The organism is Glycomyces albidus (genome assembly GCF_009451885.1).
Classification (GTDB): Bacteria; Actinomycetota; Actinomycetes; order Mycobacteriales; family Micromonosporaceae; genus Glycomyces; species Glycomyces albidus.
Genome location: NZ_WIAO01000018.1, coordinates 1 through 54423, shown reverse-complemented (window position 1 = coordinate 54423; position 54423 = coordinate 1). Strand labels below are relative to the sequence as shown.

The 54423-nt window shown below is 70.1% G+C and carries 57 protein-coding genes, 1 tRNA gene and 2 pseudogenes (1 of these 60 only partly in view); 25 read left to right on the top strand and 35 right to left on the bottom strand.

Annotation, left to right across the window (positions count from 1 at the left end):
• Together GFD30_RS15330 and GFD30_RS15325 are read right to left on the bottom strand one after the other, a co-directional pair.
• Window positions 1-387: the 5' end (the start) of an N-acyl-D-amino-acid deacylase family protein gene (locus GFD30_RS15330; protein ID WP_322633276.1), read on the bottom strand. 1227 nt of this gene lie to the left of the window's left edge; only the first 387 of its 1614 coding nucleotides appear in the window; it begins with the start codon at window positions 385-387; the stop codon falls past the left edge of the window.
• A 44-nt stretch (window positions 388-431) separates the two neighbouring features.
• Window positions 432-839 carry a RidA family protein gene (locus tag GFD30_RS15325; protein ID WP_153026072.1) on the bottom strand — a complete coding sequence of 136 codons (408 nt, stop codon included), beginning with the start codon at window positions 837-839 and terminating at the stop codon, window positions 432-434.
• A gap of 36 nt (window positions 840-875) precedes the next feature.
• On the opposite strand from GFD30_RS15325, the gene GFD30_RS15320 reads away from it, so the two are divergent.
• Window positions 876-2306 (top strand): alanine racemase, encoded by a 1431-nt coding sequence (locus GFD30_RS15320; protein ID WP_153026071.1) that lies wholly within the window; start codon window positions 876-878, stop codon window positions 2304-2306.
• Here the strand turns inward: GFD30_RS15320 and GFD30_RS15315 are convergent.
• Window positions 2303-2713 (bottom strand): (deoxy)nucleoside triphosphate pyrophosphohydrolase, encoded by a 411-nt coding sequence (locus tag GFD30_RS15315; protein WP_322633275.1) that lies wholly within the window; start codon window positions 2711-2713, stop codon window positions 2303-2305. The two genes, GFD30_RS15320 and GFD30_RS15315, sit on opposite strands and share 4 nt — an antisense overlap.
• Before the next feature lie 504 nt (window positions 2714-3217).
• Here GFD30_RS15315 and GFD30_RS15310 point away from each other — a divergent pair.
• The gene (locus tag GFD30_RS15310) at window positions 3218-3574 is read left to right on the top strand and encodes a pterin dehydratase (RefSeq protein ID WP_153026069.1); all 357 of its coding nucleotides are present in this window, start codon (window positions 3218-3220) and stop codon (window positions 3572-3574) included.
• Window positions 3575-3710: 136 nt separating this feature from the next.
• On the opposite strand, the gene ychF is transcribed toward GFD30_RS15310, so the two are convergent.
• Both ychF and GFD30_RS15300 read right to left on the bottom strand, forming a co-directional pair.
• The gene (gene ychF / locus GFD30_RS15305) at window positions 3711-4784 is read right to left on the bottom strand and encodes a redox-regulated ATPase YchF (RefSeq protein WP_322633274.1); all 1074 of its coding nucleotides are present in this window, start codon (window positions 4782-4784) and stop codon (window positions 3711-3713) included.
• Between the two features lie 123 nt (window positions 4785-4907).
• A complete protein-coding gene (locus GFD30_RS15300; RefSeq protein WP_153026067.1) occupies window positions 4908-5330 on the bottom strand; it encodes a hypothetical protein in 423 nt (140 codons plus the stop codon).
• Between the two features lie 118 nt (window positions 5331-5448).
• Here GFD30_RS15300 and GFD30_RS15295 point away from each other — a divergent pair, with 118 nt between their 5' ends.
• Genes GFD30_RS15295 through GFD30_RS15285 form a run of 3 tightly spaced genes read left to right on the top strand, consistent with a single transcriptional unit; the run spans window position 5449 to window position 6960 of the window.
• Complete coding sequence (locus GFD30_RS15295; protein ID WP_322633273.1) at window positions 5449-6012, top strand: TetR/AcrR family transcriptional regulator; 564 nt, start codon at window positions 5449-5451, stop codon at window positions 6010-6012.
• A gap of 51 nt (window positions 6013-6063) precedes the next feature.
• The gene (locus tag GFD30_RS27955; RefSeq protein ID WP_153026066.1) at window positions 6064-6510 is read left to right on the top strand and encodes a MarR family winged helix-turn-helix transcriptional regulator; all 447 of its coding nucleotides are present in this window, start codon (window positions 6064-6066) and stop codon (window positions 6508-6510) included.
• Between the two features lie 21 nt (window positions 6511-6531).
• The gene (locus GFD30_RS15285) at window positions 6532-6960 is read left to right on the top strand and encodes an organic hydroperoxide resistance protein (protein WP_153026065.1); all 429 of its coding nucleotides are present in this window, start codon (window positions 6532-6534) and stop codon (window positions 6958-6960) included.
• Window positions 6961-7077: 117 nt separating this feature from the next.
• Here GFD30_RS15285 and GFD30_RS15280 read toward each other — a convergent pair.
• The 3 genes and pseudogenes from GFD30_RS15280 to GFD30_RS15270 form a co-directional block, all read right to left on the bottom strand.
• Window positions 7078-7827: pseudogene (locus GFD30_RS15280) on the bottom strand (succinate dehydrogenase/fumarate reductase iron-sulfur subunit); the annotation flags it as partial.
• The gene (locus GFD30_RS15275) at window positions 7827-9722 is read right to left on the bottom strand and encodes a fumarate reductase/succinate dehydrogenase flavoprotein subunit (RefSeq protein ID WP_153026063.1); all 1896 of its coding nucleotides are present in this window, start codon (window positions 9720-9722) and stop codon (window positions 7827-7829) included. The gene GFD30_RS15275 and the pseudogene GFD30_RS15280, both read right to left, overlap by 1 nt.
• An 11-nt stretch (window positions 9723-9733) precedes the next feature.
• Window positions 9734-10540, bottom strand: coding sequence for a hypothetical protein (locus tag GFD30_RS15270; RefSeq protein ID WP_153026062.1), 807 nt, complete (start codon window positions 10538-10540; stop codon window positions 9734-9736).
• A gap of 159 nt (window positions 10541-10699) precedes the next feature.
• On the opposite strand from GFD30_RS15270, the gene mshB reads away from it, so the two are divergent.
• Complete coding sequence (gene mshB / locus GFD30_RS15265; protein WP_153026061.1) at window positions 10700-11581, top strand: N-acetyl-1-D-myo-inositol-2-amino-2-deoxy-alpha-D-glucopyranoside deacetylase; 882 nt, start codon at window positions 10700-10702, stop codon at window positions 11579-11581.
• 225 nt (window positions 11582-11806) lie between these two features.
• A complete protein-coding gene (locus GFD30_RS15260; RefSeq protein WP_153026060.1) occupies window positions 11807-12496 on the top strand; it encodes an MgtC/SapB family protein in 690 nt (229 codons plus the stop codon).
• Window positions 12497-12559: 63 nt separating this feature from the next.
• Here the strand turns inward: GFD30_RS15260 and GFD30_RS15255 are convergent, their stop codons facing one another.
• Entirely contained in the window at window positions 12560-13450 is an 891-nt protein-coding gene (locus tag GFD30_RS15255) for a helix-turn-helix domain-containing protein (RefSeq protein WP_153026059.1), read from the bottom strand.
• Window positions 13451-13620: 170 nt separating this feature from the next.
• Here GFD30_RS15255 and GFD30_RS15250 point away from each other — a divergent pair, with 170 nt between their 5' ends.
• The gene (locus tag GFD30_RS15250; protein WP_153026058.1) at window positions 13621-14637 is read left to right on the top strand and encodes an alcohol dehydrogenase; all 1017 of its coding nucleotides are present in this window, start codon (window positions 13621-13623) and stop codon (window positions 14635-14637) included.
• A gap of 203 nt (window positions 14638-14840) precedes the next feature.
• Here GFD30_RS15250 and GFD30_RS15245 read toward each other — a convergent pair whose 3' ends face one another.
• The 3 genes from GFD30_RS15245 to GFD30_RS15235 all read right to left on the bottom strand — a co-directional run bounded on the left by GFD30_RS15245 (window position 14841) and on the right by GFD30_RS15235 (window position 17338).
• Window positions 14841-15611 (bottom strand): hypothetical protein, encoded by a 771-nt coding sequence (locus GFD30_RS15245; protein WP_153026057.1) that lies wholly within the window; start codon window positions 15609-15611, stop codon window positions 14841-14843.
• A gap of 140 nt (window positions 15612-15751) precedes the next feature.
• Window positions 15752-16468, bottom strand: a complete 717-nt coding sequence (locus GFD30_RS15240; RefSeq protein ID WP_153026056.1) for a hypothetical protein — start codon at window positions 16466-16468, stop codon at window positions 15752-15754.
• A 39-nt stretch (window positions 16469-16507) separates the two neighbouring features.
• Window positions 16508-17338, bottom strand: coding sequence for a hypothetical protein (locus GFD30_RS15235; RefSeq protein ID WP_153026055.1), 831 nt, complete (start codon window positions 17336-17338; stop codon window positions 16508-16510).
• Window positions 17339-17435: 97 nt separating this feature from the next.
• Here GFD30_RS15235 and GFD30_RS15230 point away from each other — a divergent pair, with 97 nt between their 5' ends.
• Window positions 17436-17702 carry a hypothetical protein gene (locus tag GFD30_RS15230; protein WP_153026054.1) on the top strand — a complete coding sequence of 89 codons (267 nt, stop codon included), beginning with the start codon at window positions 17436-17438 and terminating at the stop codon, window positions 17700-17702.
• On the opposite strand, the gene GFD30_RS15225 is transcribed toward GFD30_RS15230, so the two are convergent.
• Window positions 17656-18828 carry a flavin-containing monooxygenase gene (locus GFD30_RS15225; protein WP_153026053.1) on the bottom strand — a complete coding sequence of 391 codons (1173 nt, stop codon included), beginning with the start codon at window positions 18826-18828 and terminating at the stop codon, window positions 17656-17658. The genes GFD30_RS15230 and GFD30_RS15225 overlap by 47 nt on opposite strands.
• Window positions 18829-18891: 63 nt before the next feature.
• On the opposite strand from GFD30_RS15225, the gene GFD30_RS15220 reads away from it, so the two are divergent.
• The gene (locus GFD30_RS15220; protein ID WP_153026052.1) at window positions 18892-19206 is read left to right on the top strand and encodes an ArsR/SmtB family transcription factor; all 315 of its coding nucleotides are present in this window, start codon (window positions 18892-18894) and stop codon (window positions 19204-19206) included.
• Between the two features lie 30 nt (window positions 19207-19236).
• Here GFD30_RS15220 and GFD30_RS15215 read toward each other — a convergent pair whose 3' ends face one another.
• Window positions 19237-19773, bottom strand: a complete 537-nt coding sequence (locus tag GFD30_RS15215; RefSeq protein ID WP_153026051.1) for a DinB family protein — start codon at window positions 19771-19773, stop codon at window positions 19237-19239.
• Between the two features lie 19 nt (window positions 19774-19792).
• Window positions 19793-20152 carry an ArsR/SmtB family transcription factor gene (locus tag GFD30_RS15210; protein ID WP_153026050.1) on the bottom strand — a complete coding sequence of 120 codons (360 nt, stop codon included), beginning with the start codon at window positions 20150-20152 and terminating at the stop codon, window positions 19793-19795.
• Between the two features lie 107 nt (window positions 20153-20259).
• On the opposite strand from GFD30_RS15210, the gene GFD30_RS15205 reads away from it, so the two are divergent.
• On the top strand, window positions 20260-21774 hold the full coding sequence (locus GFD30_RS15205) for an NAD(P)/FAD-dependent oxidoreductase (RefSeq protein WP_153026049.1): 1515 nt from the start codon (window positions 20260-20262) through the stop codon (window positions 21772-21774).
• A 79-nt stretch (window positions 21775-21853) separates the two neighbouring features.
• On the opposite strand, the gene GFD30_RS15200 is transcribed toward GFD30_RS15205, so the two are convergent.
• A complete protein-coding gene (locus GFD30_RS15200) occupies window positions 21854-22498 on the bottom strand; it encodes an arsenate reductase/protein-tyrosine-phosphatase family protein (RefSeq protein ID WP_153026048.1) in 645 nt (214 codons plus the stop codon).
• A gap of 253 nt (window positions 22499-22751) precedes the next feature.
• Between GFD30_RS15200 and GFD30_RS15195 the strand changes: the two genes are divergently transcribed.
• From GFD30_RS15195 to GFD30_RS15185, 3 genes are read left to right on the top strand one after another with little or no spacing between them, the layout of a single operon-like run.
• Entirely contained in the window at window positions 22752-23123 is a 372-nt protein-coding gene (locus GFD30_RS15195) for an ArsR/SmtB family transcription factor (RefSeq protein WP_153026047.1), read from the top strand.
• Window positions 23120-24205, top strand: coding sequence for an ACR3 family arsenite efflux transporter (gene arsB / locus GFD30_RS15190; protein ID WP_153026046.1), 1086 nt, complete (start codon window positions 23120-23122; stop codon window positions 24203-24205). The genes GFD30_RS15195 and arsB overlap by 4 nt, the downstream gene beginning before the upstream one ends.
• A 41-nt stretch (window positions 24206-24246) precedes the next feature.
• Window positions 24247-24663, top strand: a complete 417-nt coding sequence (locus tag GFD30_RS15185; RefSeq protein WP_153026045.1) for an arsenate reductase ArsC — start codon at window positions 24247-24249, stop codon at window positions 24661-24663.
• Between the two features lie 468 nt (window positions 24664-25131).
• Here the strand turns inward: GFD30_RS15185 and GFD30_RS15180 are convergent, their stop codons facing one another.
• The 6 genes from GFD30_RS15180 to GFD30_RS15155 form a co-directional block, all read right to left on the bottom strand.
• A complete protein-coding gene (locus tag GFD30_RS15180) occupies window positions 25132-27495 on the bottom strand; it encodes an AAA family ATPase (protein WP_153026044.1) in 2364 nt (787 codons plus the stop codon).
• A gap of 457 nt (window positions 27496-27952) precedes the next feature.
• Window positions 27953-29167 carry a sigma-70 family RNA polymerase sigma factor gene (locus tag GFD30_RS15175; protein ID WP_322633272.1) on the bottom strand — a complete coding sequence of 405 codons (1215 nt, stop codon included), beginning with the start codon at window positions 29165-29167 and terminating at the stop codon, window positions 27953-27955.
• Complete coding sequence (locus GFD30_RS15170) at window positions 29164-29505, bottom strand: YciI family protein (protein WP_153026043.1); 342 nt, start codon at window positions 29503-29505, stop codon at window positions 29164-29166. The genes GFD30_RS15175 and GFD30_RS15170 overlap by 4 nt, the downstream gene beginning before the upstream one ends.
• Window positions 29506-29515: 10 nt before the next feature.
• Entirely contained in the window at window positions 29516-29986 is a 471-nt protein-coding gene (locus GFD30_RS15165; RefSeq protein WP_153026042.1) for a VOC family protein, read from the bottom strand.
• A gap of 126 nt (window positions 29987-30112) precedes the next feature.
• A complete protein-coding gene (locus GFD30_RS15160; RefSeq protein WP_153026041.1) occupies window positions 30113-30937 on the bottom strand; it encodes an ABC transporter permease in 825 nt (274 codons plus the stop codon).
• A gap of 11 nt (window positions 30938-30948) precedes the next feature.
• Window positions 30949-31902 (bottom strand): ATP-binding cassette domain-containing protein, encoded by a 954-nt coding sequence (locus tag GFD30_RS15155; protein WP_227996379.1) that lies wholly within the window; start codon window positions 31900-31902, stop codon window positions 30949-30951.
• Between the two features lie 100 nt (window positions 31903-32002).
• On the opposite strand from GFD30_RS15155, the gene GFD30_RS15150 reads away from it, so the two are divergent.
• From GFD30_RS15150 to GFD30_RS15135, 4 genes are all read left to right on the top strand, one after another.
• Complete coding sequence (locus GFD30_RS15150) at window positions 32003-32569, top strand: TetR/AcrR family transcriptional regulator (RefSeq protein ID WP_322633271.1); 567 nt, start codon at window positions 32003-32005, stop codon at window positions 32567-32569.
• Window positions 32570-32665: 96 nt separating this feature from the next.
• Window positions 32666-33043 (top strand): hypothetical protein, encoded by a 378-nt coding sequence (locus tag GFD30_RS15145; RefSeq protein ID WP_227996377.1) that lies wholly within the window; start codon window positions 32666-32668, stop codon window positions 33041-33043.
• On the top strand, window positions 33040-33477 hold the full coding sequence (locus GFD30_RS15140; protein ID WP_153026039.1) for a MerR family transcriptional regulator: 438 nt from the start codon (window positions 33040-33042) through the stop codon (window positions 33475-33477). Before GFD30_RS15145 ends, GFD30_RS15140 begins: the two co-directional genes overlap by 4 nt.
• A 13-nt stretch (window positions 33478-33490) precedes the next feature.
• Window positions 33491-33823, top strand: a complete 333-nt coding sequence (locus GFD30_RS15135; RefSeq protein ID WP_153026038.1) for a YnfA family protein — start codon at window positions 33491-33493, stop codon at window positions 33821-33823.
• 78 nt (window positions 33824-33901) lie between these two features.
• Here GFD30_RS15135 and GFD30_RS15130 read toward each other — a convergent pair whose 3' ends face one another.
• From GFD30_RS15130 to GFD30_RS15120, 3 genes are read right to left on the bottom strand one after another with little or no spacing between them, the layout of a single operon-like run.
• Entirely contained in the window at window positions 33902-35059 is a 1158-nt protein-coding gene (locus tag GFD30_RS15130; protein WP_153026037.1) for a cysteine desulfurase family protein, read from the bottom strand.
• Window positions 35056-36321: an MFS transporter gene (locus tag GFD30_RS15125; protein WP_153026036.1), complete on the bottom strand. Its 1266-nt coding sequence runs from the start codon at window positions 36319-36321 to the stop codon at window positions 35056-35058. Before GFD30_RS15125 ends, GFD30_RS15130 begins: the two co-directional genes overlap by 4 nt.
• Window positions 36318-37670 carry an MBL fold metallo-hydrolase gene (locus GFD30_RS15120; protein ID WP_153026035.1) on the bottom strand — a complete coding sequence of 451 codons (1353 nt, stop codon included), beginning with the start codon at window positions 37668-37670 and terminating at the stop codon, window positions 36318-36320. The genes GFD30_RS15125 and GFD30_RS15120 overlap by 4 nt, the downstream gene beginning before the upstream one ends.
• Window positions 37671-37756: 86 nt before the next feature.
• Between GFD30_RS15120 and GFD30_RS15115 the strand changes: the two genes are divergently transcribed.
• From GFD30_RS15115 to GFD30_RS15105, 3 genes are all read left to right on the top strand, one after another.
• Window positions 37757-38422 (top strand): ArsR/SmtB family transcription factor, encoded by a 666-nt coding sequence (locus GFD30_RS15115; protein WP_153026119.1) that lies wholly within the window; start codon window positions 37757-37759, stop codon window positions 38420-38422.
• A 144-nt stretch (window positions 38423-38566) separates the two neighbouring features.
• Window positions 38567-38884, top strand: coding sequence for a hypothetical protein (locus GFD30_RS15110; protein ID WP_153026034.1), 318 nt, complete (start codon window positions 38567-38569; stop codon window positions 38882-38884).
• Between the two features lie 449 nt (window positions 38885-39333).
• Window positions 39334-41157 (top strand): glycoside hydrolase family 15 protein, encoded by a 1824-nt coding sequence (locus GFD30_RS15105; protein ID WP_322633270.1) that lies wholly within the window; start codon window positions 39334-39336, stop codon window positions 41155-41157.
• Between the two features lie 155 nt (window positions 41158-41312).
• On the opposite strand, the gene GFD30_RS15100 is transcribed toward GFD30_RS15105, so the two are convergent.
• The 5 genes from GFD30_RS15100 to GFD30_RS15080 form a co-directional block, all read right to left on the bottom strand.
• On the bottom strand, window positions 41313-41954 hold the full coding sequence (locus GFD30_RS15100; RefSeq protein WP_153026032.1) for a hypothetical protein: 642 nt from the start codon (window positions 41952-41954) through the stop codon (window positions 41313-41315).
• A gap of 104 nt (window positions 41955-42058) precedes the next feature.
• The gene (locus tag GFD30_RS15095) at window positions 42059-42481 is read right to left on the bottom strand and encodes a PRC-barrel domain-containing protein (protein ID WP_153026031.1); all 423 of its coding nucleotides are present in this window, start codon (window positions 42479-42481) and stop codon (window positions 42059-42061) included.
• Between the two features lie 114 nt (window positions 42482-42595).
• On the bottom strand, window positions 42596-44179 hold the full coding sequence (locus GFD30_RS15090) for a BCCT family transporter (RefSeq protein ID WP_322633269.1): 1584 nt from the start codon (window positions 44177-44179) through the stop codon (window positions 42596-42598).
• 78 nt (window positions 44180-44257) lie between these two features.
• Window positions 44258-44956: a hypothetical protein gene (locus GFD30_RS15085; protein ID WP_227996372.1), complete on the bottom strand. Its 699-nt coding sequence runs from the start codon at window positions 44954-44956 to the stop codon at window positions 44258-44260.
• Window positions 44956-45324: a DUF1622 domain-containing protein gene (locus tag GFD30_RS15080; protein WP_153026030.1), complete on the bottom strand. Its 369-nt coding sequence runs from the start codon at window positions 45322-45324 to the stop codon at window positions 44956-44958. Before GFD30_RS15080 ends, GFD30_RS15085 begins: the two co-directional genes overlap by 1 nt.
• 414 nt (window positions 45325-45738) lie before the next feature.
• Here GFD30_RS15080 and GFD30_RS27950 point away from each other — a divergent pair, with 414 nt between their 5' ends.
• A complete protein-coding gene (locus GFD30_RS27950; RefSeq protein ID WP_153026116.1) occupies window positions 45739-46266 on the top strand; it encodes a DUF305 domain-containing protein in 528 nt (175 codons plus the stop codon).
• Window positions 46267-46357: 91 nt separating this feature from the next.
• On the opposite strand, the gene GFD30_RS15070 is transcribed toward GFD30_RS27950, so the two are convergent.
• The 3 genes and pseudogenes from GFD30_RS15070 to GFD30_RS15060 all read right to left on the bottom strand — a co-directional run bounded on the left by GFD30_RS15070 (window position 46358) and on the right by GFD30_RS15060 (window position 47846).
• Window positions 46358-46876 carry a DUF421 domain-containing protein gene (locus GFD30_RS15070; RefSeq protein WP_153026029.1) on the bottom strand — a complete coding sequence of 173 codons (519 nt, stop codon included), beginning with the start codon at window positions 46874-46876 and terminating at the stop codon, window positions 46358-46360.
• A 179-nt stretch (window positions 46877-47055) separates the two neighbouring features.
• Window positions 47056-47655, bottom strand: a pseudogene (locus GFD30_RS15065) (IS5 family transposase); the annotation flags it as partial.
• Between the two features lie 117 nt (window positions 47656-47772).
• A tRNA-Arg gene (locus tag GFD30_RS15060) sits at window positions 47773-47846 on the bottom strand.
• A 451-nt stretch (window positions 47847-48297) separates the two neighbouring features.
• On the opposite strand from GFD30_RS15060, the gene GFD30_RS15055 reads away from it, so the two are divergent.
• Entirely contained in the window at window positions 48298-49302 is a 1005-nt protein-coding gene (locus GFD30_RS15055; RefSeq protein ID WP_153026027.1) for a M48 family metallopeptidase, read from the top strand.
• 67 nt (window positions 49303-49369) lie between these two features.
• Here the strand turns inward: GFD30_RS15055 and GFD30_RS15050 are convergent, their stop codons facing one another.
• Window positions 49370-50710 (bottom strand): dipeptidase, encoded by a 1341-nt coding sequence (locus tag GFD30_RS15050; RefSeq protein ID WP_153026026.1) that lies wholly within the window; start codon window positions 50708-50710, stop codon window positions 49370-49372.
• Window positions 50711-50746: 36 nt separating this feature from the next.
• Between GFD30_RS15050 and GFD30_RS15045 the strand changes: the two genes are divergently transcribed.
• Window positions 50747-51523, top strand: a complete 777-nt coding sequence (locus GFD30_RS15045; protein WP_153026025.1) for an SURF1 family cytochrome oxidase biogenesis protein — start codon at window positions 50747-50749, stop codon at window positions 51521-51523.
• Between the two features lie 12 nt (window positions 51524-51535).
• Here GFD30_RS15045 and GFD30_RS15040 read toward each other — a convergent pair whose 3' ends face one another.
• Window positions 51536-53713, bottom strand: coding sequence for a transglycosylase domain-containing protein (locus GFD30_RS15040; RefSeq protein ID WP_153026024.1), 2178 nt, complete (start codon window positions 53711-53713; stop codon window positions 51536-51538).
• Between the two features lie 227 nt (window positions 53714-53940).
• Here GFD30_RS15040 and GFD30_RS15035 point away from each other — a divergent pair.
• Window positions 53941-54423 (top strand): precorrin-2 dehydrogenase/sirohydrochlorin ferrochelatase family protein (locus GFD30_RS15035; protein WP_322633267.1); only part of this gene is annotated, 483 nt, incomplete at its 3' end.

The window sequence follows — 54423 nt, the reverse complement described above, 5'->3', positions numbered from 1 at the left end:
GACCGTGCGCCAGTCGTAGTCCACGTCGAGGCGCCCGTTCCAGGCGGCGATGGCCTTCCACATCTGGGGTGCGGTCGCGTCGTCCACGGGCGCGTAGGAGAGGCCGTCCTGCCCGAGCACTTCGAGCGTGACGCCCTGGCCGAGCTTCGCGAGGTGGTCGTGGTCGGTGAGGAGCGCGAGCTCGGAGTGGGCGTGCATGTCGATGAAGCCGGGCGCGAGCACGAGCCCGCCGGCGTCGACCGTCCTCGCGCGCCCCGAGCCATCGGCGAGGCGTTCGCCGATCTCGGCGATGCGCCCGTCGCGGACCGCGACGTCCGCTCGGTAGCGCGGCGCGCCGGTCCCGTCCGCGATCTCGGCGCCCCGGATCACGAAGTCCTCTGCAGCCACCAGGCGCCCCCTCCGAACATGCCTTCCCCGACCGGCAAGCCGGGTCAGTCTACGCAGGCCAGGGCGTCGATCTCCACCAGCATCTCGGCCCTCGGGAGCGTGCAGACCACCGTCGTGCGGCACGGGTAGGGCGCGGCGCCGCCGATCCGCTCGGCGAGGAACGCCTCGTAGACCTCGTTCATCGCGGCGAAGTCCCCGCGGTCGGCGAGGTACACGCGGAGCATCATCACGTCCGCGAACGCGGCGCCGCCCGCCTCGACGATCGCGGCCACGTTCTCGAGCGTCCGCCGCGTCTGCGCCTTCACGTCCCCCGGGTACAGGTACTCCCCGGTGGCCGGGTCCACCGGGCCCTGCCCGGAGACGGTGAGCAGCGGGCCCTTCCGCACGCCCTGCGGGAAGGCGTGCGCGGGAGCGGGGGCGGCGTCGGTGCGGATCGCGAGTTTCTCGGTCATATAGTGAAGATACCTTCCTATTGATTGCGGGGAACGATGGACACGACCCGGCTGGCCGCCCTCCACGACGAGGTCCTCGACTGGCGCCACAAGGGCATCCCCGCCGCAGCCCACGGCCTGACCATCGCCGAATGGCTGGCTTCGGGCCCCCCGCCCCCCACCCCCACCCACCCCGCCACTGCGCCGCCGCCCGCTCCCGCCCGCTCCACCCCGGGCGGCCCTGCCGACCCGATCGCCGGTCATGACCCGGCCCTCGCCCGGGGACCCGTCGCTCCGTCGGGCACCGGCGCCGCAGCCGACGCGCTCGCCCGTGTCCCCGGTGCCGGGCCGCCCCGCGGCGGCGGCCCGGCCGGGACCCGGCGGCTTACCACCGGTCCGCTCGCCGCCGAGCTCTCCACACCCGTCGTCACCCTCTCGGCGCAGGCCCTCGAACACAACCTCCGCGCCATGGCCGCGTGGTGCGCCGATCGGAACCTCGCGCTCGCCCCTCACGGCAAGGCCACCATGGCCCCCCAACTGTGGCGCCGCCAGCTCGAAGCCGGCGCCGCCGCCATCACTGTCGCCACCCCCTTTCAGGCCGGCGTGGCGCGCCATTTCGGCGTGCCGCGCATCCTCGTCGCCAACCAGATCGCCGATCCTGCTGCGCTCGCACGACTAAGCGTATGGGCGCAGAACGGCACCCACATCGCACTTTTTTCCGATTCCGAGGTGACCATCGACAGGGTTTCGGCCGCCGCGCTTACGACCATCGACGTAATCGTCGAGCTCGGCACCCCGGGCGGGCGGGGCGGGGCGCGGAGCGTCGAGGCCGCGCTCGCGGTAGCCGCGCGCGTCGCGGCCGCGCCGAACCTGCGCCTGGCGGGCGTCGCCGGATACGAAGGGTCGGTGGCGTCGGGCACCGACCCGGGTTCGCTCGCGGCCGTAGACGATTACCTCGGCGACCTCGCGACCCTTTACGCCGCCTTGGACTTCGAGACCGACCGGCCGGTGATCTCCGCGGGCGGCAGCGCGTACTTCGACCGGGTCGCGGCGGTCCTCGGGCCGCTCGCGGGCGAGGCCGAGGTGCTCCTGCGCTCCGGCTCCTACCTGGTCCACGACCACGGCTTCTACGCCCGCATGACCCCCGCCGCGCGCGGCGGCGACGGTCCCGGGTTCCGCCCCGCCCTCGAAGGCCGCGCGCAGGTCCTCTCGCGCCCCGAGCCGGGACTGGCGATCCTCGACGGGGGCCGGCGCGACTTCCCCTACGACCAGGACCTGCCGATCCCGTTGGGCCTCAAAGGGAGCGGATGCCCGCAGATCAGCGACCAGCACCTGTTCCTCACCGGCGCACCGGAGGACCTGGGCGTCGGCGACATCGTGCGGCTCGGCCTCTCCCACCCGTGCACCGGTTTCGACAAGTGGCGCCTGATCCCGGTCGTCGACGAGGAGACGGGCCGAGTGGTCGACGCGATCCGCACCTTCTTCTAGGCGCCCAGCGCCTCCCGGATCGCCTCGACCGCGGGCCGGTTGCCCGGCAGCCACGGGACCGAGTCGATCTCCTCGGGGAGGAGCCAGCGCAGCTCGGCGTGCTCCTTCGGGTGCGGTTCGCCGCTCGCGAGACCGGCGTAGTAGACGCGCAGCAGGAACCGGCCGCCGCCGGTGGCGAGGTCGCCGGTGACGCGGTCGCCGACCGTGATCTCGACGCCGAGCTCCTCGCGGCATTCGCGCCGGAGCGCCTCGGCCTCGGTCTCGCCGGGTTCGAGCTTGCCGCCGGGGAACTCCCAGAGGCCGGCGAGCTCGGGCGGGTAGGCGCGGGCCGCGGCCAGGACCGCGCGGCCGTCGCGGATCGCGGCGGCGACGACGATGCGGGGTCCGGCGGTGCTGGGTTCGCTCACCGGCCGGAGTCTAAGGCACGCCGGAAGCCCATGCGGCGGCTGGGAAAGGACCCCCGGTCTCGACGGTAGCCGGGAGTACCTGAAGGGGAGCTGAAGCGGCGCCTGACGGCTGTTGCCGGGATGAAGGCGTTTCGTTATCTTTCGTGCGAACAATGACGATGCGTGAACATCAATGAGCACCCTGTTGCTCATACGTTCGGCTGATCTTGCATGGACCGGGCGGTCAGGAATCGTGTCCGTCGGCACAGAACCAGACAAGAACTGTCCCTTGATAACCGGTATACCCGATTAATCCCGTTTGCCGGTCTGGACAGAAGCTGAACAACGCGGAAGACTCGGTTCAGAAATGATAAAGATCCGGCGACAATTCAGACACGAACGCCCCTCGTGCTGCCGGGTCGCTGTCAGACCAACCTTACTGATCGGTCGCGGTCCTGCTCCGGCAGGGCGCAGCTCTGCTGGACGCGGCACTTCGGAACGGCGACGACGAATGGCGACGGTGCCATGGGGAGAACGGAGCAAGACGACAACGTGCTGCTGGACGCATTGAGGGAGCTCAACGGTTGGGTAGCGGACGACGGCCGTCTCTCGCGGTCGCTGCCGCTCGACGACTCCCAGCACGCCGAGCTCGCCGAGCAGATCAAGATCTTCGCCGACACGCTCGGCGTCCACGCGGACGTGCGGCGCATCGGAGATGCCACGCTCATCGTGCTCGCCCGCGAAGAAGGCGGGTTCAGCCTCACCGACGTGACCTTCGCCGGCCGCGTCGAGACCGCCTACATCACCATCGCCGGAGACCTCGCGGCCGAGGAGACCCACCTCTCCAGAGGCCGCTTCCGCTGGCTCCGGCGAGGCGACTAGCCGCCGCAGGCGGCACAGGCGCGGCGGACCGCCGGGAACCCCACCTCCCGGCGATCCGCCGAACAAGCGAAAGGCCCGCACCAGGTGCGGGCCTCTTTGCTTGCACGGGTTCCCAGTTGGAGCGGAACGCCACTGCTCACACGTTGAAGCGGAACTCCACCACGTCGCCGTCGGCCATGACATAGTCCTTGCCTTCCATGCGGACCTTGCCGGCGGCCTTGGCCGCCTGCATCGAGCCGGCCTCCATCAGGTCGTCGAACGACACGATCTCGGCCTTGATGAAGCCGCGCTGGAAGTCGGTGTGGATCTCGCCGGCCGCCTCCGGGGCGGTCGCGCCCTGCTTGATGGTCCACGCCCGCGACTCCTTCGGGCCGGCCGTCAGGTACGTCTGCAGACCCAGCGTCTCGAAGCCGACGCTCGCGAGGCGGTCGAGGCCCGGCTCGGTCTGGCCGGTCGACTCGAGCAGCTCGCGCGCCTCCGCCTCGTCGAGGTCGATGAGCTCGGACTCGAACTTCGCGTCGAGGATCACGGCCTGCGCCGGGGCCACCAGCGCGCGCAGCTTCGCGGCCAGCTCCTCGTCGGCGACCTGGTCCTCGTCGACGTTGAACACGTAGATGAACGGCTTGGCCGTGAGCAGGTGCAGGTCGTACAGCAGCTCGGTGTCAAGCCCGGCGGCGAAGACCGTCCTGCCGCCGTTGAGGACCTCCTGCGCGGTCTGGACGGCCTCGAGCTTGGCCCGGGCGTCCTTGTTCATGCGCGCCTCGCGCTCCAGGCGCTTGAGGGCGTTCTCGACGGTCTGGAGGTCGGCGAGGATCAGCTCGGTGTTGATGGTCTCGATGTCGTCGACCGGCGAGACCTTGCCGTCGACGTGCGTGACGTTCCCGTCCTCGAAGACCCGCACGACCTGCGCGATCGCCGAGGTCTCGCGGATGTTCGACAGGAACTGGTTGCCCTTGCCCGCGCCCTCCGAGGCGCCCTTGACGAGCCCGGCGATGTCGACGAACGTCACCGTCGCCGGGAGGATCTTCTCCGAGTCGTAGATCTCGGCCAGCTTCGGCAGCCGGTCGTCCGGGACGGCGACGACGCCGACGTTCGGCTCGATCGTCGCGAACGGGTAGTTCGCCGCGAGGATGTCCGAGCGGGTCAGCGCGTTGAACAGCGTGCTCTTGCCGACGTTGGGCAGGCCGACGATACCGATGCTGAGTTTCACGAGAGTCAAGTGTAGGCGGGCCCGCGCCGCGCCCGTGCGGCGCGACCTCGGAAGGAGGGGGCGCCCACCGGGGGCGCGGGGGTTTCGGCGGCTGGTCCGGTCCCGCGGCGGGCGCCGCCGGCCTCAGGCGGCCAGGAGGCCGATCCCGAGCGTCAGGGTTCCCGCGGCGAGGCTCGCGGCGCCGGCGTAGAGGACCGCGATCGCCCGGTTCGGCTCGGTGCGGCCCTTGCCGGCCATCGCGGCGAAGAACCCGCCGGACATGAGGATCGCCGCGAGCGGGATCGCGGCGCGGGCGGTCCAGCCCCAGAACCCGTCCAGGCCGGTCGCGTCGGCCAGGACCAGCCCGATGAGGCTGAGGATGACCAGGACGCCGGCGTGGGCGTGCCCGGCGCGGGAGAACGACTTCTGGAATTCGGTGAAGGGCACCTTGCCGCTGGCGATCCGGACCAGGAAGGTGCCGCCGAACTCGATGGTGACGACGGTGAGCAGGACGATCCCGGCCAGGAGGCGGGAGGCGTCGCTCAGGGCGAAGGCGGACTCGAACATCGGGGCTTCCAATCTCGGAGTGCTGGTGGTGCACAGCGGTCTTGACATTGTCAAGTTATTGCATGGAGAATAGCGCGCAGTGGTTGACACTGTCAAGATCCGCGCTAGAGTGGTCCGCGTGACCGACCGCTACCACCACGGCGACCTCCGCCGGGCCCTCATCGACGCGGCCGTCGCGGCCGTGGCCGAGACCGGCCCGAGCGCCCTGAGCCTCCGCGCCGTCGCCAAGCGCGCCGGCGTCTCGCACGCCGCACCGGCCCACCACTTCGGCGACAAGGCCGGCCTCCTCACGGCCGTCGCCGCCGAAGGGTTCGACCGCCTCGCCGACGCCCTCGAACGCGCCTGGGCCACCACCGGCGACTTCTCGGCCGTCGGCGCCGCCTACGTCCGCTTCGCCATCGACCACCGGGCCTACTTCGCGATCATGTTCCGACCCGAACTGCTCCACGTCGACGACCCCGACCTCCTGCGCGCCGAGGCCCGCTCCGGCGCGGCCCTCCACCGCGGCTCCGGCGGCGCCGATCCGGACGCCGGCTTCAACGCCCGCGCGCTGGCCGCCTGGTCGCTCGCGCACGGCTTCGCCGAACTCCTCATCGCCGGGAACTTCTCCCGCGCGGTCATCGACGACCCCGAGGCGGCCTTCAAGGCGGTCGCCGCCGCCACCGGCATCGGCAAGGAGTAGGCCGGAGCAAGTAGGTTGCGCACAACTCGGTTGTGCGCTACGGTTCTCTACATGGACGCGACACCGAGACTCCGCGAGCAGGCCTGCTTCGCCCTGTACACCGCCTCGCGCGCGGTGATCGGGCTGTACCGGCCGCTGCTCGACCGGCTCGGGCTCACCTATCCGCAGTTCCTGGTCCTCATGGCGCTGTGGGAGACCGACGGCCGCACGGTCACCGAGCTCGGCGACGAGCTCCAGCTCGACTCCGGCACCGTCTCGCCGCTGCTCAAGCGCCTCGAAGCCGGCGGGTTCGTCGAACGCCGCCGCGAATCGGACGACGAGCGGCGCGTCACCGTCCACCTCACCGAAGCCGGCGCCGCGCTCGAGAGCCAGGGCTGCGACATCACCAGAGTCGTCGGCTCCGCCTCCGGCATGTCCTACGAGGAACTGGTCGCCCTGCGCGACAGACTCAACGAGTTCACCGAAGCGATCCGCACCCGCGAAACCACCACTGAGTAGCACCACCGAAGGGGAAACCACATGGAACCGCTGTACGTCGCGCACGCCGTCTCCTCCGGCGAGGGCCGCAACGGCCACGTCGCCACCGATGACGGCATCATCGACCTCGACCTCGCCATCCAGAAGGAGCTCGGCGGCCCCGGAGGCAAGGCCAACCCCGAGCAGCTCTTCGCCGCCGGCTACGCCGCCTGCTTCCACAGTGCACTCCAGGCCGTCGCCCGCACCGCGAAGGTCGACCTCGGCGCGTCCTCGGTGGAGGCCAGCGTCGGCATCGGCCAGGAGGGCGAGGGCTTCGCCCTCAACGCGATCCTCGAGGTCGCGACCCCCGGCGCCACCCGCGACGTGGCCGAGGGCCTCGTCGAGAAGGCCCACATGATCTGCCCGTACTCCAACGCCACCCGGGGCAACATCATCGTCGAGATCGACCTGGTCCAAGCGGCCGACGACTAGACGACCCCGAGGCCGGACCCCGTCCGGGAGCCGGCCGCCGGAACGCCGCGAGGGCCCCGCATCACCCGATGCGGGGCCCTCGCGCGCGAGCGCGGCCTATCCGGCCGCGCTCCCGCTCCTGCCCTTGCGGAAGATCTTGCGTCCCAGCCACACCAGCGGGTCGTACCGGTCGCCGGCGACGCGCTCCTTCATCGGGATGATCGCGTTGTCGGTGATCTTGATGTGCTCAGGGCACACCTCGGTGCAGCACTTGGTGATGTTGCAGTACCCGAGCCCCTGCTCGTCCTGCGCCGCCTCGCGCCGGTCGTCCCGCGCGTCGAGCGGGTGCATGTCGAGCTCGGCCGCGCGGATGAACAGGCGCGGCCCCGCGAACGGCGGCTTGTTCTCCTCGTGGTCGCGCACGACGTGGCAGGTGTTCTGGCACAGGAAGCACTCGATGCACTTGCGGAACTCCTGGCTGCGCTCCACGTCGACCTGCTGCATCCGGTACTCGCCCGGCTTCAGGTCGGCGGGCGGCGCGAACGCCGGCATCCGCCGCGCCTTCTCGTAGTTGAACGAGACGTCGGTGACCAGGTCGCGCACCACCGGGAACGTCCGCAGGGGCGTGATCGTGACCGGCTCGCCCTCCGCGAAGAGGTTCATGCGCGTCATGCACATCAGCCGCGGCATCCCGTTCACCTCGGCCGAGCACGAACCGCACTTGCCGGCCTTGCAGTTCCAGCGCACTGCCAGGTCGGGGGCGTGCTCGGCCTGGATGCGGTGGACGACGTCGAGGACGACCTCGCCCTCGTTGACGGCGACGTCGAACTCGGCGAAGTCGCCGCCCTCGGCGTCGCCGCGCCACACCCGGAAGGTCCTCGTGCTCATCAGGCGTCCTCCGCTTCCGTCGACCGGTATTCCTCAGGGGTCATGTACTTGGCCAGTTCACTCGGGTCGAACAGCCCCAGCAGCTCCGGCGTCATGGCCGGGACGTCCTGGCGCGTCAGCACCAGCTCGTCGCCGTCCAGCGAGGCCACCAGGTTGATCCGTCGCCACGCGGGGTCCATCCCCGGGGCGTCCTCGCGGGTGTGCCCGCCGCGCGACTCGTCGCGCTCCAGCGCGGCCTTCGCCGTCGCGACCGAGCACAGGTGCATGTTCCGCAGGTCGAGGGCGAGGTGCCAGCCGGGGTTGTAGGCGCGGCCGCCGGCCGCGGTGACGTTCGCGATGCGCGGCCGCAGCGTCTCCAGCTCGGCGAGGGCTTCCTCGAGCTCCTCGGCCCTGCGGATGATGCCGACGAGCCGGCCGTTGACCGCCTGGAGCGCGGCCTGCAGCTCGTACGGGTTCTCGCCGTCGTTCGCGAAGGGCCGCAGCGCGTCCTGCGCGGCCGCCGCGATCTCCTCCTCGGACAGCTCCGGCGCCGGGGTCACCGCGGCGTGCTCGGCGGCGAACTCCCCGGCGCGCTTGCCGAACACCAGCAGGTCCGAGAGCGAGTTCCCGCCGAGCCGGTTGGACCCGTGCATGCCCCCGGAGACCTCCCCGGCCGCGTACAGGCCGACCACCTTCGACGCGGCCGTCTCGGCGTCGACCTCAACCCCGCCCATGATGTAGTGGCAGGTCGGGCCCACCTCCATCGGCGCGGCCGTGATGTCGACGTCCGCGAGCTCCTTGAACTGGTGGTACATCGACGGCAGCCGCTCGGTGATGTACTCGGCGCTGCGCCGCGACGCGATGTCCAGGTAGACGCCGCCGTGCTCGGTGCCCCGGCCCGCCTTGACCTCCGAGTTGATCGCCCGCGCGACCTCGTCGCGGGGGAGCAGCTCGGGCGGCCGCCGGTTGTGGTCGGGGTCGGTGTACCAGCGGTCGGCCTCCTCGGGGTTGTCGGCGTACTGCGCCTTGAACACCTCGGGGATGTAGTCGAACATGAACCGCCGGCCCTCGGAGTTCTTCAGGACGCCGCCGTCGCCGCGGACCGACTCGGTCACCAGGATGCCGCGCACCGAAGGGGGCCAGACCATCCCGGTCGGGTGGAACTGGATGAACTCCATGTTGATCAGGCTCGCCCCGGCGCGCAGCGCCAGCGCGTGCCCGTCGCCGGTGTACTCCCACGAGTTCGATGTGACCTTGAAGGACCGGCCGATGCCGCCCGTGGCGAGGACGATCGCGGGCGCGGCGATCGCCATGAAGCGGCCCGTCCCGCGCCGGTACCCGAAGGCGCCCTTGACGGCGCCCTGCTCGACGAACAGCTCGGTGATGGTGGTCTCGTCGATGACCTGGAGCTTGTCGGGGCCTTCTCCGGCGGCCTCGTCGTCCTGCTGGAGCGAGACGAGCTTCTGCTGGAGGGTGCGGATGAGTTCGAGGCCGGTGCGGTCGCCGACGTGGGCGAGGCGCGGGTACTCGTGGCCGCCGAAGTTGCGCTGGCTGATCCTGCCGTCGGCGGTGCGGTCGAACAGGGCCCCGTAGGTCTCGAGCTCCCAGATCCGGTCGGGCGCCTCCTGGGCGTGGATCTCGGCCATCCGGTAGTTGTTGAGGAACTTGCCGCCGCGCATGGTGTCGCGGAAGTGGACCTGCCAGTTGTCGTTCGCGTTGACGTTGCCCATGGCGGCGGCCGCGCCGCCTTCGGCCATGACGGTGTGCGCCTTGCCGAACAGGGACTTGGAGATGACGATGACGCGTTTGCCCGCGAGGCGGGCCTCGACGGCCGCGCGGAGGCCGGCGCCGCCGGCGCCGATGACGAGGACGTCGCAGGCGAGGCGTTCGACGTCGTGGATGGCGTTGTCGCTCATGCGATTCCCCTTTACCCGATGAACCTGAGGTCGGTGATCCAGCCGGCGGCGACGGCCATGATGTAGAAGTCGGTGAGCGCCAGGGACGCGAGCGTGATCCAGGCCCACATCATGTGGCGGGCGTTGAGCGCGCTGGAGAGCGTCCAGAAGCGGTACCGGACCGGGTGCTTCGAGAAGTGCCGGAGGCGCCCGCCCATGACGTGGCGGCACGAGTGGCAGCCGAGCGTGTAGCACCACAGCAGGATCACGTTGGCCCACAGGATCAGGTTCCCCAGGCCGAGGCCGAAGCCGTCGGGGGAGTGGAAGGCCAGGATCGCGTCCCAGGTGTTGATGACGGAGATGAGGAACGCGGCGTAGAAGAAGTACCGGTGGAAGTTCTGGAGGATCAGCGGGAAGCGGGTCTCGCCGGTGTACTTCGCGTGTCCGTCGGGGACGGCGCACGCGGGCGGCGAGAGCCAGAAGGACCGGTAGTACGCCTTGCGGTAGTAGTAGCAGGTGAGGCGGAACGCGAGCAGGAACGGCAGGCTCAGCGCCGCGTACGGGATGAGCGGGTGGTCCGGCAGGAACCGTCCGAAGTGGGCGGATTCGGGGACGCAGCCGTCGGAGACGCACGGGGAGTAGAACGGCGTCAGGTAGTGGTAGTCGGCGACCCAGTAGTCGCCTTGGTAGAAGACCCGGAAGGTCGCGTACGCGACCCAGGCGGTGATGCCGAGAACCGTCAGGATGGGGCCCCGCCGCCAGTTGTCGATCCGCAGGTTCCGCGCCTTGATGGCGGCCCGCGGGGGCGACGAGACGGCACTGTCTTCGGTCGTGGTCATCAGCGCAGGATATCCCCGAAGCTGTGACGTAAGTCCATGGGGTACATCACAATTACGAGCTTTCCTCTTACTGGGGCTGTAGAGTGCAAAGTTTCGCGTGAGCGGTCGGGGCGTCCGCTGGGGCGCATGGGGCGGCCGCGCGCCGTTAGGCTTGGGGCCATGAGCGCACGCGGGATCCTGTTCGTCCACGCCCACCCCGACGACGAGACCGTCTCCACCGGGTCCACCCTCGCCCACTACGCCGCCAGGCCCGACGTCCGGCTCACCGTCGTCACCTGCACCCTCGGCGAGGAGGGCGAGATCCGCGTCCCGCACCTCGCGCAGCTCGCGGCCGACCAGGCCGACCAGCTCGGCGGCTACCGGTACTGGGAGTACCGCCAGGCCACCGCCGCCCTCGGCGTCACCGACACCCACTTCCTCGGCGGCGTCGGCCGCTGGCGCGACTCCGGCATGATGGGCCTGCCCTCGAACGACCACCCGCGCGCCTTCTGGGGCGCCGACGTCGACGAGGCCGCCGCCGACCTGGTCGCCGTCGTCCGCGACCGCCGCCCCGACGTCCTCGTCACCTACGACCCCGACGGGTTCTACGGGCACCCCGACCACATCCAGGCCCACCGCGTCGCGATGCGCGCCGCCGACCTCGCCGCCGACGCGTCGTACCGCCCCGACCTCGGCGAAGCCCACGAGATCCGCAAGGTCTACTGGACCACCGTCCCCCGCGCCGTCATCGAGGCCCAGTTCGCGGCCTTCGCCGGCGCCAGCGACAACCCCTTCGCCGGCGCCGCCTCCGTCGACGACCTCCCCTTCGGCTCCGCCGACGACGAGATCCACGCGTGCATCACGGCCGGCCCGACCGCCGCGCAGCAGAAGCGCGAGGCCATGGCCGCGTACGCCACCCAGATCGCCCCCGGCGACTGGCTCGACCTCCTCGGCGACAAGCTCGGCGACGGCGCGGTCGCCGCCGAGTACTACATCCTCGTCAAAGGCCGGCGCGGCCCCGGCGAAGGCCCGAACGAGTGGGAGTCCGACCTCCTCGCGTAGGACCCGGGCGTCCGCACGGCCGCCGTTCCGGCCCGTACGCCGCCCGCCGCGCCGCCGGGCTTCCGACGCGGCTCCGGCATCGCAAGGCCCTCCGCCGGGCGGGGGAACGGACTCGGATACCGCCCCGCCCACAGGACGGGCCTGACCGGCAGAACCGGAGCAGTCGCCTTCCCGTCGGTCCTCGCAGGATTCACGACGGCGGGCGCGGGTACCCACCCCGGCACTATGAACGAGTTCCTCACCCAGCTCGGGCCCGTCGCCCTCGCGCTCGCACTCGGCATCCTCGTCGGCGCCGAACGCGAATGGCAGGGCAAGCCCGCCGGCATGCGCACCCACGCGCTCATCGCCGTCGGCGCCGCCCTCTTCGTCCTCGCCGGCCGCTACGGCTTCGGCGGCATCGAACCCGGCACCCCCGGCGTCGACCCCGCCCGCATCGCCGCACAGGTCGTGACCGGCGTCGGCTTCCTCGGCGCGGGCGTCATCTTCTTCCACCGGAACCTCGTCTTCGGCATGACCACCGCCGCCTCGATCTGGTCCACCACGGCCATCGCGGTCTCCTGCGCCGCCGGCCTCTACTGGATCGCGGCCGCGGTCGCCCTCATGCACCTGCTCGTCGTCGCCGGCCTCGCCCCCGTCGAGGACATGATCGCCCGCCACGCCAAGCACTCCGGCCGGCTGCACCTGCGGTACACGACCTCCGCGGCCCTCACCGAAGCCCTCTCGACCTGCACCGAGCGCGGCTTCACCGTGGTCGAGATCGAGGAGGAGAACCACGACGGCGAGAGCGACGAGCGCTCGACGGACCTCATGCTCGCCGGCCGCGGCTCCATCAAGGAGCTGACCGCCCGGCTCAGCGCGAAGGAGGGCATCACGGCGGTCACCTTCCAGGAGCACGTCATCAACGGCGGCCTCTGAGCCGCGCCGACGCGACCGGCCGCCAGGAAGCCCCGGCAGCGCTGGACGCGCCGGACGCGCCGATCAGGGCTCCGGGTCGGGGTCCGGAGCCGACGGACCCGGCGTCCCCGACTCCGCGAGGACCCAGCTGCCGAGCAGGTCCATCGCCTCCCGCGACGACGTGCCGGCCTCGGTCGTGTAGAGGAAGAGCGCCTGGTCGCGGTCGCCGGGCATCGTGAACGTCTCGTACTGCACGGCCAGCTCGCCGACGACCGGGTGCCGCAGCCGCTTGGTGCCGAACGTCCGCTGGAAGACGCCGTGCTCCTCCCACCAGGCCCGGAACTCCGGGCTCTGCTCGACCAGCTCGGCGACCAGACCGAGGGCCAGCTCGTCGTCCGGGTAGGTGCCGAGGTCGAGCCGCAGGTTCTCCACGCAGGCCCTCGCGTGCTCGTCCCAGTCCATGAACAGGGCCCGCGCCTGCTCGCTCAGGAACATCCAGCGGGCGTAGTTGCGCTCAGGTGGCCGCATCGCGTTGAAATCGGCGAACAGCGCCCGCGCCAGGCGGTTGCTCGCCAGCACGTCGGTCCGCCGCCCCAGGATCAGCGCCGGATGGCCCTCCAAGGTGTCCAGGAGCTGGTGCAGGCCCGGCCGCACGCGCTGGACCGTCGGCCGGCGCCGGCGCGCCGCGCCCGCCGGAGCGCCGACCAGGTGGCCCAGGTGGGCCCGGCCGGTCCCGTCGAGACCGAGCGCCCGGGCGATGGCGTCCAGGACGCCGTCCGACGGTGTGATCCGGCGGCCCTGCTCCAGTCGCGTGTAGTAGTCGGTCGACACGCCGGCCAGCAGCGCCACCTCTTCGCGGCGCAGCCCCGGGACCCTCCGGATCCGGCCGTCGTGAGGGAGCCCGGCCCGCGCGGGGTCCACTTTGCTCCGAGCTCGCCGCAGGAAGTCGGCGAGCTCGCGGTTGACCGTCGTCATTCCTCCATCATGCCAGCGCCCCAAGTCCTCTGCCTGGGACTGCGAGTCCTAGGCGGCCGCGTCCCAGGGCTCAGAGGGCCTTTTGAGCGGCCCTGTCCGAGCCTTGCGAAGCCTAGGTTGGAGTCATCCCGCCGACGACCGCCGCCGGCGAGGCTCGAAAGGGAGTTCCCATGTCCACCATCCGTTCTGCCCAGGTCGCCGAAGTCGGCGGGTCCTTCGACGTGGTCGCCGGCGAGAGCGCCGAGCCCGGCCGGGGCGAGGTCCGCCTGACGGTGGAGGCGGTCGGGGTCTGCCACACCGACCACTACTTCATCAACGGCGGCTACCCCGTCGAGTGGCCCGCGGTGTTCGGCCACGAGATCGCCGGCCGCATCGACGCCCTCGGCGAGGGCGTCGAGGGCTGGAACGTCGGCGAGCGCGTCGCGGTCGGCTGGTTCGGCGGCAACTGCGGCCGCTGCGGCGCCTGCCGCGAAGGCGACTTCATCCACTGCGCCGAAGTCAAGGTGCCCGGGTGGCAGTACCCCGGCGGGTACGCCGACACGACCGTGGTGCCCGTCAGCGCGCTGGCCCGCATCCCCGAGGACGTGAGCGCCGTGGAGGCCGCGCCGCTCGGCTGCGCGGGGGTCAGCGCCTTCAACTCGCTGCGCCGCAGCGCCGCACGCGCCGGCGACCTGGTCGCCGTGCTCGGCATCGGCGGGGTGGGGCACCTCGGGGTCCAGTTCGCCGCCAAGATGGGCTTCGAGGTCGTCGCCATCGCCCGCGGCGAAGGGAAGGCCGACCTGGCCAAGCGGCTCGGAGCGCACCACTACATCGACTCCACCGCCGGCGACGCGTCCGCGCGGCTGCAGGAGCTCGGCGGCGCCAAGGTCGTGCTCGCCACGGCCATGAACTCGGCGGCGATGTCGGCCTGCGTCGACGGTCTGCGGGCGGGCGGCGAGCTGCTCGTCGTCGGCGCCGCGCCCGAGCCGATCGAGGTCAGCCCCTTCCAGATCCTGCCGACGAGCAGGACGATCCACGGGCACCCGTCCGGCACCGCCAAGGACGTCGAGGACACCATGCGGTTCGCCTCGCTGACCGGCGTGCGGCCGATGACCGAGACCTACGCGCTCGACGATATCAACGCCGCGTACGACCGCATGATCTCCGGCGACGCCCGCTTCCGCGTCGTCCTCACCACCGGAAACTAGCCACAGTGGACTGTTGATGCCTGGAGGCGAGAGGACCCCCTGGACCGCCGGGGGGTCCTCGGCCGTCGGTTGCTCGAAGCGCCGGGTCGTTCGGCCGGCCGAGGGTCCGATGGCCTGACCGGTCGCCAGTGGTGAAGGCCGTCGGTGGAAGGAGCCTTCCAGGCTGCTCTGCGGGGCGTGGCGGACCTGCTCTCACCGGACGCTCAGCCGCGGCCCGCTCCCACGACCTCGATCTCCGGTCCCTCGACACCGCTGGCGACCCGGGTTCGCGGGATCGGCGCCGATGTCGCACCATCCGGGCTCACCGGGATCGCGTCGGGCGCGGCGTCGTGGATGACCGGCAGCCTCGTCCAGCGCAGCAGGGTGCGGAGCTGGCCCGCGGCGCGCTGGTTCGCGGGGTCGACGCCGAAGCGCATGGCGGCTTCGAGCGCCCGGGTCTCACTTGAGAGGCGCATGGCGCGGCTGCGCTGGTCGGCGAGTTCGATGACGGCTTCGCGGCGGCCGGTCTCGGAGCGCACCACCAGGACCGGCCGGTAGCTGCCGGATCGCTCGCGCGCCGCGGCGCTGCCCGGCCGCGAACCGGGCACTCGCTCCAGGCGCACTTCCGAGCGGACCCGGGCGAGGTCGAAGACTTTCGGTGCGCGGCGTCCGGGCTTCACGACGGTCAGCTCGGTGCCGTCGAGGTACAGCAGTTCACCCGCGCCGGCCCGGAGCGCGTAGCCGAAACCGATGGGGCCGATCAGGAAGACGAGCCCGAACACGACGCCGGTGCCCTCGTACGACAGCCCGGTTCCGCCGCTGCTGCGGGCGGTCGAGCTGTGGTAGTCGGTCCACTCGAATCCGCCGTTCACGGTCCCCAGCACCACGGACACCGCGATCAGGGCGATCCCGAGGCAGGCCCCCACGATCCGCATGCGGCGGACGAAGATCGAGGTGCGCTCGGGGCCGAGGAGCGAGCCGATTCGCGACTCCATGCGCTGACCGCTGAATGACCTACCTGACATGGCGAGACCTGATCCCATCGGGCGGGGTTCGAAAGCCCGTCGATCCTAGCCGACGCACACCGGCCCGGCGGGCGCAGTGATCGGCGGGGCGGTGCGGGCGCCTTCGCGGGTCAGGGCGACCGGTAGGCGGTGCCCGCGTCGCCTGCGGTGTCGAAGGGGGCGTTGTCGTATCCGTCGAAGTCCTTGTACGCCACGACGTTCCGGTGCCGCAGGATCTTCAGCGCCCGCTGCCGGGCCTTCCGCAGGATCGCGATGTCGCTCGGCGACAGGGAGGCGACGTCCACCGCCGGTGGCTTCCCGGTGGCCCGCAGTCGGGCGTGGACGACGATGACGCCGACCGCGAACGCCGCCAGCAGGATGAACGGTACGGCCAGTGCCGCGTTCGAGGCGGCCTCCCATCGCCGGACGAGCGCCGCCCCGAGCGACAGCGCCGCGATCACGACGATCATCACCGCGATGCCGTTCAGGGTCCGGTCCCACTGCCGGTAGGGCGTGAGCGCCCACGGCACGAAGAACCCGAGGATCGCGCAGGCGGACAGGCCGGCGCCCGCCCACGCCACCGGGAGCAGCGCCGCATTGTCGACGGCGCCGGTGAGCATGATGAGACCCAGCGCCACGGCCGCGCACAGGGAGAGAATCGTGAAGGCGAAGCCGGCCGCGGCGACCGCCCTCCCCAGGGCCGTGCGCCGGTACCAGCGCCCCGCCAGCGTCAGCTCCACGTGCGCGTAGTCGAGCACGACCCGGTTCAGCGCGCCGATGTCGAACGGGGTGAAGCTGTCGTGGATCGTCGCCCATTCGCTGGGCTGGACGGCGGCGGCCTTGGGCATCAGACTTCCTCGATCTCGGTGGCGGCGGGCATGCGGGTCTCAGCCTTTCGCGTCGAATTCGCGCCAGCCGACGTGGCGCCGCTCGAGCACCCGCCGCCATTCGCGATCGCTGAGGCCGTCGAGCTCGTTCCAGTACCCCAGTGGCATCTCGCCGACCCGGATCCGGTCGGCATCGTCGAGGTCGACCAATCCGCGGTGGACGACGACCTCCAGCAGCCGCTGGCGCGCCTTCACGGCGCGCGCCCGCCGGTCGCCCCTCGGCCCGCGCGGCGGGGGCCTGCGGTGCTTCGGCCGCCCTTCGGGTTTCGAGAACGCGCCGAGCACGAACGTCACCGTTCCGATGACGGCGGTCGCGATGATCAGCAGCGGCAGCCAGCCCTCAGCGGTGACGGGCGAGCGCGCGAGCACCGCCCAGGAGGCACCGGCGGCGAGCGCGCTCGCTCTGGAGACGACGAGCAGCACCGGGCTCCGGCGCCGCGTCTGGAACCACATGCTCAGGTACGCGCCGACGCTGGCCGCCCCGAGCCCGTACAGGAGCGTCGCGGAGGAGAGCCAGTCGTCGGCGGCCGCCTGGCCGTCCTGGGCGGCGGCGGCCGCGATCGCCGCGAAGCCGGCCACAGCGCCGCCGAGGGTCGGCGCAGCGAGGATCGCGATGAGGGCCCAGGCGATGACGCCGACCAGGCGCATGACGAAGGATCCGGGCAGCGGCGGGTAGTCGCGCGAGAGCACCGCCGCCTCGGCCTCGCCCCAACTGAACGGCTGCGGGAACGCCATGTCCCGGGCCCAGGAGTCGACCGCGTCGCGCGCCCATTCGCATTCGGCCGCATCGGTCTTGCGCGCCCAGGCCTCGACCGGCTTCGCGAGCCCCATCGCCACTCCTACTCCAGGCCGCAACCACTGGCAGAACGTGAATGACATTCAAGTGCATCAGTGAACTGCGCCCCGTTTGGTCGCGTATTCGAACACGTTGACGCAGGTAGTCGCCCTGCATGAGGCGTTGGAACGGCGATTGGGCGCGCCGATCGGCCAAGTTGCGTCCAGTCCCGCCTCCGCCGAGGAGCCGCGCCAGCCGCGCTCGCTGCACCAGCGCCTGACTCCAACTCAGATCGAGGCGCTGGTGGCGGCATATCGCGCTGGCGTGCGCCAGCCGATACTGGCCGAGCGTTACGGCATCGGCCTGACCAGCGTCAAGAAGTTGATTCGCGAGGACCGTCAGGCAGATCCAGCCCGGTGAGTGGGAGATCGTTCTTAGTACCGGCTTTTCGCTTGGCGGCAGCATCGAGGACGACTTGAGGGAATACGGGATTTGGCGAGCCTGCCACCTTCGCGAGGGAGCTTGCAATGCGGGCGGCGTCGCGGCCGACGCCGCGGATGCTGGCGGAGGAGAGGCTTCGTTGCCATTCGAGGCCGACGAAGCCCAGTCCCGGCAGGCTGGTGGCGATGCCGCTCCGGTGGCGTGGGTGTCCGTGCTGGTCGAGGAGGTTGAGTCCGGTGAGGTAGTCGAGGGCGGGGCGGTAGCCGGTGGCGAGGATGATCGCGTCGACTTGCTCGGTGGTGCCGTCGCTCCAGTGGACCCGGTCGCCGTCGAGGCGGGCGAACATGGGCCGGTGGTCGGGGCGTCCCCCTGTGATGGCGCGGCGGTAGCGGCCGGTGTCGAGGACCGGGACGGTGGGCGGGTGGGTGAGGAAGCGTCCGATGGGGGCGGTGTCGAGGCCGGTGATGGTGTACCAGAAGTGCAGGTCCCGGCCGAGGGGTCGTTGGGGTGCGAAGCGGAGCCTCCCGCGGGTGGTGACGGTGACCCGCGCGCGTTCGGCGAGTTCGACGGCGATCTGGATGGCGGAGTTGCCGCCGCCGACCACTATGACGCGTTGCCCGGTGAGAGGTTCGGGCCTGCGGTAGTCGGCGGCGTGGAGGACGGTGCCGGTGAAGGTGTCGAGGCCGGGGAGTGCGGGCCGGTGGGGGTTGGTGAAGCCGCCGGTGGCGGCGACGACGGTACGCGCGTGCAGGGCGCGGCCGTCGGCCAGGTGCGCGGTGAAGATCCCATCGTCGTGCGTGAGGGTCTGCACGCGGTGGCCGGTGCGGAGGTCGGCGTCGAGGCGCTCGGCGTAGGCGGCGAGGTAGGCGATGACCTCGTCGCGGTGGGGGTACCGGTCAGGCTCCCCGGGGAAGGGCATGCCGGGCAGGGCGGAATAGCGGGCCGGGGAGAACAGGGTGAGCGAGTCGTAGTAGTTGGGCCATGCTCCGGTCGGGGCGTCGCCCGCTTCGAGGAGCACCGGTGCGATCTCTTGCTGGCCAAGGGCGTGGGCGGTGGCGAGGCCGGATTGCCCGGCGCCGATGACGAGGGTGTCGATGAGGTCCATGCCCGCATCATATCGTCATTCCACGATTTCATGAAATGACGATATGAGTCTAGGCTGGGGCTCATGGCGACCGCGAACTCCGATCCCGCTGTGCCCGTGCCCGACGAGGCGACGGGCCGGTTCTTGAAGGCCCTCGCTTCCGAGGCGCGCCAGCAGGTGATGCTGCTGTTCGCCGGCGGCGGTGAGTTGAGCGTCGGCGAGGTCGCCGAGCGACTGGGGATCGGCCAGTCGACGGCCTCGCAGCAGTTGGCGCAGCTCAAGGACGGCGGTCTGCTGGCCAGCCGCCGTGAGGCGAAGACGGTCTACTACCGGGCGGACAAGGAGCGGATCGGCGCCGCGCTCGACCGGTTGCGAGGATTCTTGGACGGGTGCTGCTGACCGGCGACGGCGCGGCCGAGCGACGCCCGATCAGCCGCGGTCGATGGTGAGTTGGCGCTGGTGGAAGTCGAAGTGCACCGTCGCGTAGTGGTAGAGCTCGGCGAGGGTCATGTAGCGCTTGAAGAACGGGTCCCAGCCGGGCGGGAAGTGCATACCGCGGGCGAGGTCGGTGTCGGTTTCGGCGTCGAGGCGGCGGTGGAGGGCGGCGACCGTCCGGTCGAAGCGGCGCCCGGCCCGACGGTGGTCGATCACCGTGGCCCCGGCGCACGAGGCGAGGTAGTTGACGGTGTGGAACGGCCGGGTCGTGGCGTTCAACGCCCCAGCGAAGCTCCGCGAGCACCAGCGGGGTGCGCGGTCCATGCCGACCACAAGGACCCGGAGTGCGCGGACCAGGAAGTAGCCGAAGAGCATGTGGAACAGCATCTGCTCATTGGTCCAGCGGGTCCCGTCGGTGCGGCGGCGCAGCGCTTCGGCGTCCGCCGCGCCCAGGAAGCGGTGGAACTCGGTGCGGGCCCGCTCCATCTCCGCGTGGAGTGCCTCGCGGTCGATGGTCGGCGGCTGCGCCATGGTCCTCACCGCTCCCGGGTCAGCAGCCGCAGCCGGTGGATTCGGTGTTGTTCGACAGGCCGGCGAGGGCGCGCATCGGTGCGGTGAACGCGTCGCAGCACAAGGAGTAGACGTTGCTGCGGCCCTTGGGGGTCACGGTGACCAGGCCGAGTTCGCGCAGCGGCGCGAGGTGGTGGGAGACGAGGGTCTGCGCCAGGCCGGTGGCGTCGGTCAGTTCGCGGACGGTGCGGTCGCGCTCGGACAGCAGCAGGACGATCGCGAGGCGGTTCTCGTCGGCGAGGGCCTTGAACTGCGGGGCGAGCTCGCGGGCGCGGTCGATGAGGTCGCCGTCGGGCTCGGCGGCGATCGAGGCCGGAGTGAGTTCGATCGTGCGGGTCATGAGTCAAGTAAACCACAGAACTTGCTATCAACAGCAAACGCTGATATTAATTAGGTGAGTTGATGTGATCGCGACTGGCGCGACCCGCTGACCAACGAAGGATCATCATGTCCAACCGCAACGAGCACCCCGCCACCACCACCGTCGCCGTGATCGGCGCGGGCCCGGTCGGACTCGCCGCCGCCGCGCACCTGATCGAGCGCGGCCTGACCCCGATCGTCCTCGAAGCCGGGGAAGGACCGGCCGACGCGATCCGCCAGTGGGGGCACGTGCGCCTGTTCTCCCCGTGGCGCTTCGACATCGACTCGGCCGCCCGCCGGCTCCTCGAATCGCACGGCTGGATCGCCCCCGACCCCGACGCCCTCCCCACCGGCGCCGAACTCATCGACGCCTACCTCGCCCCGCTCGCGAAGACCCCCGAGCTGGCCGAGCACATTCGTTACGGGACCCGCGTGACGGCGGTGGCGCGGCTGGGGGTGGACAAGACCCGCACCATCGGCCGCGACGGCCGCCCCTACCTGGTGCGCACCCGCACCACCGAGGGCGAATGGGCGGACCTGGTCGTCGACGCGGTCATCGACTCCTCCGGCACCTGGGGACAGCGCAACCCTCTCGGCGCCCACGGCCTCGCCGCACCCGGCGAAGACGCAGACGCTGCGTGGGCGGCCGGGCCGCTGCCAGACGTCCTCGGGAGCGAGCGGAACCGGTTCGCGGGCAAGCGGACCCTCGTGGTCGGCATGGGCCACTCCGCGGCGAACACCCTGCTGAACCTCGCCCAGCTCGCCGAGCAGGAAGCGGACACGACTGTGGTGTGGGCGATCCGCGGCGACTCCCCGACCCGCCTCTACGGCGGCGGGTCAGCGGACGCGCTCCCCGCGCGCGGCACGATCGGCACCCGCCTGCGGGAACTGGTCGAATCGGGTGCGATCGAACTCGTCACCGGGTTCACCATCGACCGATTCGAGCCGCATGCGGATGGCTCGGTCGCGGTGGTGGGCAACATCGCCGGCGTCGAGCAGATCATCGAGACCGATCACGTCGCCGCCGCGACCGGATTCCGGCCCGACCTCGACATGCTGCGCGAAGTCCGGCTCGAGATCGACAGCACCGTCGAAGCTCCCGCGAAGCTCGCGCCGCTCATCGACCCGAACTTCCACTCCTGCGGCACCGTGCCCCCGCACGGCGAGGCCGACCTCGCCCAGCCCGACGAGGGCTTCTACTTGGTCGGTATGAAGTCCTACGGCCGGGCGCCGACGTTCCTGCTCGCCACCGGCTACGAGCAGGTCCGCTCCATCGCCGCCGCCCTGGCCGGGGACCGCGAGGCCGCCGACAAGGTGGAGCTGGAGCTGCCCGAGACCGGCGTGTGCTCTTCCAGCCGGTCCCTGGAGGCCACCTCGATCGCCGAAGCGGGCGAGGCCGGCGGCTGCTGCGGCTCGACCGCGAATGCCGACGCCGGTTGCGGCACGAGTGACACCGCTGCGGCCGGTTCGGGTTGCGGCACGGCCGCTCCGGAGCCGGTCTCGGTCGGGCGCGGCCTGGCGACCGGCGTCCTGCACGGCTACTCCGGCGAGCGCCGCGAACTGCCGCAACTCCAGCCCGCCACAGGCAGCTGCTGCGGCTGATCCTGAACACGGGCTAGGGAGACCGGGCCGGGACGCACCAGTGTCCCGGCCGTTCCCTTGCCCGCCGGGGCGGTCGGTCTCACGCCTGGCCGAGGAGCTCGCGCAGCAGGGTCTGGACGCGCGCGTCGAGATCGTCGCGGATGCCGCGCACGGTCTCGAGGCTCTGCCCGGCCGGGTCGTCGAGTTCCCAGTTCAGGTAGCGCTTGCCCGGGTAGATCGGGCAGGCGTCGCCGCAGCCCATGGTGACCACGACATCCGAAGCTCGCACGGTCTCGTCGGTCAACGGCTTGGGGAACTCCTGTGAGACGTCCAGGCCGATCTCCTCGATCGCTGTGACGACCGCCGGGTTGACCTGGTCGACCGGAGCCGAGCCGGCCGAGCGGACCACCACGCGCCCGGCGGCATGGTGGGCCAGGAGCGCGGCGGCCATCTGGGAGCGTCCGGCATTGTGGACGCACACGAACAGCACCTCCGGCACGTCCGCGACCGCGAGCCCGGTGGCCTTGGCGGTGGCGGCCAAGCGCTCGGCCGCGAACCGCTCAGCCAGGACGTACAGGTGGTCGCGGACCCGGGCGGTCGCGGCCAGAACGATGTAGGAGTCGTCAAGGCACTCGGCCACGGTCTCAGGGGAGAACGCGTCCGCGAAACGTTCAGCCAGGCGCTCGGCCGAATGGCGCAGCAGCCGGGCCGCTTCGGGCGGGATGGTCAGGCTCTCAGCAGGCATGACAGCGTTCCTTTCGCCGAGGAGTGAATGCGATGCTCATCTAAGTAGATGTTGCTCTAATTAGAGACCTGTCGAGATGAACCCTGGCTGAACTCAGGGCGACATCTCATCGGCGCTCGCGCACCCGCTGGGGCAGGTGTGGCGGCGGCGTTGCTGGTCACCGCCGACGTATGCCAGCTCCGGTCCGTGAGGGTGGGCCGAAGGCACGGCCGCTCGGCTTGTCGATTGCCTAGACGGTCGTCAAACTAGACGCATGTCGAAACAGCCTGTTCAACTCGTGGGCGGCGCGGACCTGGAGGACTGCCGCGTCCCCCTGGTCGCCGAACCTCTCACCGCCGACCAGGCCGAGCGCCTGGCCCCCTCGTTCAAAGCGCTCGGCGACCCGGTGCGGCTGCGGCTGCTCTCGCTCATCGCCTCCCATGCGGGCGGCGAGACGTGCGTGTGCGATCTGACCGAGGCGTTCGACCTGACCGCCCCGACCATCTCCCACCACCTTAAAGTCCTCAAGGAGATCGGCCTCGTCACCGCCGAACGCCGCGGCACCTGGGTCTACTACCGCGCCGAGCAGCCCGCTCTCGACCTGCTCTCCACCGTCCTCTCGGTCCCGCAGGGCGTGAACGCATGACCGCCCACACCGCCGCCGAGCAGAAGACGGCGATGGGCGGACGGCTCTCGACCCTCGACAAGTACCTGCCCGTCTGGATCGGCGCTGCCATGCTCGCCGGCATCGCTTTGGGCCAGTGGATCCCAGCCGTGGGTAAGGCACTGAACGCGATCCAGATCGGCGGCGTCTCGCTCCCGATCGCGGCCGGGCTGCTGATCATGATGTACCCGGTCCTGGCGAAGGTCCGCTACGACAAGCTCGACTCGGTCACCGCCGACCAGCGGCTCCTGGTCTCCTCGGTCGTCCTCAACTGGTTGATCGGGCCCGTGCTCATGTTCGCCCTCGCGTGGATCTTCCTGCCCGACCTGCCCGAGTTCCGGACCGGGCTCATCATCGTCGGGCTCGCCCGGTGCATCGCCATGGTCATCATCTGGAACGACCTCGCCTGCGGCGACCGCGAAGCCGCCGCCGTCCTCGTCGCCCTGAACTCGGTCTTCCAGGTCATCGCCTTCGGCGCCCTCGGCTGGCTCTACCTCGACGCCCTGCCCCGCTGGCTCGGCCTCGACGCCACCGGACTCGACGTCTCGGGCTGGGAGATCGCCCTCAACGTCACCGTCTTCCTCGGCATCCCGCTCGCCGCCGGGTACTTGACGCGACGGATCGGCGAGCGCCGCAAGGGCCGCGACTGGTACGAGTCGAAGTTCCTCCCCAAGATCGGGCCGTTCGCGCTCTACGGCCTCCTGTTCACCATCGTCGTGCTCTTCGCGTTGCAAGGCGAGGCGATCATCGCCCAGCCCATGGACGTCGTCCGCATCGCGCTCCCGCTCCTGGCGTACTTCGCGATCATGTGGGCCGGGTCGTTCGCCTTCGGCAAGGCTGTCGGCCTGGGCTACGGGCGCACGACGACCCTCGCCTTCACTGCCGCGGGCAACAACTTCGAGCTCGCCATCGCCGTCGCCATCGCCACCTTCGGCGCCGCCTCCGGTCAAGCCCTCGCGGGTGTGGTCGGCCCGCTCATCGAAGTCCCGGTCCTCGTCGCCCTCGTCTACGTCAGTCTGTGGGCGCGCCGGTTCTTCCGCACACCTGAACTCCAGGAAGCCTGACCATGAACAACCAAATGCCCGACACCGCAAAGGAAAACGTCATGTCCGAGAAGCCGTCCGTGCTCTTCGTCTGCGTCCACAACGCCGGCCGCTCCCAGATGGCCGCCGGGTGGCTGGCCCACCTCGCCGGGGACCGCGTCGAGGTCCGCTCCGCCGGCTCCGCCCCGGCCGACCAGGTCAACCCGGCCGCGGTCGAGGCCATGGCCGAAGTCGGCATCGACATCGCCGACCAGAAACCGAAGATCCTCACCTACGACGCCGTCGAAGCCTCCGACGTGTGCATCACCATGGGCTGCGGCGACGCCTGCCCGGTCTTCCCCGGGAAGCGCTACCTCGACTGGAAACTCGACGACCCCGCCGGGCAAGGTGTCGAAGCCGTCCGCCCCATCCGCGACGAGATCAAGACCCGCATTGAGGGCCTGCTCGCCGAACTCTTCCCCGAGGACCAGAAAGCATGAGCACCACCGAGGTCCGCGACGTCATCATCGGCGCGGGCCCGGCCGGGTACATGGCCGCACAGTCGAAACATGAAAGATATTCAAGACTATCAATATAATGTGCCCCGTATGGTCGCGTATTCGAACACATTGGCGCAGGTAGTCGCCCTGCATGAGGGGTTGGAACGGCGAATAGGCACGCCGCTCTGCGATTTCGCGTCCAGTTCTGCCCTCGTTTCCGATTCCCGGCGGCCCAGGTCGCTCCGCCAGCGATTGACGCCAGCCGATGCTGAAGCCCTGGTCGCGGCCTTCCATGCCGGAGTCCGGCAGCCGGTTCTGGCTGACCGCTACGGCATCGGATTGACCAGCGTAAAGAAGTTGATCCGCCAAGCCCGTGTGGAGGACTTGACGAGTACGTTTGGGTCGTTATCTGGGTCCTTGTCACGGATCCGGGCGGAGCCAAAGAGAGGTACTGGAGTCATTCCGGGACTACGATCCGGAGCCAGCCTTCGCTGATGCTCCAAGAGACTGAGCAGCTGGATCCCCCTGCTGTGAGAGTCTTTCCAAATAGCGAGTCCGCCTGAGTTCGACGAGGAACTGTGCGTAGTCGTCGATGTTCTCTCTCGGGCTGGTTGCGAGCTTGTAGGTCCGGCGCATACTCGCGGTGTGGGCCTTAATCAAGTCTCCAGCCGAAGTGTCGTCGGCGGCCGCGTCGATGCTGTGTAGAAGCACCAGGGCGCGGTCGCGGATGCATCCTTCGGGGAAGTCATCCTCGAACGCTTTGATGATGCGGGTCAGGCGCTGATTGCGGCGAGCTTCGGCCTCGCGTTCGCCCGCATTGCGAAGGGTTTCGGCAAGGTGTTGAAGCAGCGCCGCGAAGTTTTGATCGAGTGCGGGAACCCCGTGAGGACGCTGGCGGTCCTCCTCGGAGTAGGCCAGATAGGCGAGCAGTTCCTTGGCGAACCCGGCCTTGCTGATACTGGTACCAAAAACTTGCGAGAAGGCCGCTGCGAGTGCGTCCCACAGGCTGCCGTCATTGTCGGCCAGCAGGGCTGTGACGGCGCCTTCGGTGAGCTTTTTTGCCTCGAGCTCATCGAGGCCCAGGAAGGTCCGAGCGTATCGCTGGCCTGCGGCGACGGCGACCTGTACTGGAACGAGGTCCTCGGTTTCACGGATGACAACGCCTTGGGTGACTTGGAGGTCAGCCGAATCGGCCCACTCCGAGAGCACCACGACGAGCTTCTCATCGATGATCGGTTTCTTATACGGTCCGGCACTTCTCAGTTGTTTCCTAGCGGTCTGTCCGGCAGAGTCGCCGTCCAGGAGCACTACGCAGGCGGGTTTGATTTGGTCGCGTCCACGCGCGAGATAGACCATGTAGGGGATGCTGGCTCCGCCAGGCACGATGGTGACCTCGTTCAAATCGAGACACTGGCTTGGGGGACGCCCGGCTCGCAGCAGGCGCGAGTTCATCCCGGCAAGCATGACTTGGTCGGCAATGCCCTCGACGAAGAGGTTGTCGCCGCCGATGAAGGCGGTCTCGGCGACGAAGGCACCTAGCGAGGTGCGCAGTGGCTCATAGTGGTTTCGGGTGGCGTCCTTGACAACGCGGGTGCCCTCATCCCGAGTGCCCTTGTCGACTACGCGCACGCGGTGCCCGGCGTTCCGGTTGATGAGGAACGGAGAGTGGGTCACGTAGATGACCTGGTCCTCCCGATCTGAATCGTCGGGGCGGGCGTGGTGCTCAAGCACGCGGAGGAGGTCCTGTTGCCCAGAAGCGGAGAGGTAGGCGTCCGGCTCGTCCATCAGCAAGATCTCCGGACGGTCATCGGCTGGAGCCTGAGAGAGTAGCTGCACGTAGTAGCTCAGGAAGTACTGCAGTCCACGGCTGCGTTCGCTAAAGGAATAATCCGTTCCGGTGCGGTCGCGGATGGTGAACACGAGCTCGTGCTCGCGCGGAGAAACTCGGAGCTGGAAGTCGGGATCCTGGCTCCACCATCGGGAAACGTTCAGATGGCGCGCGATCGAGCGGTTCATCTCCTGGATGAGTCCGTTGACAAGGCCTTCCCGTTCCTCGGCGATGGCCTTGCGGAGCTCGTCGAAGCTTGACTCCTCGATTCGGGCGACCTTGAGCAGTAGATCCATGCCGAGGCGCTGCGCCTCGGGTAGAGCATCGCCGTTGCCCAGCATGTCGACCATGGCCGCTGCCTTGCTGTTGACATCCTCGACGGTAGCGATCCCCTCGAGAAGCGACATAATCCAGCCTCGTTGCTTGCGGGTGGCTAGCTTGGTCTTCCCCTTCGCAAGTGCGTTGATCGAGACGGAGTCGGGAAGTGCCAGGTCGGTGCGGAGTTCGCGCGGGACGGGCAGCAGACTGGTCAGTCCTTCAACCTGGTCTGCCGCAAGTGAGATCGGCTGGTCGTCGGCATCGACGACGTGAATAACGCCAGGTGCGGGTCGCAGCATCAACAGGTCGCCGTTGCGAAGCAAGGGGATTGCAAGGCCCTCCGAGGCACTGCGATCGGCCGCATCAAGGTGGAAGGTCGCCCCGACCTCGGGGAAGAGCCTTGAACCGCGTTCGACCGAGAACAGCGCCGACGACCGGCAGAAGTCGCGCTGCCGCAGTCCCTCACCCGTGAGCACGATCTTGATCGCATCCAGAAGATGCGACTTGCCCGACTCGTTCGCACCAACGACGGCGGTAACATCAGGCTCGATCGGGATCTTGACGTGCGGCAGCCAGCCCTCAGGGGAGTCCTGCCAGGGCCGCGGTTTCGCTTTCGGCGACGCCTTGAGTTCATAGTCGAAGTTGAAGGACTTGTAGAACCGGATCCAGATCTCGTGGAGGCGCACCACTGCTCCCTGCGCTCGTCTTTGAACAACTCAGTGAGTCACGTTCGTGCAGCCTACGTTCCAGGTGCGACAAGCCGCATCCGTGAAAGCGGAGACTGCGGTACTTCACGACCGCCGCGCTGGTGTTAGCCGATGGCCCGAAAGTCACCGGTTCGCGTTGCAGCGGAACCAATAAGGGCTTTCTGCTCTCTCGAGGCCGACGGGTTGAAGACTTTTGCTTACCGATTTCGTGAGAGTTCTCGGGGCGATCCATCCAGAAACGGTCGTAGTGCTTGATCGGCTCGCAGAACTTCGAGGCGACGCTGGGGATGCGTCAGCCGCTGGTGGCCGAGAGGTACGGCGTCGGCTTTTCCAGTGTCAAGAAGCTGATTCGCGAGGCCCGTCAGCCAGGTCCGGGTCGTTGATGGGCATAGTTCCCAGTTCCGGCTTCGCTCTCGGCGGTAACGTCTAGGACGAATCAGCCTATCGGGTTAGTCTCGCCAGCCCAGTCGATTCGTCCTTGGAGTAGCGCCTGCTCGGCGGGGTTGGCGGTGAGGCCCAGCGCGCGCTCGTCGGCAGCCCGGGCCGCCTCTGTGCCGCCGAGCGACCGGAGCAGTTCGGCGCGGGCGGCATGGAACAGGTGATGGCCGTCGAGGTCGCCAGCGAGCAGCTCGATCTCGGCCAGCGCGGCCGCGGAACCTCTGGTGTGGCTCAGGGCGATCGCGCGGTGGAGCCGGATGAGGGGCGACGGAGCCAGGCGGAAGAGCATGTCGTAGAGCAGGACGATCTGTTCCCAATCGGTCGAGTCCCAGTCCGGTGCTTCCGCATGGCAGGCGACGATGGCGGCCTGAAGCTGGAAAGGACCGGGTCGCCGGCGGCGGGCGGCGCGGGCGAGGAGGGCGGTCGCTTCCTCGATGGCGGCGCGGTCCCACTGCGAGCGGTCCTGGTCGGCCAGGAGCACGATGCGGCCGTCAATCGTGAAACGGGCGTCGGCGCGGGCTTGGTGGAGCCGGGCGAGCACAAGCAGTCCGACGGTCTCGGGGTCGTCGGGGACCAGTTCGCGCAGGAACGCGGCGAGCCAGACGGCGTCGCCGACCAGGCGCTGCGAGTGGGAACGGTCGGCGGTGGCGAGGTAGCCCTCGTTGAGCACGAGATAGATGACGGTGCGGACCTGCTCGAGCCGTTCGGTAAGGTCGTCACCGGTCGGAATCCGGTAGGGGATGCCGGCCTCGGCGATCTTGCGTTTGGCGCGGGTGATGCGCTGCGCGACCGTGGCCTCGGGGACGAGGAGCGCGCGGGCGATCTGAGCAGTGGTGAGGCCGCAGACGACCCTGAGCGTGAGCGCGATCTGCGCCGCGCGTGGCAGCGCCGGGTGGCAGCAGGTGACGACCAGGCGGAGGCGGTCGTCCGGTTCGGTCCGGAGAGGCCACTGCAGCTGGGCGAGTTTGGCGCGGTGATTGCTCTCGCGGCGCAGCAGGTCCAGGCCCCTGTTGCGGGCGACGGTGAACAGCCAGGCATCGGGCCGGTCCGGCATGCCTTCGACAGGCCAGCGTTCGAGGGCGGACACGACGGCGTCTTGGACGAGGTCTTCGGCGGTGGCGAAGTCGCCGGTGAGGCGGACGAGCACGGCGGCGAGCCGGCCCGCGTGCTCGCGCACGATGCGGGCCAGCTCGTCTGCCGCAGGTTCGGTCACGACTCGAGCGGCCGGATCTCGACGACCGGGCAGCCGGGCCAGGTCCGGGCCATCCCGAGCGCTTCGTCGAGGTCGGCGACGTCGACTTCGACGAAGCCGGAGACGACCTCCTTGCCTTCGACGAAGGGGCCGTCGGTCACGACCGGTGCGCCCTGGTCGAGGCGGACGGTGGTGGCGGTGTGCGGCCCCATGAGCTTGCTGTGGCCGCGGATCTTGTCTGTGTGCGTTGCCATCCACTGGCCGACCAGGGCGTAGGCGCGGTCGCGGTCCGCGGGCGCCATGGCCTCGAGGTCCTTGGCGAATTGCTCGGTCTCGACGAACATCAGCACGTACTTCATCGGTCTCCTCCTACCCGTACAGGTCGGCCAGGCGCCGTATCATCTCGTCATCGTCCACGTTTTCGACGTGGGTGGCGACGGTCCAGGCGTGCCCCCACGGGTCGATGATCGATCCGGTGCGGTCGCCGTAGAAGCGGTCCTCGACCGCACCGTCGAGGCTCGCGCCGAGCTCGACGGCACGTGACACCGCCGCGTCCACGTCCTCAACGTAGACGAACAGCGAGCATGGCGTGCCGCTGAACCCGCCCTCGGGCGGGGCCTTGGTGCCGGCGACCGGCGAGGCGTCGTCGACCATGACCACCGAGTCCCCGATCTGGATCTCGGCGTGGGCGATGGTGCCGCCGGGCCCGGGGACCCGCATCCGCTCGGTGGCGCCGAGGACCTCCCGGTAGAACGCGAGCGCCTTGTCCGCGCCGTCGACGACGAGGGCGGGCGTGACGCGCGGGTAGGTGGACGGGATCGGGTCAGGTGTGGCCGTCATGGGTCTGCTCCTTCTCGTGAATGGCCTCTCATACTCGAGACGAACGGGCCGGTCCCGAATTCGACAACTCGACGACACGAATTCGCCAGTCTTCGGAGAGCGCTCGGCACCGGCGACGTCCTGGCATCAGGCGCGCTTGTAGGCCCTCACCGCCAGCGGCGCGAACAGGAGGATCAGTCCTGCCGACCAGCCGAGGGTCCAGAGGACGTCGCCTCCAACGGTGTGCCCGCCCGGGAGTGCGTCGGGGCCGAGCATGAGGCCGCGCAGGGCGTTGGCGACTACGGTGACCGGTTGGTGGGCGGCGAAGGTCTGAAGCCAGGCGGGCATGGTCTCGACGGGAACGAACACGGCGCTGGTGAACCCGAGCGGGAAGACGAGCATGTAGACAGCGGCTTGGACGGCTTCGGCGGAGCGGATGAGGAGCCCGAGGGTGACCATCATCCAGGCGATGCTGAAGGCGAAGGCGAGCGCGAGGCCGATGGCGGCCAGGACTTCGAGTGCGCTTGTCTGCCAGCGGAAGCCAATGAGCGCGCCGACGCCGAGCATGACGAGGATGGTGAAGACGGCGCGGACGAGGTCGGCGATGGTGCGTCCGGCGGGGACGGCGAGGCGGGCCATGGGCAGGGACCGGAACCGGTCGACCGATCCGCGCTGGAGGTCGTCGGCCATGCCTGCGGCGGTGTTCTCGCCGGAGAAGAGTGCGAACTGGGCGATGAGGCCGGGGATGAGCCAGTTGACGTACTCGTCCTCAGCGCCGGGCGGGAGCGATCCGGTGACGGCGCCGCCGAAGACGTAGGTGAACATGAGGATGAAGATGACCGGCATGACGGCCGAGAGTGGCAGGACGCCGGGGATTCTAAGGGTGTGGCGCAGGTTCCGGCGCGTGATGACGGCGGTGTCGGTGAACAGGCGGCCCGTACTCGGGTTCGTGGGAGCGGCGATGGCGGTCATGGTGCGGTCTTTCAGCTCTCGGCCCGGACTGCGGCCGGGCGGTGGTCGGTGAGTTCGAGGAAGACGTCGTCCAGGGTGGGTTTCCGCAGGTTCACGCCGGTGGGGTGGAGGCCCTTGGTGTCCAAGGCGGTCAGGGCGGCGCGCAGGTCGGCGTAGCCGTCGGGGGCGGGCAGCACCAGGTCGCCGCTCGCCACTTGATCGAGCCCGAGGGCGGCAGCGGCGGCGTCGCGGTCGGCTTCGGGCAGGTCGAGCTCGATGACGGCGGGGCCGGTGCGCTGCTTGAGTTCGTCGCTGGTGCCTTCGGAGATGATGCGGCCGTGGTCGATGACGGCGATGCGGTCGGCGAGCCGGTCGGCTTCTTCGAGGTACTGGGTGGTGAGCAGGACGGTGGTGCCGTCGGCGACGAGCCGTTCGACCAGGTTCCAGACTTCGCGGCGGTTGGCCGGGTCGATGCCGGTGGTGGGTTCGTCGAGGATGAGCAGTGCTGGGCGCCCGACGAGGGACGCGGCGAGATCGAGGCGACGTCGCATGCCGCCCGAGTAGGTCTTGGCGTACCGGCTTGCGGCGTCGGCGAGGCCGAAGAGGTCGAGGATCTCGCTGCTGCGGCGCTTGGCTTCCCTTGCGGTGAGGCCGTAGAGGCGTCCGACCATCTCGAGGTTTTCAGCGCCGGTGAGGTAGTCGTCGACCGCCGCGTACTGCCCGGCCAAGCCGATCTTCGCCCGCACCGCTTCGGGGTCGGCGGCGACGTCGATGCCCGCGACCCGAGCAGAACCCGAGTCGGGCTTCAGCAGCGTGGCGAGGACGCGGATGAGGGTGGTCTTGCCCGCGCCGTTGGGGCCGAGCAGGGCGAACACGCCGTCGGCGGGGATTGCGAGGTCGACACCGTCGAGCGCGGTGACCTCCTTGCCGAATCGTTTGCGCAGGTCATTGACCTCGACTATGGGGGTCATGGCGATGCCTCTCATATATGAACTCCGTCAAGTACATGTCAGAGTATACATACGGGAGTATTAGACTCAAGGGCACTGAACCACGGGAGGCGTGATGGCGGGCGAGGCTGAGGCGGTGGCACCGGTCAGGCGGCTCAAGCGCGCTGAGCGGCGCGAGCAGATCCTGGACGCGGCCACGAGCGCGTTCTCCCGATCCGGGTACACGGCGACCGGACTGGAAGACATCGCGGCGGCGGCGGGGATCAGCCGGGCGATCCTCTACCGGCACTTCGACTCCAAGGCCGAGCTGTACCAGCAGGTGCTCGACCGGGTGTGTCAGCGGCTGTATGCCGAGACCGGCGAGGGCGAGTACACGCAGGCGAGTATTGACGGCCTGGTGCGGGCGGCGGCGCAGGATCCGGACGGGTTTCGGCTGCTGTTCGACCGGGCTGCGCGTGAGCCCGAGTTCGCGGCCGAGATGCTCCGCTTCCGCGACAACATGACGAAGGCCGCCCACCGATACCTGGTGGAGGTCGTCAAGGACCCGGCCTGGGCGGTATGGGCGGCGCAGATGGCTGCGACCACCGCGATCGGCGCGGTCCTGGCCTGGCTCGACGCCGGACAGCCCGACCCTGGCCTCGTCGCGGCCCGGATCCGCCGCACGGTCGAAGGTGTCATCGAGGCCGCCCGCACCGAGAACTGATCAGCGAGCGGTTTCGGTCGCGTTCAGGTTGCATCCGGTACCCGGGTACGGGTTTACGGTTGGAATGGAACCACCCCGACCTGGAGGACTGCTGAAATGACCTTGCTGAACCGTCCCGAACCCGCCTCAACATCGGGCGCCCCGATTGGTCTGGCGTGGGTACCGGTGGACACCTGCCGGCTGCCGACCGATGAGCAGCCGATGCGCCTGGCCGCGTTCGAGGACCTGTTCGCAACCAAGGTCCTCGCGGTGGAGCGGACCGCCCCGACCCGGCTGCGATTGGACCTCGAAGCCGAGCCCGAGACGGCGGCCCGGGTCGGGGAACTGGCGTTGCGCGAGGCCGACTGCTGCGGCTTCTTCACCTTCACCCTCACCGCCGCCCAGGGAACGTTGACGCTGGAGGTGTCGGTTCCCGCGCAGCGGGCTGGCGTCCTCGACGGTCTGGCCGATCAGGCCCGGAGGGCCGCATCATGACCGCCGGGCTGCGCGCGGGACAAGTCGCGGCCGCCGCCGGAGTCGGACGCGAGACCCTGCGCTATTACGAGCGGCGCGGCCTGCTCGAACCGACTGAGCGCACCCTCGGCGGCCACCGCCTCTATCCCGCTGCCGCCGTCACGAGGCTGCGCACAATCAAAGCCGCCCAGCGCCTCGGATTCACGCTCGAGGAGATCGCCGAGCTCACCGATCCCCGTGCGCATCGCCGCCGCGGTGACGGCGGCCTGCAATCCGGTGCCCGGGCGAAACTCGACCAGGTCGAAACGCGCATCGCCGACCTCCAGGCCGTCGCCGGCCTCTTGCGCGATGCGGTGTCGGCCGGGTGCGACGACCTGGACGTCTGCGCGGCAACGCCTGCGTGCCCGTTGCCGTTCCTCGAGGCCACTCACCCGGCCGAGCCCCGCGGGGCTTGATAGGTTCGCGCCCATGGACACCGCCCGCTCGATCAGCCTGTTCCTGCTCGCCGCCCTCGCCGAGATCGGCGGCGCCTGGCTGATCTGGCAGGGCCTGCGCGAACACAAGGGCATCCTGTGGATCGCCGCGGGGATCATCGCGCTCGGCGCGTACGGGTTCGTCGCGGCCTTCCAACCCGACCCGAACTTCGGGCGGGTCCTGGCCGCCTACGGCGGCATCTTCGTCGCCGGGTCCCTGGCCTGGGGCATGGTCGTGGACGGCTTCCGCCCCGACCGCTGGGACACGATCGGCGCCGCTATCTGCCTCGTCGGCGTCGCTGTCATCATGTACGCCCCGAGACCCTGAACGACACAGCCGCAGCGGAAATAACCTGCCGACTCCCTGGGGATTCGCGAGCAGGGAAGGTTCGGGAATCCGGCCGGGTCAGTCGGTAACGGCACGATGCAGCACCTCGGCGGCAGTGGCAATGTCGGCCTCGGTAGTCCAGCGGCCCAGTGAAATCCGCACCGCGCTGAGCGATCGATCCGGTGCGAGGCCCATGGCGGTCAGGACAGGGGAGGGCGTGTGGTCGCCGCTGTGGCAGGCCGAGCCCGTCGAGGCGGCGATCCCGGTCGCGGCTTCGAGTAGGTCGTGGCCGGTGGCCCCATCGATGCTGATGTTCAGCGTGTTCGGCAGCCGCGCCTCTGGCGGCCCGTTCAGGTGGACGCGGCCAGGAAGCGCGGTCTCGAGCCGAACGTGGAGAACGTCGCGCAGCCCGGCCAGGCGTGCCGCCTTCCCGCCCGCCAGCTCTGCAGCGGCGAGGCGTGCGGCGGTGCCGAGGGCGACGGCGAGGGCGACGTTCTCGGTGCCGGCGCGCAGGCCGCGTTCTTGGCCGCCGCCGTAGACCACCGGCTCCAGCGCGACGCCCTCGCGCACGTAAAGCGCTCCGATGCCTTTGGGCGCGTACATCTTGTGGCCGACGAGCGTGAGCAGGTCGACGCCGAGCGCGCCGACGTCGAGGGGGATCTTCCCGGCAGCTTGGGCGGCGTCGGTGTGGAAGAGCGCCCCGGCGCTGTGGGCGAGCGCGGCGAGTTCGCTGATCGGTTGGAGGGCGCCGGTTTCGTTGTTGGCGGCCATGATCGACACCAGCACCGTGTCGGGGCTGAGCGCGGACGCCAGTGCCGCTGGGTCGACCAGGCCGTGGCGGTCGACGGGGAGCACGGTGATGCGGGCGCTGTGGTGGCGCTCCATGGCCCGGCAGGTCTCCAGGACCGCGGGGTGCTCGGTGGCTTGGGTGATCACGTGCGGGCGGGTGTGCCCGGATGTGAGGACCGCGCCGCGGATCGCCAGCAGGTTCGCCTCCGATCCTGATGCGGTGAAGATGATCTCGCCGGGCTCGGTGCCGATCAGGTCGGCCAGCTGCACGCGTGCGCTGTTCAGGGCCTGGTGCGGCTCGCGGGCGTAGGCGTGGTCGCTGGAGGGGTTGGCGAAGTGCGCGGTCAGATATGGCCACATCGCTGCAGCGACTTGGGGATCGACCGGCGTGGTGGCGTTGTAGTCGAGGTAGACCGGCCCACTACGCAGGTTTTCGGGAAGGGTCATCGGATCTCCTGGGTCTGGCGTTGGTCGCGGGGATGGGTTTCGGGCATGCGGAAGGCGACGGCGAGGCCGGAGGCGAGGCTTAGCAGGACGGCGGCCCAGACGGCGGTGCGCAGGTCCCACAGGTCGGCCACGACGCCGCCGACAATCGCGCCGAAGGCATAGCCGGAGTCCCGCCACAGCCGGTAGACCCCGACTGACCTTGCCCGCCAGGAGGGGTGGGCGACGTCGCCGATCGCGGCCAGCAGGGTCGGGTAGACCATCGCCGTCCCCGCCCCCAGCAACGCAGTGGCGGCGGCCCAGGCGGTGAAGTCGTCAGCGAGGGCGATCCCGGCCAGTGCCGCGGCCTGGGTGAGCATCCCGGTGGCGATGAGTCGTTTGCGGCCGAGGCGGTCGGAGAGGCCGCCGGTGATGAGCTGACCCGCGCCCCAGACTGCGGGGTAGAGGGCGACGAGGAGGCCGATCTGGGGCACGGTGAGGTCGGCGGTGGCGAACAGGAGGGGGAACAGGCCCCAGGAGAGCCCGAAGTTGAGGTTGTTGACCAGGCCCGCCTGGCTGGCGGAGGACAGGGCCGGGTCGGTCAGCGTGGTCCGCTTGAACACCTCGCGGTCGGTCAGGGTCTCGGCCGGGGCCGGCCCGGTGTGGTTGGCCGTCTCGAAGCGCGCGTGGCCGCGTGTCTCGCGGACCGCCAGGACGGTCACGGCGATGCCGAGCACGGCGTAGGCCAGGCCGACCAGGAACGGGACCGGCCGCAGCCCGTACTCCCCGGCGAGGTATCCGGCCAGGGCGGAAGCGGCGGCGACCGCGCCGTACCCGGCGGCTTCGTTCAGTCCCATGGCCAGACCGCGTTGCCGGGGGCCGACCAGGTCGATCTTCATGATCACGGTGGTCGACCAGGTCAGGCCCTGGCTGACGCCCAAGAGCACGTTCGCGGCCACCACCCAGCCCCAGGCGGGCGCCCAGATGAGCAGGAGCGGGACCGGCAGGGCGAGGAGCCACCCGGCGATGAGGACGGGCTTGCGCCCGAACCGGTCCGACCAGGTGCCCGCGAAGTAGTTGGTGACGGCTTTGGCGAGGCCGAAGGCGAGCACGTAGGTGAACAGGAACGTGTAGCCGGTCAACCCGAACTCGGCTTCGGCCATGAGCGGCAGCACGGTCTGCTCCTGGCCGACCATCGCGCCCACCAGGGCGTTCACCGCGACAAGGAGGCTGAACTGGGCGAGGTTCTCCTTGAGCCCGAGCCGAATCGGCGCAGCCGTGCTCATGCGCCGGTCTCCAGCACCGTCCCGGCGGCCTTCGCGAGGTCCTCACTACCGCCGGACAGGACCGCGACCTCGGCGCCCCGGCGGGCGGCCAGACTCGCACCGGTCATGGCGCGCTCGCCGTGACCGCAGACCGTGAGCAGCGGCCCGGTCGGCAGCGGTGCTTCGGCGAGGTGGCCCAAGGCGATGCCGATCGCACTGGGCACGTGTCCGGCGCGGAACTCGGCCTCTTGGCGGACGTCGACCACCGTCGCCGTATCGAGGCGGTCGGCGGCGGCGGTGGCGTCGAGGTAGGGGATCGCAGTGACCGGCCCGTCCCAGGCGGCCATGCCCCCGTCGAGCTCTCCGGCGAGGTCGTGGCCGATCTTGGTTGCCTGCCAGGCGATCTCGGCCGGATCTTGGCCTGGGTCGCGCACGATCACGACCGGTGTGGCGGGCGGGACGACCCAGCCGAGCCAGGTGGCGAACACCGATCGCAGCGGGATCGCGACTGCGCCGGGCACGTGCGCGTCCGCGAAGGCTTCGGCGGTGCGGACGTCCACGATCACCGCCCCCGCTCCTGTGAGCCCTCGGACGTCCCCTGCGGTCAAGGGCTGGAGGGCTGGCGGTTCGGCCGTGACACTTGGGCCGCGCCGGTTGACTTCGCCGAGCCGGTCGAAGTACGTCGGGTACTCGCCGAGCCCTGCCAACAGCCGGGCCACGAAGTCGTCTTCGCCGTCGGCGGCGAGCAGGGCGTTGCCGGTCTTCTCCGCGCCGATGGTGGAGGTGCGGTCAGCTCCGGCCGGGGCCGAGCAGAACGAGCCCGCGCCGTGGGTGGGCCACACCGCGACCTCGTCGGGCAGTTCGATCAGCCGCTGGATCGACCGATACTGGGCCCGGGCCAGTTCCTCGGTCCGGGCCGGGTCCACCAAGTCCGTCCGGGCCGCCGCGCCGACGAGGAGGGACCCGCCGGTGAAGACGCCCAACGGCTTCGCGCCGTCGAGCAGCAGATAGGACAGGTGCTCGTCGGTGTGCCCGGGCGTACCGAGCGCCCGCAGGGTCAGGCCACCGAGATCGACTTCGTCGCCGTCGGCCAGGCCGCGGTGCGCGAACGCGCGACCTCCGGCGGACGAAGCAAGGATCTCGGCATGGTCGGTCGCCTCGAGCTGCCGCGCACCGGAGACGAAGTCGGCGTGCAGATGCGTCTCGGCGGTCAACCGCGGCCGCAGCCCCTGCCGCTCGATCGCCTGCCGCACCTGCCGCAGGTCCCGGGACGGGTCCACCACGAGAGCGCCGCCGTCACCCAGATCCAGCACGTACGCCGCGTTCCCCAGGCCCTCATCCACCAGCGTCGACAACCGCAAGTCCGCCATCGCAGTCCTCCTTCGACCGGCGGTTTCTCCGCCACAGTGTTACAGTATTCCAAGGAATTATGGAATACAAATCGGAAGGCTACACCATGGCGGACCCCGAGAAGAAGGCTGCGCTCTTCGACCAGCTCGCCCGCGTCGGCAAGGCCCTCGGCAACGGCAAGCGCCTCGAACTTCTGGATCTGCTCGCCCAGTCCGAACGCTCCGTGGAATCTCTCACCGCCGCCTGCGGTCTCGGCCTGACCACCGTCTCCGCGCACCTTCAGACCCTCAAAGCCGCTGGCCTGGTCACGACCCGCCGCGAAGGCCAGAAGATCCACTACTCCCTTGCTGGGGACGATGTCCTGGCCCTCTACCGCCTCGCCCGCGACACCGCCGCCGCCCGCATCGCCGACGTCGAGCGCGTCGCCGCCGACTACCTTGGCGACACGCCCGGTCAGATCAGCCGCGACGAACTCCTCGCTGGCATCGGAGCCGGTCGTTACACCGTCCTCGACGTCCGCCCCGTCGAGGAGTACGACGCCGCGCACCTTCCCGGTGCACTCAGCATCCCCATCGACGAGCTGTCCGCTCGCCTTGACGAAATCCCCGCCGACACGCAGATCGTCGCCTACTGCCGCGGCCCCTATTGCGTTTTCGCTCACGATGCGGTCGAGCTGCTCACCCGCTCAGGACGTTCAGCCTTCCGGCTCGAAGACGGCCTCCCCGAGTGGCACGCCGCCGGACTCCCCATCACCAGCGCGGGGCGTGCGTAGGGGCGCTCCGGGGCGAGAGCGGGCGCCTCGCTGAGACCAGATGAGTCGATTGCCCACGGGCTTGACTGCGGACAACCGCTTGAAGTCGCTGGCAGTGGATGATTGGGTGGTCGGCAATCCCGCTGGTCGACGGGCACTCAAAACATGAAGTATATTCAAGATTATCAATATAATGTGCCCCGTTTGGTCGCGTATTCGAACACGTTGGCGCAGGTCGTCGCCCTGCACGAGGCGTTGGAGCGCCGATTCGGCATGCCTCTGTGCAAGGTCGCGTCCAGTTCTGCCCTCGCGGCCGATCCCCGAAGGCCGAGGTCCCTGCACCAGCGCTTGACGCCGACCGAGGTCGAAGCTCTCGTCGCGGCGTTCCACGCGGGGGTGCGGCAGCCGGTGCTGGCCGACCGCTACAGCATCGGCCTGACCAGCGTCAAGAAGCTCGTGCGTCAGACTCGTGAGTCGCGTTAGCTGAGGGGGGAGGGGGTAGTTGGTGCATCCACCCCCTCGCATTTCCACATGCTCTACTTCTCGTAGGCGAGAGGAGCCCTCATGACCAAGGCCGAAGAGATCATCCAGGAGATGTGAACCAACCCACGCGTCGATCACCCGAAAGTTGCTCCCTGGTACAGCTGTGAATGGAGGATTCGAGAGAGGCTTTCGCCATCGCGGATTCGTGGCAGGACAGGACGATGAAGGTCGCTAATGGGGTGTAGGGGGTTGTTGAGGCTATCTGTCCGAGTCGGAGACCGGAAAGAGCAGCAGGACAACCGGAAGGCGAAGGCGGCCTCGGTGGCTCCCGTGCGGCGGTGTGCCGGACCGGGGCGGTCGGGCGGTGATCCCGCGTCCCCGCACGTATACGCGGCGCGCGGGCGGGTAGCCGTGCGGGACCGATGAAGGCGACACGAGGGGGTGGGCGCGTGGCCTCGCGCATCGAGGACTACGGACTGCTCGGGGACCTGCACACGGCCGCGCTGGTCGGCGCGGACGGTTCGATCGACTGGCTGTGCCTGCCGCGGTTCGACTCGCCGGCCTGCTTCGCGGCCCTGCTCGGCGACGACGGGCACGGCTGCTGGCGGCTCGGCCCGGCCGCGGGCGGGCGCTGCACCCGCCGCCGCTACCGCGGCGACACGCTCATCCTCGAGACCGAATGGGAGACGCCCGAAGGCACGGTGCGCGTCACCGACGCGATGCCCCCGCGCGACGGCGAGGCCGACCTCGTCCGCGTCGTGGAGGGCCTGAGCGGCCGCGTCCCCATGCGCACGGTGATGCGGCTGCGCTTCGGCTACGGCCGTGTCGAGCCTTGGATCCGCTGCCACGACGGCCACCTGTCCGCGATCGCCGGACCGGACGCGGCGTGGCTCGACGCCGATGTCCCCCTCTCTGTCGAGGACGCCGCCGCCCGCGCCGACTTCACTGTCGCCGCCGGCGAGCGCGTCGCCTTCACCCTCGTCCACCAACGGTCTCATGAGGACCGGCCGCTCCCGCCCGATCCGCTGGAGGCGCTCGAGCACACTGAGGCGTTCTGGACCGACTGGATGGGGGCCCTGCGCTACGAAGGCGAATGGGGCGAGGCCGTCCGCCGCTCCCTCGTCACCCTCAAGGCCCTCACCTACCACCCGACCGGCGGCATCGCCGCCGCCGCGACCACCTCCCTGCCCGAGGACCTCGGCGGCGTCCGCAACTGGGACTACCGGTTCTGCTGGCTCCGCGACGCCGCGTTCGTCCTCCAAGCCCTCCTGGGCACCGGGTTCATCAGCGAGGCCGACGCCTGGCGGCAGTGGCTGCTGCGCGCCGCCGCCGGCGACCCGGCCGAACTCCAGATCATGTACGGCCTCGACGGCCGCCACTGGCTCCCCGAACTCGAACTCGACTGGCTCCCCGGCTACGAGGGCTCCGCCCCGGTGCGCATCGGCAACGCCGCCACCGGCCAGTTCCAGCTCGACGTCTGGGGCGAGACCCTCGACGCCCTGCACCTGGCGCGCGACGCGGACCTGGAGGCGGACCAGAACGCCTGGGACCTCCAGAAAGCGCTGCTGCACTTCCTGGAGGACCACTGGGACGAACCCGACGACAGCCTCTGGGAGGTCCGCGGCGAGCAGCGCCACTTCGTGCACTCCAAGGTCATGGCCTGGGCCGGTTTCGACCGGGCCGTGCGGGCCGTCGAGGACTACGGGCTCGACGGTCCCGTGCGGCGCTTGCGCGAGCTGCGCGACCGCGTCCACGCCCAGGTCTGCGAGCGCGGCTTCGACCCCGAGCGCGGCACCTTCACCCAGTTCTACGGTTCCAACGGCCTGGACGCGGCGCTGCTGCTCATCCCGCAGGTCGGCTTCCTGCCGTGGGACGACCCGCGGGTGGTCGGCACCGTCGAGGCGGTGCAGCGGGAGCTGGCCCGCGACGGGTTCCTCCTGCGCTACGACCCGGACGCCGACGGCGGCGTCGACGGCCTCCCCGGCGACGAGGGCGTGTTCCTGGCGTGCACGTTCTGGCTGGTCGAGGGCTTGCACGGGATCGGTCGCGAACGCGAAGCCCACGACCTGTTCGAGCGGCTGCTGGGCGTGCGCAACGACCTGGGCCTGCTCAGCGAGGAGCTGGACGCCGCGACCGGCCGACACCTCGGCAACACCCCGCAGGCGTACAGCCATGTGGGCCTGGTGAACGCCGCGCGGCACCTCAGCGGCGCCCACCGGGCCGCGGAGCCGCGCGCCATCGCACCACAGGACCCCTCCCACGAGGAGGATTGAGGAGTCATGCGCGGCGAACTGGATCCCCAGATCGGCCGGCAAGGAAGCTGGAAATAGGTCGCCGGCGCCGCTGCATGACCTCACGATCGCAGCTTCGCATGGCCACGCGCTCTTGCCGGTCGGTTGCTCAGGTCAACTCCGCATGCTGCGGTGGCCTATGGTTCTTCGGATTCGTAATATTCGCGGTCGACCGGTTCCTTCGGGGGGACGACCGGCACGTCCACGGTGACTGCAGTGCCGTCGGAGAAGTGGAAGGCGACCTCGACTTCCTCGCCGGCAAGCAGTCGCTCCTCGACGTTCTCCAGCAGGAAGAACCCGGTTTGCTGGGGGCCTTGATCCAGGCGCACATAACCGTCGATCGGGATCGGAATCGCCGCGAAGCTCCGCTCGCCCTCGATCGCCTCCGGTCCGCCGGGCGTGCTCGTTGCCGCCGGACCGTCGGCAGCCACGTCTGCGGTCGGGTCTGCTTCGGGCTCAGCGGTCGCGAAGGTGATAGTGCCGTCTGGGGACTCGACGCCGACCAGGGCCACGGCCTCGGTGCCCTCGTTGCCGATCCAGACCTGCAGGACCGCGTCGTCCCCCGGGGCATAGCCCTCGGGCGCCCCGGATTCGACTCTCAGGTCGCGCAGGAGGAGATCTCCTGCCTCGACATTGACCCCCGCAACGTGGCTCTGCTGCTCGCTGGTTTGCGCCCCCGGACCGGCACCGCAAGCAGCCGCAGCGACCGCGGCGGTCCCCGCGATCACGGCGGCGGCCGCGTACCGAACCGCGACCGCCTTGCCGGCTGCACTGATCACTGCTGATTCCTTCCCCGGTTCCGGCGGGCGCTCGCCTGGTGCGCGCCGCCGCGGGACCCCCTCGATGCGGCGCGGGCGAACTCGGACACGATCGGCGGAAGCGGCTAGGGGCGGTAGGGGTAACGGGGGTAGACGTACCCGGCGCCCCAGTGCGGCGCGTAGCCGTAGTAGCCGTAGAGGTTCTCGAAGTAAGGCCGGTCAGGTTCGGGCATCAGTTCCGGGTCGTATTCGGGGCCCGAGGCCACCAGCTGGCGGTCCTTGTCGATGTAGACGTTGTCATCGTCGACGCGGGTGACCGCGTCGACCGGTACGAGCACCTGCTTCTTGCCCATGCCGAGGAAGCCGCCCGAGCCGATCTCCAGAAAGCGGGCCTTGCGCTCGCTCTCGTCGATGAGCAGTCCGTCAACGGTGCCGGTTTCCTCGCCGCTACGATCGATGACCTTGTGGCCGCGTACGTCCTCCGCTTCGTTGGCAACGGTCAAGTCGCTGTCGCCGAGCCGGACGAGCGTGGTCAATTCATCAGCCATGATGGTCCCTTCATTCGCTTTCGTACCTTGAGCACCGGGCGAATACCCGTCGTGACGGCTTCGAAACAGGCGAGCCGGCCGCGGTGATTGGTGACAAGCCACCGCTCGACCCGTTCATGGGTGCTCGCGACGCGCGGGCTCACGGTCCTCGGACACTCGTGTCGATCCCCGGTCGGTCCGCAGTTCCTTGAACAGCGCCCAGCACATCGCGAGCAGGACGAGGGTGTACGGCAACGCCACGAGCACGACCGCGTTCTGCAGTGCGGTGAGGCCGCCTGCGGCCAGCAGTACCGCCGCGACCGCGCCGATGAGCACGCCCCAAATGGCCACCGTCCACCGGTTGGGGCGCTCGCGCAGGCGGCCGGTCAGCGTGCCGAGCACGACCGAGGCCGAGTCACCGCCGGTGATGAAGTACACCGCCACCAGGACGATCGCGATCCCAGTGGTGATCTGGTGCAGCGGCATCGTCTCCAGAAGGTGGAACAGCGCCGCCTCCAGGCCCTCGTCCAGGGAGGCGGTCAGGTCGGCCGCGCCGCTGCGCTGGGTGTGCAGGGCGGTGCCGCCGACGACGGTGAACCACACCGCGCAGCCGGCGCTGGGCACCAGCAGGACGCCCACGATGAATTCGCGAATGGTCCGTCCTCTGGAGACCTTGGCGATGAAGGTGCCGACGAACGGCGCCCAGCTCAGCGCCCAGGCCCAGAAGAACAGCGTCCAGTTTCCAAGCCATTGAACGTCGCTGTAGGCGCCGGTGGCCGTCGCCAGGGAGGACAAACGGTCGAGATAGGCGCCGACGGCGGCCGGCAGCGAGTCGAGGAGGTACGTGGTCGGTCCCAGGACCAGCACGAAGGCCAGGAGTGCTCCGGCGAGGACGATGTTGACCGTGCTCATCGTCTTGACGCCGCGGTGGACGCCGGTGAAGGCCGACGCCACGAACGCCACCGTCAGCGCCCCCACCACTACCGTCTGGACGCCGAGCGAGGACGGTATGCCGGTCAGCGACCCGAGCCCTGAGGTGATCTGGAGTGCCCCGAGGCCCAGGCTCGTCGCCGATCCGAACACGGTGGCGAAGACGGTGAGCAGGTCGATGAGTTTCGCGGCCGACCCTTCGGCGCCGCCGCGACCCAGCAGGGGCGTGAAGACGGCCGAGATCCGGTTGCGTCGGCCCTTGCGGAACGTCGCGTAGGCCAGGGCGAGGCCGGTCATGCCGAAGACTGCCCACGGATGCAGCGTCCAATGGAACACGGCCTGGCGCAGCGCGTCCTCGGCAGCCTGCACCGATCCCGCCTCGGCGCCGCTGCCAGGCGGCGGATCGGCGAGGTGCGACAGCGGCTCGGCCGCGCCGTAGAACATCAGGCCGATGCCCATGCCGGAGGCGAACATCATCGCCACCCACGGGAGCGTGGCGAACTCGGGCCGCTCGTCGTCACCGCCGAGGCGGATGCGCCCGTACCGGCTGAGCGCCAACACCACGCAGAGGACGACGAAGAGATTGACCGCGCTGGTCAACAGCCATCCGAACTGGACGGTGACCCAGTCCAGCGCATCGGAGGTGTACCGCTGGAGCGCTTCGGGCGCGAACGCGCCGACCGCGACCACGGCCAGGACGAGCGCGACTCCGGCGGGGAACAGCACCCGGTCGACGGCCAGGGGTCGGGAGGCGCGCGGTGACTGCTCAGGCTGGGATGGATGCGACACCGGCTCCGGCTACCCGAGGCTGCCAGGATCGACACGTCCTCGCCGACCGCTGAGTCAGCGGCGGCGACCGGCGCCGCCTCATCCCCGGCGCGGCGGCCCCGAGGGGCCGTTGCCGCGGTCCGCTCGGGGCGGGTCGCCGCGTTTGAGGAAATAGGCGCCCAGCGCGGCTGCCAGGGTCGCGAACACCACGACGGAATAGGCCGCGAGGAGGACTTCGAGGAGCCGCGCGAAGCCGTCGTCGGCGCTCAGCGGCTCGCCGGTGATGGTGCCCATCGCCGCCTCGTGCAGCGCGTCGGCGTACCGCTCGTAGCCCGAGAAGGCGTGCAGGAGCTGGCTGGAGCCCAGGATCACGATGAGACTGACCGATGCCAGCCACCCGATCCGGTTGGACAGGAGCCGCCCGGTGGACCGGGTGCCGCGCACCGTGGAAGAGACCACGCGCCCGGCCCGGGCGGCCCGGGCCAACTGGGCGACCCGCACGATCCGCAGGAACGGTACGGCGAGGAAGATCAACTGCCACCAGGTCCGGCGCAGGAACCGACCGCGCCGGGGCGCGACGTAGAGGCGCAGCGCGTACTCCCCGGCGAAGACCAGCCACAACATCCAAGCAGCGACCGAGAACGCCGTCTCCAGGGCGTGACCTTGCGCGGTGGCCTGGCCGAGCACCACCAGGACGAAGACCACGCCCAGCACGCTCATCGGCCGGTCCAATCGCGCCGCCAGCTCCTCGGCCCACTCCTGCCGCCCCCGCGCCTGTGCTTCAGTCGGGGTCTTCATCAGCCCGGTCGGTCCGGTGATTCGGCGTTCGCTGGAGCGCCGCCCCCGGTGTGCTGGAGCTCCTTCTCCAGGGCGAAGCTGAGGAAGGTGCGGACGAGGACGATCGCGGCCAGCACGCCCACGCTCTCGAATGTAGGTGAGATCGCGACGGTGCGGATGATGTCGCCGGCGACGAGGAACTCCAGGCCCAGGAGGATCGACCGGCCGAGCCCCCGGCGGTAGTGGCGGTAGGCCGCGGCGAAGTCCCCCGAACGCCTGATGCGGACGGCGAACAGGAACGTCGCCACCAGCGCGCCCGCGATGATCGCGGCCACCCCGGCGAGATCGACCGCAGTGCCCACCGCATGCACGGCTTTCTCGAAATCCATTCGATCCCCCCGTCGTCGGCGCGAGGACGCGGCAGTGTGTGGCGGCGCCGGCGGGCCGTGTCGCTGCTCAGCGAGACCAGCTCGCTGATCCCCGTTAATCCGACGCCGGCGTGCCCGTGAAACGTGTGCGTCAAACCACGCCGTTCCCGGCGGGTGAACGCGTCAGTCGCCCTGTCTTCCAGAGCCGTCCGATCTGGTCGATGATGACGCTGCCGGGAGCTCGATGGAGGCGGTTCAGTTTAATCCCTCCGAACGGGGATACAGGCTGTCAAGCTGACGCGGCCACGCGATGCCGATTCGCAGCGCTCCGGACGGCACCCAGCACCCACGACGAGCGAACGGAGACTTCCCGTGAGGGACCAGCACGACGCGAACGAAACCGGCCACGAGACGAGCCGACCCCACGACTTGAAGATGTACCTGCGATTCGCGGCCATGATCGCGACCGGCATGGTTCTCATGTACGCCTTGATGTTCGTCGGCTCCTGGGAATGGGGGCATGTGCGTTGGAGCCAGAGCCGCATGTTCATGGCCCTCACCATGGGCGGGGCCATGGGCCTGCTCATGCTCGCGTGGATGCTGAACATGTTCCGCAACGCCAAAGCGAACGTGGGCGTCATCGCAGTGAGCCTGCTCCTGCTCGGCGGCGGTGCCTACCTCGACCGCAGTCAAATCACCGTCGACGACACCGCGTTCATGAACTCGATGATCCCGCACCACTCGCTGGCGATCACCCGCTCCGAGCGCGCCCAGATCGCCGACGTGCGGGTCTGCGAACTGGCCGTGCAGATCAGCGAGGCTCAGCGGCGCGAGATCCTCGAGATGGAATGGCTCATCGAGGACATCGAGCGCAACGGCCCGGCCGAGACGCCCGAGGAAGCGCAGGAGCGACCCGTCCCTGACTTCTCCGAAGCCGCCGAACGCCAGTGCCCGGCAGACTGACACGGCTTCGGAGCCATCCTGACGCCCGACCGATCCGGTCCGGGTCGGTATACCGGCGTTCCGGCGCCAGGCGATCTCACCGCTGGCAGGGTCATTCCCCGGTGGCACCGGGCACGTCCCCGAGTGCGCCGAGGTTCCCGGCGGACGCTGCCGGGATGACGCTGAACGTGCCGTCGGTCTCCAGCACGACCGCCGTCACCTGGTCCAACCCGCCCAGACCCTTCGAGCGCACCGCCTGCAGCACTTCGGCCCGGCTGACGCGCTGCTCCCGCAGCGCCCGGTCGCGCAGGCGCCCCTGCCACGCCAGCAGCGTCGGCCTCGACTTCACCGCCGCTCGGAACCGCTGCGAACGCACTGAAATCCACGCAACGGCGAGCTGCAAACCGACCAACACCGCCAGGGCGAGGACACCCTCGGCCAGCGCCACCTCGGAGGAAAGCAGCACGGTGGCCAGCGTGGAGCCCAGCGCCACCGTCACCACCAGGTCGAACGCGTTCATTTTTCCGAGCGTCCGTTTGCCTGACAGCCGCAACACGACCACCAACGACACATAGGCGCACGCGCCGATGACCGCCACGCGCAGCAACCCGCCCCAGGAATCGAAGAACATGCACGCGAGTACCCCAGGCCGGTGCCGCAGACACCCGCCCCGGCGACCCGCCAGCGCCCGCAGACGCGCCCTGAATCGAGCCGTCGCCTGCCAACCACCTCGGGTTCCCGCTGACCGACCTCGAAGCGGGCATCGCGTGCAACGGCTCCGGCATCCTCACGTCCGCGGCCAGGACACGTTTAAGCATGTGGGGTGCGGTCGAGGAGGATCGCGACTTGGATGGCGGCCTCGTAGCGGATGGCGAGTTTGTCGTATCTGGTGGAGACGGCGCGGTAGCGCTTGAGTCGGCCGATGGTCCGCTCGACGGTGTGGTCCTTATAGGCTTCGCGGTCGAACGCGGGGGGCCTCCCGTCGGAGCGGCCCTTGGCGATCCGGTTCCGGTGCTGGTCCTTCTTCTCGGGGAAGACGGCCTGGATGCGGCGGCGGCGCAGGTGGGCGCGGTTGGCCCGGCTCGCGTAGGCCTTGTCGGCCAGGACCTTCCGCGGTCTGGTCTTGGCGCGGCCGGGTCCGCACCAGGGCACGCCGATCGCCTCCAGTACCGGAGCGAACTGCGGCGAGTCACCTCGCTGCCCGGCGGTGAGCTTGAGGCTCAGCACGGTCTGGTTGGCGTCGGCGGCGAGGTGGATTTTCGTGGTCCAGCCCCCGCGCGAGCGTCCGAGCGCGTGATCGGCGGGCTCGCCGGGCATAGGTGCCTAGTGGGCTCCAGCCGCGGCCTGGTGGGCGCGGACGGTCGTGGAATTGACGCTGACCGTCCAGGTCAAGCGGCCCCGGTTGTCCGCAACCGTACACCTGGCGATCCGTTCCGTTGGGTCCGTTTCACACACTTTGGCCGCGAACACTCCTGCTGGTAGTGAACTCCGAGAACGTGAATGATATTCAAGCGTATCAATATAATGTGCCCCAGGCAGGATTCGAACCTGCGACCATCGGATTAGAAGTCCGGTGCTCTATCCAGCTGAGCTACTGAGGCACGGCGGGGTCGCACACGGCGCCGCGCCAGCGCAAGAATACCCGGCCCGGGGGCCCTCCGGGGGACGGGGAGCGGGACGCCGCGGGCCCGGGCGGCAGGGGGCGGGCACGGATACGGGGCGTCGCAAGAACACCCCAAACGATTCTCTACGACGCCCCGGAATTGCTGACCCACATCAATGAGTAGTCCTCGGGCGCTCCAGTGTCAAGCGGCGCACGGCGTGTTGACGCTGATTCGTTATCTTGCCCTAAGTGGGCGGCAATGCCCGCTATGCGTCGCCACTGTTCAGCGCCCCAACGGACACGCAGGGTGAAATCCGGCACGCACCGATCGCGCACGCTCCGTGCGCGATCGGGCCGGCCGCCGGCCCCCGGCCGCCGCGACTTCCGCGGCCGCCGCGGCTGGCGGCGCCGTGCCACACTTGCACCAGAGCCGACTGTGAGGAGCGGGCATGAGCGACGAGCGGCCACCGGCCGAGGACGCCCCGAACGAAGTACGCGAAACCACCCGCGAACCGGTCATCCTGCGCGGCATATCGACCCGGGCCTGGGAGCACCCCGCCGACCGCGGCGCGCTCGTGGCCCTGCGCGAACTCCGCGGCTTCGACATCGTCCTGCGCAAGCTCTCGGGGATGATCTCCGAGCGCGCCCTGCGCCTGAGCCTCCTGGGCTCCTCGATCAAGGTCGACCGGCACCAGTACTCCCGCGTTCACGACGCCTACCTCGCCGTCGGCGCCGTCCTCGACGCCGCCGACCTCCCCGACCTCTACATCACCCGCAACCCCGACCTCGGCGGCATGTGCATCGGCATCGACAAGCCGGTCATCGTCATCAACTCGGGGTCCCTCGACCTCCTCGACGAGACCGAGCTGCGGTTCCTCCTCGCCCACGAGCTCGGCCACGCCCTCTCCGGGCACGGCCTCTACCGGACCCTCCTCATGGTCCTGCTGCGCCTGACCACGTCCGTCGCATGGATCCCCGTCGGCGTCGTGGGCCTGCGGGTCATCACCGCCGCGCTGTACGAGTGGAGCCGCAAGTCCGAGCTGTCGGCCGACCGGGCCGGCGCGCTGGCGGTCCAGGACCCGGCCGCGGCGATCCGCGTCATGGCGAAGCTGGCCGGCGGCGGCGACCTGCACGATGTGGACACCGCGGCGTTCCTGGAGCAGGCCAAGGAGTTCGAGACCGGCGGGGACCTGCGCGACAGCTTCCTCAAGCTGCTCCTGCTGGAGCAGCGCAGCCACGACTTCGCGGTGGCGCGCGCCGCCGCGATCAAGACCTGGATCGACGAGGGCGAGTACCGCGAGTACCTCGCCGGCGAGTACCCGCGCCGCGACGGCGACGCGGACGCCTCGATCTCGGCCGAGGCCAAGGCCGCCGCGAAGTCCTACAAGGACCTCTTCGAGACCTCCGGCGACCCGCTCGCGAAGCTCCTGCGCAAGTTCCGCGACGGGCTCTAGACGCGCCGACGGGCCCGGCCGCCGTCCACATGTGCGATGTGGACGGCGGCCGGGCCCGTCATCGCGCTCAGCGCTTGAGCTTCTCCAGCAGGAGCGCCTCGGCCGTGCACACCCGCTCGAACATCTTGATGTCGAGGGACTCGTTGGGGCCGTGCGGGTTCGAGTACTGGTCCTCGACGCCGGTGACGAGGATCGCCGCCTCCGGGTAGAGCTCCTGGAACGTCGCGATCATCGGGATCGAGCCGCCGACGCCGATCTCGACCGGCGCGGTGCCGTCCCACGCCTCGGTGAACGCCTCCCTCGCGGCGTCGAAGGCCGGGCCGGTCGCGTCGATCGCGCACGGGTCGCCGACGCCGCCCTCGGGTGTCACGGTCACCTCGGCGCCCCACGGCGCGTGCGCCGCGAAGTGCTCGCGGACGGCCTTGAGCGCGCTCTGGCCCGAGTCGCCGGGCGCCAGCCGGAACGAGATCTTCGCGCGCGCCGACGGCTGGAGCGCGTTCGCCGACTCGGCCGCGCCGGGCGCGTCGATGCCGAGCACGGTCGCCGTCGGCTTCGACCACAGCCGCTCGGTGAGCCGCCCGGTCCCGATGAACTCGGTGCCCGGGAGCATCCCGGCCTCGTGGCGCAGCGCCGCCTCGTCGTAGTCGAGATCCGAGCCGCGGCCGGTGGCCAGGCCCTGGACGGCCACGTCGCCGGCGTCGTCGTGCAGGGTCGCCACGAGCCGGGCGAGCGCGGTCAGCGCGTCGGGGACCGGCCCGCCGAACATGCCCGAGTGCACGGCGCCCTTGAGGACCGCGACCTCGACGTACACGTTGATCACCCCGCGCAGGGTGGTGGTGAGCGCGGGGACCTCCGTCTTCCAGTTCTGCGAGTCGGCGATGACCACCACGTCGGCGGCCAGCAGCTCCCGGTGCTCGCGCAGCAGCCCCTCGAGGGTCGGGGAGCCGAACTCCTCCTCGCCTTCGATGAGGAGCTTCACACCGACCGGCGGCCTCCCGCCGAAGGCCCGGAGGGCGGCGATGTGCGCCATGACCCCGGCCTTGTCGTCGGCGACACCGCGGCCGTACAGCCGCCCGTCCTTCTCGACGACGGTGAACGGGTCGTCCTGCTCCCACTTGGCGGGGTCGCCGATCGGCTGCACGTCCTGGTGCGCGTACAGCAGCACCGTCGGCTGCCCCTCCGGCGCGGGGAAGTGCGCGTACACGCTCGGCTGCCCGCCGCCGTGCGAGAGCTGCCGCGCCTCGGCGGCGCCGGCCTCCTCGAGGAGCCGCTGGACTTCGTTCGCACCCTTGCGGACCGGCTCGTGGTCGAGTCCGTCGAAGGCGATCGCCGGGATCGTGACGAGGGCCTCCAGATCGGCGCGCACACCCGGGAGGGCGGCGCGCACCGCATTCACTACATCGCTCATGGGGCGCAAGTCTAGAGCGGGGCTAGACTCGGCGGCGTGCTGCAGCGATACCGGTTCGTGTTCACGCCCCGCTGGGTCCTCCTGACGCTGGCGGGCGTGGTCGTGATGGTCGTCTGCGCCCTCCTCTCCCAGTGGCAGTGGGGCCGGGCCGTGCAGCGCGCGGCCGCGAACGAGGTCATCGAGACCAGCGTCGCGACCGTCCCGATCGACGAGACGCTCCCGGCGGGCGAGGCGCTCGACGCCGACGTGCGGTGGACGCTCGTCGAGGCCGTCGGCGTGTACGACGCCGACGGGGAGGTCGTGCTCCGCGCCCAGACGAACGAGGGCCTCAACGGCTTCGAGATCGTCACCCCGCTGGTCCTCGCCGACGGCACCGCGGTCCTCGTCGACCGCGGCTTCGTGGCCTCCGAGAACACCGGCAGCGTCCCCGACTACCCGGCCCCGCCGGCCGGCGAGGTCGCGGTCACCGGCCGCGTCTACGAGTATGAGGAGGCGTCCGGCGGCGTCACCGAGGTCGACGGGCACATCGAGGCGCGGCGGCTCAGCGACGACATGCTCGGCCCCCACCTCGACTACGAGCTCCGTTCGGCGTGGATCGCCGACGTCGAGCCGGCCGAGGGCCTCACCGCGCTCGAGACGCCGACGTTCAAGGACTGGCAGAACTACTCCTACGCCGTCCAGTGGGCGCTGTTCGCCGCGCTCGTCCCGATCGGCTGGACCGTGCTCGTGCGCCGCGAGCGCAAGGACCTCGACGAGGCCGCCCGGGACGCGGAACCGGCCGCCTCCGATGCGGAAGCGGCCGGCCCGGTCTAGGCCCCTCAGGCGCTATTCCTTGCCTTCGAACTGGATCTGTCTCGACGGCGGTTCGAACGGTATGACCGGCTCCCCTTCGAGGGCGCCCTTGAGGATGGTCCCCACGGTCTCCTTCGAGGCCGTCGTGTTCGATTTGCCGACCGAGTTGAAGATGTAGTCCGGGTCGGCCATGAACGCCCCGATCGTCATCTGCGGCGTGTAGCCGAGGAACCACGAGGTCCGGTCGTCGTCGGTCGTACCGGACTTCCCGGCGACGGGCCGCCCGGCGATCTCGCCGACGTTCCGCGAGGTGCCCCACTCCCCGCAGTCCACGCCCTTGCGCTGGGTCCAGGTCACGCACCGGCCCGCGTCGGTCGCGGCCCGCGCCACGTCCTCATCGAGCTCCTGGTGGCAGCGGGGCGCGGCGGCGTCGAGCTCCTGGCCGTTCGGGTCGATGATCCGCAGCGCCGGGATCGGCTCGCAGTACTCGCCTTCGGCCGCGAGCGTGTTGAACACGTTCGTCATCTCGATGGGCTGCACGTCGGAGACGCCGAGCGTGAACGGCCCCCAGCCGGCGCGCCGCTCCTCCGAGGCGTAGTACGCGTCGCCTTCACTCCGCCACTGCAGGCCCATCCGCTCGGCCATCTCGACGGTCTTGTCGGCGCCGACCCGGTCGATGAGCTGCGCGAAGTACGTGTTCACCGACATGCCGAACCCGGACCACATATCCCGGTTGCCGGCCATCTGCGGGTTGCCGTTCTTGGGGCACCACCGGCCGCCGCACGCGGTCGTGGAGGAGACGAAGCTCGTGGCGACCCGGTGCGGCGAGTGGATGTCGTAGTCGAGCGGGTAGCCCGCGTCGAGCGCGGCGAGCAGTGTGAAGACCTTGAACGTCGACCCGGCCTGGTACCCGCCCTCGGCGCCGCCGCCGAGCACCGGGTTCACCGTGTTCGGGTAGTTGCCCTTGCGGTCGAACGACGGGTTCGAGTGCGGGCCGTTCTCGCTCTGGTCGTACGAGAACGTGCGGTTCAGGCCCAGCGCCTTGATCCGGCCCGTGCCGGGCTCCATGACCACCGCGCCGTGCGCGAACTTCGACTCCTGGCTCTTCGCCTTGTTCACGGTGTCGTTCGCGAGCTTCTGGATGTCCGGGTCGAGCGTGGTGATGACCGTGTACCCGCCCTGGCGCAGCTCCTTCTCCCGGTCGGCCGGGGTCTCCCCGAACGCGTCCTGCTCGCGCCACCAACGGCGGAAGTAGTCGCAGAAGAACCCGTACTCGGAGGTGGTGCCCTCGACGCCGATGCACGAGTTCGGCGGGTCCGACACGTTCAGCTCGATCGGCAGGCCCCGCACCTCGGAGGCGTCGCCGCGCGAGAGGTAGTCGATCTCGACCATCTGGTCGAGCACCCAGTTGCGGCGGGCGAGCGCGTCGGTCTGGTCGGAGACGATCGGGTCGTACGCCGACGGCGCCTGCACGAGCCCGGCGAGCGTCGCCGACTCCTGGAGGTTCAGGTCGGACGGGTGCTTGGAGAAGTACACCTGCGCGGCCGCGAAGATCCCGTACGCGTTGTGCCCGAAGTACGCCTGGTTGAGGTACCGCTCGAGGATCTCGTCCTTCGAGAGCTGCTCTTCGACGGCCATCGCCAGGCGGGCCTCGCGGATCTTGCGGGTCGCGGTCTGCTCGGTGGCGGCGATGACCTCGTCGATCGACTCGGCGTTGAGCTGGAGGGCGCCGCGCACGTACTGCATGGTGATGGTCGAGGCGCCCTGCTGGACGCCGCCGGAGTTGTTGTTGGCGACGAACGCGCGCACGATGCCGCGGTAGTCGACGCCGTTGTGCTGGTAGAACCGCGAGTCCTCGGCGGCCACCATCGCCTGCTGCATGACGGGCGCGACCTCGTCGAGCGAGACGTGGCGGCGGAACTCGTCGTAGAAGAGGCTGATGAGGGTCTCGCCGTCGGCGGCGTACACGTAGGAGGTCAGCGGCGGGTCGGTCTCGGTGACCTCCACGGAGAGCGTGTCGATCGCGCTGAAACCGGCCTTCGCGCTGAGCCCGGCCATCGCGGCCAGCGGGAACAGCAGGGCCGCGATCGCGAGCCCCGCGAGGACGCTGGTGCGCAGGAGGGCGTACACCCCTTCGGCGGGCGGGCCTTCCGGGTCGCTCCCGCGTGCGGACAGTCCGGGCACACGGTGCTGGCGGGGTCGATCACGCATATATCCAGCCTAGGGCACACGCCCGGCCCCAAGGTGAAAAACCTCACCAGTACCGGCACCGCTTTCGGCAAGGGCCGGAACGTAAACCGGACTCACATCACTCCAGGCCTATCCGCCACGCGGGTTTCGCGTAACAGGCTCGCAACGCGCCGGTTAGCCGCATGCGACGAAACCGGCCTACGCTTGCCGGGAACCGATGACCCGGAGTAAACCCACAGGAGGCGCACGTGTCGGTCTACGAGGTCGGACTGCGGCTGAACGGCAAGGCCGTGCTCGTCGTCGGCGGCGGCACCATCGCCGGGCGCCGCGTGCCCCGCCTGCTCGACGCGGGCGCCCGCGTCCTCGTGGTCGCCCCCGAGGTCACCACCACCCTCTCCGACCTGGCCGCCTCCGGCGAGCTCCAGTGGGAGCGGCGCGAATGGCGCTCCGGCGACGGCGACGACGCCTGGTTCGTGCTCGCCGCGACCGACGACCCCGCCGTGAACGCGGCCGTCGCCGCCGAGGCCGAGGCCCGCCGCACCTGGTGCGTCCGCAGCGACGACGCCGACGCCTCCAGCGCGTGGACGCTCGCGCGCGCCGCCTTCGACGGCGTCAGCGTCGCCGTCTCCGCCTCCGGCGACCCCCGCCGCGCCGCCGCCGTCCGCGACGCCGTCGCCGCGGCCCTGCGCTCCGGCGACATCGACGCCCCCCGCGCCCGCCGCACCCGTCCC

Bases quoted from the DNA above. Each gene is read 5' to 3' on its own strand.
- GFD30_RS15325 (WP_153026072.1), bottom strand. From the start codon at position 839: ATGACCGAGAAACTCGCGATCCGCACCGACGCCGCCCCCGCTCCCGCG.
- GFD30_RS15320 (WP_153026071.1), top strand. From the start codon at position 876: ATGGACACGACCCGGCTGGCCGCCCTCCACGACGAGGTCCTCGACTGG.
- GFD30_RS15310 (WP_153026069.1), top strand. From the start codon at position 3,218: ATGGGGAGAACGGAGCAAGACGACAACGTGCTGCTGGACGCATTGAGG.
- GFD30_RS15300 (WP_153026067.1), bottom strand. From the start codon at position 5,330: ATGTTCGAGTCCGCCTTCGCCCTGAGCGACGCCTCCCGCCTCCTGGCC.
- GFD30_RS27955 (WP_153026066.1), top strand. From the start codon at position 6,064: ATGGACGCGACACCGAGACTCCGCGAGCAGGCCTGCTTCGCCCTGTAC.
- GFD30_RS15285 (WP_153026065.1), top strand. From the start codon at position 6,532: ATGGAACCGCTGTACGTCGCGCACGCCGTCTCCTCCGGCGAGGGCCGC.
- GFD30_RS15275 (WP_153026063.1), bottom strand. From the start codon at position 9,722: ATGAGCGACAACGCCATCCACGACGTCGAACGCCTCGCCTGCGACGTC.
- GFD30_RS15270 (WP_153026062.1), bottom strand. From the start codon at position 10,540: ATGACCACGACCGAAGACAGTGCCGTCTCGTCGCCCCCGCGGGCCGCC.
- mshB (WP_153026061.1), top strand. From the start codon at position 10,700: ATGAGCGCACGCGGGATCCTGTTCGTCCACGCCCACCCCGACGACGAG.
- GFD30_RS15260 (WP_153026060.1), top strand. From the start codon at position 11,807: ATGAACGAGTTCCTCACCCAGCTCGGGCCCGTCGCCCTCGCGCTCGCA.
- GFD30_RS15255 (WP_153026059.1), bottom strand. From the start codon at position 13,450: ATGACGACGGTCAACCGCGAGCTCGCCGACTTCCTGCGGCGAGCTCGG.
- GFD30_RS15250 (WP_153026058.1), top strand. From the start codon at position 13,621: ATGTCCACCATCCGTTCTGCCCAGGTCGCCGAAGTCGGCGGGTCCTTC.
- GFD30_RS15245 (WP_153026057.1), bottom strand. From the start codon at position 15,611: ATGGAGTCGCGAATCGGCTCGCTCCTCGGCCCCGAGCGCACCTCGATC.
- GFD30_RS15240 (WP_153026056.1), bottom strand. From the start codon at position 16,468: ATGCCCAAGGCCGCCGCCGTCCAGCCCAGCGAATGGGCGACGATCCAC.
- GFD30_RS15235 (WP_153026055.1), bottom strand. From the start codon at position 17,338: ATGGGGCTCGCGAAGCCGGTCGAGGCCTGGGCGCGCAAGACCGATGCG.
- GFD30_RS15225 (WP_153026053.1), bottom strand. From the start codon at position 18,828: ATGGACCTCATCGACACCCTCGTCATCGGCGCCGGGCAATCCGGCCTC.
- GFD30_RS15220 (WP_153026052.1), top strand. From the start codon at position 18,892: ATGGCGACCGCGAACTCCGATCCCGCTGTGCCCGTGCCCGACGAGGCG.
- GFD30_RS15215 (WP_153026051.1), bottom strand. From the start codon at position 19,773: ATGGCGCAGCCGCCGACCATCGACCGCGAGGCACTCCACGCGGAGATG.
- GFD30_RS15210 (WP_153026050.1), bottom strand. From the start codon at position 20,152: ATGACCCGCACGATCGAACTCACTCCGGCCTCGATCGCCGCCGAGCCC.
- GFD30_RS15205 (WP_153026049.1), top strand. From the start codon at position 20,260: ATGTCCAACCGCAACGAGCACCCCGCCACCACCACCGTCGCCGTGATC.
- GFD30_RS15200 (WP_153026048.1), bottom strand. From the start codon at position 22,498: ATGCCTGCTGAGAGCCTGACCATCCCGCCCGAAGCGGCCCGGCTGCTG.
- GFD30_RS15195 (WP_153026047.1), top strand. From the start codon at position 22,752: ATGTCGAAACAGCCTGTTCAACTCGTGGGCGGCGCGGACCTGGAGGAC.
- arsB (WP_153026046.1), top strand. From the start codon at position 23,120: ATGACCGCCCACACCGCCGCCGAGCAGAAGACGGCGATGGGCGGACGG.
- GFD30_RS15185 (WP_153026045.1), top strand. From the start codon at position 24,247: ATGTCCGAGAAGCCGTCCGTGCTCTTCGTCTGCGTCCACAACGCCGGC.
- GFD30_RS15170 (WP_153026043.1), bottom strand. From the start codon at position 29,505: ATGAAGTACGTGCTGATGTTCGTCGAGACCGAGCAATTCGCCAAGGAC.
- GFD30_RS15165 (WP_153026042.1), bottom strand. From the start codon at position 29,986: ATGACGGCCACACCTGACCCGATCCCGTCCACCTACCCGCGCGTCACG.
- GFD30_RS15160 (WP_153026041.1), bottom strand. From the start codon at position 30,937: ATGACCGCCATCGCCGCTCCCACGAACCCGAGTACGGGCCGCCTGTTC.
- GFD30_RS15155 (WP_227996379.1), bottom strand. From the start codon at position 31,902: ATGAGAGGCATCGCCATGACCCCCATAGTCGAGGTCAATGACCTGCGC.
- GFD30_RS15145 (WP_227996377.1), top strand. From the start codon at position 32,666: ATGACCTTGCTGAACCGTCCCGAACCCGCCTCAACATCGGGCGCCCCG.
- GFD30_RS15140 (WP_153026039.1), top strand. From the start codon at position 33,040: ATGACCGCCGGGCTGCGCGCGGGACAAGTCGCGGCCGCCGCCGGAGTC.
- GFD30_RS15135 (WP_153026038.1), top strand. From the start codon at position 33,491: ATGGACACCGCCCGCTCGATCAGCCTGTTCCTGCTCGCCGCCCTCGCC.
- GFD30_RS15130 (WP_153026037.1), bottom strand. From the start codon at position 35,059: ATGACCCTTCCCGAAAACCTGCGTAGTGGGCCGGTCTACCTCGACTAC.
- GFD30_RS15125 (WP_153026036.1), bottom strand. From the start codon at position 36,321: ATGAGCACGGCTGCGCCGATTCGGCTCGGGCTCAAGGAGAACCTCGCC.
- GFD30_RS15120 (WP_153026035.1), bottom strand. From the start codon at position 37,670: ATGGCGGACTTGCGGTTGTCGACGCTGGTGGATGAGGGCCTGGGGAAC.
- GFD30_RS15115 (WP_153026119.1), top strand. From the start codon at position 37,757: ATGGCGGACCCCGAGAAGAAGGCTGCGCTCTTCGACCAGCTCGCCCGC.
- GFD30_RS15110 (WP_153026034.1), top strand. From the start codon at position 38,567: ATGAAGTATATTCAAGATTATCAATATAATGTGCCCCGTTTGGTCGCG.
- GFD30_RS15095 (WP_153026031.1), bottom strand. From the start codon at position 42,481: ATGGCTGATGAATTGACCACGCTCGTCCGGCTCGGCGACAGCGACTTG.
- GFD30_RS15085 (WP_227996372.1), bottom strand. From the start codon at position 44,956: ATGAAGACCCCGACTGAAGCACAGGCGCGGGGGCGGCAGGAGTGGGCC.
- GFD30_RS15080 (WP_153026030.1), bottom strand. From the start codon at position 45,324: ATGGATTTCGAGAAAGCCGTGCATGCGGTGGGCACTGCGGTCGATCTC.
- GFD30_RS27950 (WP_153026116.1), top strand. From the start codon at position 45,739: ATGTACCTGCGATTCGCGGCCATGATCGCGACCGGCATGGTTCTCATG.
- GFD30_RS15070 (WP_153026029.1), bottom strand. From the start codon at position 46,876: ATGTTCTTCGATTCCTGGGGCGGGTTGCTGCGCGTGGCGGTCATCGGC.
- GFD30_RS15055 (WP_153026027.1), top strand. From the start codon at position 48,298: ATGAGCGACGAGCGGCCACCGGCCGAGGACGCCCCGAACGAAGTACGC.
- GFD30_RS15050 (WP_153026026.1), bottom strand. From the start codon at position 50,710: ATGAGCGATGTAGTGAATGCGGTGCGCGCCGCCCTCCCGGGTGTGCGC.
- GFD30_RS15040 (WP_153026024.1), bottom strand. From the start codon at position 53,713: ATGCGTGATCGACCCCGCCAGCACCGTGTGCCCGGACTGTCCGCACGC.